We start from the raw sequence: 46,524 nt of genomic DNA, 5'->3' as shown, positions 1-46,524 counted from the left end.
AACTGACCCATGCAACCGGCAGAGCCGAACGCGAGGCGGCCCTCGAGATGATCAGGAAACGCAAGGTTAAACGCGGCGCCACACTTGGTGCCGACAAAGGCTACAATGCCTGGACCTTCAAGCGCGATCTGGAGCAGGCCGGTGTCAGGCCGCATGTCGCCCTGAAGTCCGAGACCGGGAGGTGCGGCCTGCCCATCAAGACCCCCGAGGGCTATGAGGTCTCCCAGCGCATCCGCAAAAGGATCGAGGAGATCTTCGGGTGGACGAAGACAACTGGCGGCTATGCCAAGACGAAGTTCAGGGGAAAGCGGCGCGTTGCCCTCGGCTTCGATATCGCCATCGCCGCCTACAATCTCGTCCGACTACCGAAGCTACTTGCGGGGGCCGCAGCATGAACGCCACCATCGCCGCTGCTATAGGTCAGCGCATAATCCGTAGAAAGATGGTCTATGCCGAAAGAGTGACCTCAATGCCGGCGGAAACGCGCGTCCCGACGCCAAAACGGCGAAAAAAAGTCTCACAGACCCCAAAAAATCTATACTCCACAACGTGCAAACAGGCTTTTTCAGCAGCCTGCTAGTGGCTGACGGCTATGAAATCCCGCTCCATCGCTCGCTGACCGAGCCGATCCTGATGGCGGGCGCGCCCCGCACGGCCGCCATCGCCATCGGGACGCTCGCCGCTGCTGTCGGCCTGGGCCTCCAGCTCTGGATACCGGGCCTTGTTCTCTGGGCGGTCGGGCATTCGGCAGCGGTGTTCATGGCGCGCTCTGATCCGGATTTCATGGCCGTTGCCGGCCGGAGCACGCGGCACAAGGAGCATCTGACATGCTGAACCTGAAAGAATACGCAGAGACCCTGGTCCTACTGGCCGACTACCTGCCCTGGGCCTGTCTCGTCGCGCCGGGCGTCGTCCTCAACAAGGATGGCAGCTTCCAGACCACGTTCCGCTATCGCGGCCCTGACCTCGAAAGCTCGACAGACGAAGAACTCGTTTCCGTGATGGCGCGGGTCAATAATGTGCTGCGCCGGTTCGGCTCGGGCTGGGCGCTGTTCTTCGAAGCGCAGCGCCATGAAGTGCATGATTATCCGGAGGCTGAGTTCCCCGACGCGCTGTCATGGCTCGTCGATCAGGAACGGGCATTACAAGCCGAAGAAGCCGGAACCCGGTTCGAAAGTGCCTACTATCTGACCCTGCTCTGGCTCCCACCCGCCGATGCCACGGGCCGGGCCGAGAAAGCCCTGATCCAGCGCGCCGAGACCGAAGACGCGGCGACCTGGCGTCATCGCCTGGAGACCTTCCAGCAACATGCCGCCCGCGTCTTCGATCTCCTCTCCACCTGTCTCGCCGAAATCGCAAAGCTCACCGATGACGAGACGCTGACTTATCTGCATTCGACGATTTCCACGAAGCGCCATCCGGTCGTGAGGCCCGAGTTGCCCGTCTTCCTGGACGCCATTCTCGCCGATGAACCCTTCGCCGGTGGCCTCGAACCCATGATCGGTGACGCGCATTTGCGCACGCTGACCATTCTCGGCTTTCCGGCCTCAACGCTTCCCGGCATTCTCGATGAGCTCAACCGGCAGGGCTTTGCCTATCGCTGGGCGACGCGGTTCATCGCGATGGACAAAGCCGAGGCCGAGAAAGTCCTCGGCAAAAAACGCCGGCACTGGTTCGCCAAGCGCAAATCGATCGGCGCGGTCCTGCGCGAGACCCTGTTCAATGAACAAGCCGCCCTCGTTGACAATGACGCCGACAACAAGGCTGCCGACGCCGATGCGGCTTTGCAAGAGCTTGGCTCCGATCTTGTCTCCTATGGCTATGTCACCACGACCATCACCGTTGCCGATCCCGACCGGCGCACCGTCGATGACCATATCCGAATTGCCGAGCGCATCGTGAATGGCCGCGGCTTTACCGCGATCCGCGAGACGCTGAACGCCGTCGATGCCTGGCTCGGCTCATTGCCCGGCCATCCATACGCCAATGTCCGCCAGCCGATCCTGCACACGCTGAACCTTGCCCATATGGTGCCGCTCTCGGCGGTCTGGGCGGGCGAGGAGACCAATCGCCATCTCAACGCCCCGGCGCTGATCCAGGCGCAGACCGATGGCACGACGCCGGTCCGGCTGAACCTGCATATCGGCGATGTCGGGCATACGCTTGTGGTCGGCCCGACCGGCGCGGGGAAGTCGGTGCTCCTGTCGCTGCTTGCCCTGCAATGGAAGCGCTATGAAGGCGCGCAGGTCTTCCTCTTTGAAAAGGGCCGTTCGGCCCGCGCCGCAACGCTCGCCATGGGCGGCGCACATATCGATCTCGGCGGTGCCCGCGCCCCGAGCCTTCAGCCGCTGAAGGACATCGACACCGGACACGGGGCGAGCTTTGCCGCCGACTGGCTGGCGGGCCTGTGCACCCATGAAGGCGTGGCCATGACGCCGGAGCTCAAGGCCCGGCTCTGGGAAGCGATCCAGTCTCTCAGCTCAGCGCCTGAGTCCGAGCGGACGCTGACAGGCCTCAGCCTGATGCTGCAGGACGAGACGCTCAAATCCGCTCTGCATCCGTTCACGCTGGAAGGCCCGCATGGACGGCTTCTGGATGCTGATCATGAAAGCCTCAGTCTCGCGGACACCGCCACCTTCGAAATGGAAGAGCTGATGCACGCCAAAGGCGCGGTGGTACCCGTGATCACCTACCTGTTCCACCGGCTTGAGGCCCGGTTCACCGGCAAACCAACGCTGCTCATCCTAGATGAGGCCTGGCTGTTCATGGATGATCCGATGTTCGCGGCGCGCATCCGCGAATGGCTGAAGACCCTGCGAAAAAAGAACGTGTCCGTCGTGTTCGCCACGCAGAGCCTGGCCGACATCGCGAACTCAAGCATTGCGCCAGCGCTCGTCGAGTCCTGCCCGACACGGATATTCCTGCCCAATGAACGCGCGCAGGAACCGCAGTCCCGCGAGACCTATCACCGGTTCGGCCTCAACGCCCGCCAGATCGAACTGATCAGCCGGGCCACCCCGAAGCGCGATTATTATCACCAGTCGCCGCTGGGTGCGCGCGTGTTCGACCTCGGCCTCGGGCCGATCGCGCTCTCGATCTGCGGTGCGTCCTCGCCCGACGATCAGGCCATGCTCGACCGCATCTGGGCCGAGACGGAAGGCGACGGGTTCGCGGCCTGCTGGCTGATCGAGAAGGGCCTGCCCTGGGCGGCTGAGCTGCTCACCCGCTGGCCCGGACATGCGCCGGAGTCCGAAGCGCACGCGCCCTTCAATCCCGCCCACATCCTCGCAGCCGAATAGGAACCCCCGATGAAACGTCTTCTCTCCTCCGTCCTCATCTGCGCCGCGCCGCTTTCTATCCTCATCGCGCCGCCAGCTTCGGCCCAATGGACGGTCTATGACCCCGCCAATCACATCCAGAACATCTACCAGGCCGTCCGCTCCCTTCAGGAGGTGAACCAGCAAATCCAGCAGCTCACCCATGAGATCGAGATGCTGGAGAACATGGCGCGCGATCTCGAAGCGCTGCCTGACAGTATTGGACTTGTACCGGTTTTGTGCCGGTCACTTGAGAGTTAAACACTCATACAAGGAGACCGAAGAGATGATGAAGCATACAGAAGATTTCAAACAGGAAGCGGTTCGCATTGCGCTGACCAGTGGATTGTCCCGGCGGCGTGTGGCTGCTAATTTGGGTGTCGGATTGTCGACGCTGGGCAAGCAGGTGACCGCCGAACTCAACAAGGGTGAGGCGCGCAACACTCTGGCCCGGGCCGTTGCCTTCCACCGCCTTGGCCGGTTCCGAGATCGGGGCCAAGAAAACCAGCAAACTCGCGCTGCCGCGCTCAATCTTGTGACGGCGGCAATCATTTTGTTCAATTGTCGATATCTCAACCGGGCCGTGGGCGCACTCAACCTCCGCGCAATGCCTGATCATGCAGAGGCGCTGCGGCAATTGTCCCCGCTGGGCTGGGATCATATCAATCTGACTGGCGACTATGTTTGGTCTGACGTCGGCAATTTTGATGATGATGGGCTTTTACCGCTGAAAATCACCGCAAAGTGATCAGCTTGCATGGCCCTTCCGTGAATCTGTGTCCCAATAATGCACTGAGGCCTCCAGGGGGATGGTTGGCTGGTCGACGAGCCGGTCGGGCAACTGTTGGGACAATGCCGCGATGGAGAGCTTCTTCTCCTTGCTCAAGACCGAGCGGATCGCGCGGAAAGTTTATCGCTCGCGCAACCACGCTAGGGCCGATGTGTTCGATTACATCGAATGCTTCTACAACCCCATCGGCAGGCACTCGACCATCGGATACAAAAGCCCCATCGACGTCGAACGCGAAGCCGGTGTAGCATGAATGAGCCTATCTCCGTGTCCACCAAACGGCAGCAGGCCACAACTGGGCCTGCGGGCAAGACGGCGGTCAATTGACAGCATGCGCGCCTGCGCGTCATACGGAACAGAAGGGCGCGTTGCGCATAACACGCCGGGGCCGCTAGGAGAAGAATGCAACATGCTGCAAGGATTGATGCAGGACGCACCGTTGCTGGTCAGTGGTATATTACAATATGCCGCCCGCGCGCATGGCGAGCGGGAGATCGTCTCGAAGCTCGTCGATGAGTCCGTCTGGCGGTATGACTGGCGTAGCTGCGACCAGCGTTCGCGCCAGGCGGCGCAGGCCCTTGGCGTGCTCGGTGTTGCAACGGGCGACCGCGTCTCCTCACTCGCCTGGAACACGCACCGCCATCTCGAACTCTTCTATGCGATTCCTGGAATGGGGGCCGTTCTGCACACCGCCAACCCGCGCCTCAGCGACGAACAGATCGCCTTCACTATCGAGCATGCAGGTAGCCGTGTCCTATTGTTTGAACCTAATCTTGCCGAGCTCGTCGCACGGTTGCGCCCTCTCCTCCCCGGGATCGAGCATTATGTCCTTCTCGCCGAGCGCGCAGCTTTCGTGCCGGATCTTGCCGACGCGTTGAATTATGAGGCCTTGCTAGCGCACGAGGACGGCGCCCTCGCATGGCCGAGCTTCGATGAAAAGGCGGCCGCCTTTCTTTGCTATACCTCGGGGACGACAGGCGACCCCAAGGGCGTCCTCTACAGCCACCGCTCGATCGTTCTCCATGCCATGGCGGCCGGCCTCAGCAGCGCCTTCGGATTCAGTGCTTTCGATGTCATCATGCCGTGCTCTTCAATGTATCACGCCACCGCATGGGGTCTGCCCTTCACGGCTGCGATCAACGGCTGCAAGCTTGTGCTTCCGTGCGACAAGATGGACGGTGCCAGTCTTGCCAACCTGATCAACGAAGAGGGCGTCACCTTTTCGGGCGGCGTGCCAACGATATGGACGATGTACCTCGCGCACCTTGATGCCACGGAGAAAGGCGTCGGCAATCTCAAGCGCCTCGTGATCGGCGGCTCGGCCGTGCCGAGGGCAATGGCCGAAACGTTTCGGACACACTATGGAGTCACCGTGCTCCAGCTCTGGGGCATGACCGAAACCAATCCGCTCGGGGTGATTTCGACACCCACCCCGCTCCTTATGGCTGAAGGTGACGATTTCGCGATCGATGTTCTGCTCAGCAAGCAGGGTCGCATGCAGTTCGGCATCGAACTGCGCATTATCGATGATGGCGGCGTGCCGCTGCCATGGGACGGCGAGCAGGCTGGCGCGCTTCAGGTGCGCGGACCATGGGTCGTCGACCGCTATTTTCCCGATATTGAAGGCGTCGGCAGCGATGGCTGGTTCGACACCGGCGACATCGGCACGATTGACCGCTTTGGCTTTCTCCGGCTGACCGATCGCGCGAAGGACGTCATCAAGTCGGGCGGCGAGTGGATCAGCTCGATCGACCTCGAAAATGCGGCGGTTGGATATCCCGGCGTCCGGATTGCAGCCGTTATCGGCGTCTATCATCCAAAATGGGAAGAACGTCCCCTTCTCGTGATCGAAACACATGAGGGCCAGGTCGTTACCGCCACCGACATTCGCGCGCACCTAGAAACGAAGGTTGTTCGCTGGTGGCTGCCGGACGACATCCTGTTTGCAAAAGTGCCGCTTACAGCGACCGGAAAGATCGACAAAAAGGGCTTACGCGAAACGTATCGCGACCACCTTGCCTAGGCGAGGTCACATCCGGCAAGGCCATATAGAATAGAATTCAACGCCTACGGGCAATAGCCCGCTTCTCTTTTTTCAGTAGCTTCTTGGCAGACCAAGGACATGTTCAGCGACATGGGACAGGATCATGTTCGTGCTAATCGGGGCCACTTGATACAACCGGGTTTCACGTTACTTGCGCTCAATGTCATATTCGACAGCAAAACCAAATCCGCCATGGGTCTGGATGCAGGCTTCACCGGCAGCCCAGCTTGCCTCTGCAGCGAGCATTTTTTAGATATTGGCTTGCTCGCCAACATTTTCGCCCGCCTCATATTTGCGCAGCCCGTCATGCACCATCAACTCGGCGGCGCGCATTTGTACGTAGGCGCGCGCGATAGGAAATTGCACACCCTGATTCTGGCCGATAGGGCGACCGAAAAGAACGCGCTCATTCGCGTAGGCCGTTGCCTTGTTGATGAACCATTTAGCATCGCCCACGCATTCCGCAGCGATCAGCAAGCGCTCGGCGTTCATGCCTGACAGGATGTATCGAAAGCCTTTGCCCTCATCGCCAATCAAATTTGCGACAGGTACGCGTAAGTCCTCGAAGAAAACTTTGGTGGTCGCGTGGTTCATCATCGTTTCGATGGGTCGTATGGTGAGGCCATTGCCGATCGCTTCGCGCATATCGACGAGGAACACCGAGAGCCCCTCGGTGTGCGACGCACCTGATCTTGCGGCGTGGTGCGAGCGAGGAGAATCATCAAGTCCGAATGTTCGGCGCGGCTGGTCCACAGTTTCTGCCCGTTGATGATATAGTGATCGCCATCCCTTTTTGCGGAAGTTTTCAGGCTTAGTGTATCCGTGCCACTGGTCGGTTCGGTTACGCCAAAGGCCTGCAGCCGCAATTCGCCGCTCGCAACCTTGGGAAGATATTGTGCTTTCTGCGCGTCGTCCCCATGGCCGCATAGCTTACAATAAATGGCCTCCGACAATCCCGGGGCGGTTCAATTTACATGGATCAATTTATCCAGAGCGTGATGAACATCGGAAAGCCTTGATCATAGTTTTGGGATGTAGATAGGCGAATCGAACCGGAAATCGCTTCGCGCTCAGCAAGTGACATGACGCCCAGCTTTCCCCCAGCTGGGATTAGAGCCGAGCCACGTTGTCGCGCATGAGCGCTGTGTACCCCGTCAGCATTTTGGCTGCATCCGCTGTGCTAAACATCGCCATCCCTTTGACAAGTCCTGATAACGAGTCCAGCTTGTTTTAGTCGGCAAGGTTGGGTAGCGTCCCATCACGTGGTGTAATTCGTGCACGCCGTCTCGGCTGCGGTGATGGGTTCAGTTGCCCACGCCGGGCAGACTGAGAACAGGGTTATCGACGATCCTGGCGAGACTTTCCAGTGACATGTATCGCCGGGTGAGCGCCCATTCGTCGTTCTGCTCAAGCAGCAGTGCGCCGACAAGGCGGATGATGGCGGCATCGTTCGGGAAGATACCGACGACATTGGTGCGTCGCTTGATCTCCTTGTTGAGGCGTTCAAGGGGATTGGTCGAGTGGATCTGCGTCCAGTGTTCCTTCGGGAAGACCATGTAGGCGAGCACGTCTTCCTCGCTGGCGTCCATCAGTTCGGCGACTGAGTTGAAGCGCTCTCGCAGATTATCGGCAACACTGCGCCATTGTTCACGGGCTGCCTCCTGGGTCTCCTGAACGAACACCGTTTTCACCAGGGCGGCGACGGCGGCCCGGTGCGTCTTGCCGACACGGCCAAGCACATTGCGCATCCAGTGCACCCGGCATCTTTGCTGGCTGGTGTTCAGCACTTTCGATGCGGCCGCACGCAGGCCTTTGTGATCATCGGCGATGACGAGCTTCACGCCGCGCAGGCCGCGTGCTGTCAGGGACCTGAGGAAGTCCTTCCAGAACGGCTCTGCTTCCGATTCGCCGGTGGCGAGGCCCAGAACCTCGCGCTTGCCTTCGGCATTGGCCCCGACAGCCACTATGGCAGCGGTCGAGACGATCCGTCCGCCCTGCCGGCTTTTGATGTACGTGGCGTCGATCCACAGGTAAGGCCACTCGCCTTCGATCGGGCGGTTCAGGAAGGCTTGTACACGCTCGTCGATCTCTTCGCACAGCCGGCTGACCTGGCTCTTCGATATGCCCGTGCCACCCATCGCCTTGACCAGGTCGTCCACCGCGCGCGTCGAGATGCCCTTGATGTAGGCTTCCTGGATAACGGCCGTCAGCGCCTTCTCGGCCGTTCGGCGCGGTTCAAGGAAAGATGGGAAGTAGCTGCCCTTGCGCAGCTTCGGGATATCCAGATCGATCCGGCCAGCCCGTGTGTCCCAGGCTCTCTCCCGGTAGCCATTCCTGTAGGTCTTGCGATCCGCGGAGCGGGCACCGGGAGCCGCGCCCGTATGCGCCTCCACCTCCATCTCCATCAAGCGCCCGGCTGCAAAGGCCAGCATGTCGCGCACCAGATCGTTGTCTGCGCTCTGGTCAATCAGCTCGAATAAAGCCAATCTGTCTTCGGTCATCGTGTGAGGTCCTTCTGGTTGAGTTTCGCAACCACAACCTCGACGGATTCGCGCACGATGACCTTCCTCAGGTCGAATTTACACCAAGTCCCGGGACGCTACCCAAGGTTGCCAGACATTTTCCCAAGCAGGGTCTTGACCGTGTCAAACTCCGTTGCGGAAATTCCTGCCAGTCGTTGCGCGTATATCGCGTCGGCCTCCGACCGAAGTGATGGAAGTATCTCGATAGCCTTGGGAAGCAGGTGCAGGCTCCAGACGCGCCGATTCCCTTCCATCGAACGCCGCTCGACAAAATGTGCCTTTTCCAACTGATCGATCACATGACCCACACTCGCGCGTTCACGATCTAGGTGTTTTGCAAGTTCGGTCTGGGTGAGTCCCGGTGAGCGGAATATATAGGCAAGGGCGCGCCACTGAGTGCGAGACAGGCCAAATTTTGCCACGGACGCATCAAACAGCTTGCGCAGTTTGCGCGGAACTTCCTCGACGAGAAAAACGATCTCGTCGGCCTCGGTCACATAGCTATCCTGGTTGATTTCGTCGCGCATCGAGGAGGCTCGCGCAATCGGCGATGACACGCGTCGGGCCGATGATCCGTGCCCGCTCGACGCTAGCGAGCGAACTTTAGGCAAGAAGGTGTTCGTGGCATCTTGCAGGGCCGATCATGCTCAATCAGTTTTTCGGTAACCATCAAGACTGCGACGCCCGCGACCGACGTTCAAAACCCAACCGCAGCGCTCAGCGTCAGGTCCCTGCGGCCGGGGTTGCCCCGGTTTTCGCGCTGGGCGGGATGTGTCTCCTCACCAGCAGCAACGCGATCACCGTCACGGCCATGGCGGCGGCCACTACATAATAGAAGCCCACCGGGCCGAAGCCGGACAGGGCCGCTGCGCCGATAAAGCTGCTCAATACCGCACCGACCCTGCCGATTCCCGCCGAAAGTCCAACCCCGGTTGCACGCAGCAACGTCGGATAGACGTGTGACGCGAGCACGTAGAGTACAACTTGAAGGCCTACGATACAGCCACCAAGCAGGGCCAGCGCCGTCAGGAGCAGCAGCTTTGGCGCGGCCGGGTCAAACCCCATGCGGCTCAACGCCAAAGCCCCCCCGGCACCGCCAAGCGCCATAATCACCATTGGCAACCGCGACCCGGTGAAAAGGATTATCCAGGATACCAGCACCGCAGCCACAATCGCCCCCACATTAAACGTCAGCAGGCCGCGGCTCGATGTCGGAAGGTCGAAGCCGGCATCGGCGAGCATGGTCGGAAGCCAGTTAAACGACATGAACACCGCCAGCAGGCAGCCAAAGAAGGCCAGCCACAAGAGCAATGTATCACGCAAGTAGGGAGGGCGGAGAAGGGTTGCCGCCGATGGCTTGTTGACACCCGATTCGGCGCGATCGACAAACACGGCGTCCGACGGCACGTCGAACCGCATCCTTTCGAAGATCTGGCGCAATTCGTTCGACCGTTCCGGCCGGGTCACCAGAAATCGTGGAGATTCCGGCAGCAACAAAAACAGCGCCAATGCCAGCACTAGCGGCAAGGCGCCCGCCACAGCGAACAATCCCCGCCAGCCCAATGCCGGAAGCGCTTCGGCAGAAACAAACCCGCCGACCACTCCGCCAACCGCCATGCAAACCAAACTAAGCGTAACCGCAAAACTGCGACGGTGTTGGGGCGTATACTCTGCAACCAGTGCGGTGACATTCGGGAGCGCGCCGCCCAGACCGATACCCGCAATAAAGCGGAATAGTCCCAGTGTCGGCAAGTCATTGGCGAAAGCGATTGCGCCCGTCATTGATCCGAAGATGATTGTGCTGGCCAACAGGGCTATCTTGCGTCCAAACTTGTCGCCGATGATCCCGCCGATTGTGGCGCCTATGGTCATGCCGATCAGGCCGATCGCCAGCACCGGCGCAAGTTCTTCCTTGGTCAGGTTAAGGTCGGGCAGCATCGCCGGGGCGGCAAAACCGAGCGCCAGCGCATCGAAACCATCGAGCACGATCACCAGGGAGCACAGCAGAAGCACCAGCTTCTGATAGGGCGTCCATGGCGATGTGTCTGAAGCAAACCCCACGTCGAATTCGGGGGGACCAGCTGGGATTGCATTAGGGGGCACACCTCCCCCAATCTCTTTGGCACTCATAATGGACATCCTCGCCGTTGCTGTTTTCGCTGGTCTACATGGTTGAGCAAAATTGCGCCAGCCTGCCGAACGCCCCTTTGCTTGCTTCCCAAATACGCTTCGTCAGCGGACTTTCTCCGTTCGAGCTTCCTGGGGATGATGCTCCGCCCGGTCGATTGTTCCAGCACCGTAACCAGCCCGCGCTGCCGATTGGCGGTCCTGTGCCTTGTGATCGGCGCAGTGCGGAAGGCGGGAGCGCGTGCAGCGTAGCGCCTGTCCATGAGTAGAGGCCAGCCTGACCGATCGCGGCGAGAGGCCGTTCGCAGCCGTAGGGACGGCAGTGATCTGATCGGGCAGCCTGTCGGGCCATCTATTATTCAGCTGGCTGCAATGCCGCGTCTTTTTCCTGGCGGTAGGCCAGATGGGACTCCATGTTCTCCGGCTTGACCCCAAAGGCTGTCTGTCGGCTGATGTTCTGACGGTTGATCTCATCGAACTTGATGAAATAGGCCTTATGCATCCTGTAAAAGGGAATTTCCGGATAGAGATGATGGATGAGATGGTAGTTCTGATAAACCAGCAACGGTGTCAGCAGCCATTCCCATCCGTAGCGCATCGTCGTCGCCATATAGGGCTCTTCATCCTGTGCAACCATCGCCGGATAGTGCGGCAGAATCACGAAAACGATCGCAATCAGGAACAGCGTGATTCGCGAGGGCAGAAACCACAACATGAAGAGTTCGAAGCCGTATCCAAAATAAAGGGCCGCTACAAACAGCGCGAGCAAGACCGAGTAAAAAGCGACGAGTTCCTTGCCGTGCTTTTTGCGAACATTCTGGCCGTACTTGAAAAAATAATAAATATAGGCGCCGTCAAACATCGTCCAGCGAAACGGCACCTGCCACCATGACGACTCGTGTTCGAAGCGATCAGGGTCTAGTGGGCCATTGGCATAGCTGTGGTGTTTGTTGTGCACCCACCGCAGAAGTACCATCGGGGCATATGGGAACAAGAAGAAGAGGCCGATCGCTCCGATCGTCTCGTTTAGCCATTTGACCCTGGAAAGGGACATATGGGCCGCATCATGTATTACGCTGAAAAGCAGATAGGTGATCAGGCCGTTGGCGATGGTGCCGAGCCAGATAGGTATCTGCCCCGTCAATGCCAGATACCAGACAATTCCGATGCCACCCATCGAGGCAACGAAAAGCAAGAAGGTCGGCAGCGCCAGTAACGGTGCCCTTCGCAACTGCTCGAAATACTCTTCCTGGTTTTTTGGAAAAACACTCGCAGCCATACCACATCTCCCAAATCTTAATTAACCCATGGGTTCAGCCATCGCGGTTTGGCGTTCCATGTTTTGTGTTCAATTGCTCGTTGCACAATTGTGCGGACTATAGACGCATGTTGTATAATATACAACTCTTATCCTGAAATGACATGGCAATCAGGCAACCCCGTTGAACGCCCGGCGCCCATACTAAACCGCCCAGGGATTGTCGGAAGCGATTTTTTAAAGTTACACGGCCATGCCGACGTTGGTCAGCATGGCATAATATTTTTGTTCGGCAAGCGGGGCTCAAATGTCAAATCGGCTCCCATAGGCAAACACTTGTTATCGTTCAAATTATAACAACTAAGGGCCTGAATGACGCCGGGCCCTTCTGTTGCGGCCGAAGCACTAGTTACCGGTTTGGCGGAAAATATCCGTCGCTTCGGCTGACCACCTGATCAAATCGGATAGACCAGATATCGCGGAAGTACTGAGGTATCGAGCTCAGCGCGCCTCGATAACAGCTTCAGTTCGCCATTCTTGTCTTGCCGAACAGTATCGAGATACTGCCCTGCCGCCAGCACTTGGGTGATACCGCTGTCTTTAGGCGTCATGAACACCGAAAAATTTGATCGCATTTCCAGGGTGGTTGCATCAACGCGATCAAAGCTGGTGAGCTGGACGAAATGGCGGGTTCGATAGTCCTGAAAGGTGCCAGCCCAGATGTCGTTCACGAAGGTGACGCGATCCTCGAGCCTGGCGCGGCAGTCGTCGTACATGAATCCAAGGGCGAGTCCGTGCTCCGAATTTTCCGCCGAACGGCAGTAGTAGGCGGCAGCCTCCTCGTCCGCGTAATTACCAAGCCACCCCGGCATATCCTTGCTGTCGAGCGCGTGAGCATCAGCCAGCAGCAGGGCGTTAAGCGCCGCTTCGAGCGATGTATCTGTCTGCATCATACTGTCGCCCTTTCGAAGCCCATGACCGAACGGTAATATTCCCAGCGCGGAAGATTGCCGCTCTCGTCATTCTGAAGAAATTCCGATTCCAGCTTCAAAGGGTCATGTACTCCCTTCTGGAAGATGGCCGACCCTGGTGTGTGGTTTCCGATGTGGATGCGGTGAAAGACCGAAGCATCCTCCATGCTGATCAGGCCGCACGGGCCGAGCAGGTTGGAACTTTGCCGCAGGCGATGGCGAACCATGTCCTCGTCGTCATCCTGATGGGCGAAATAGGCATAGTGGACTTCAACCGTCTCCGCATCGATCGGTGTAGCGAAGCGCAAGTTGATGACGTCAAGATGCTTCGTCGAAACGAAGGTTGGAAACAGCGAGACGATCCGGGATCCGACCGCCGGGTCCTGCCCTTTGAACTCGATCAGCGACTTGTCCTTGAGCACGGAAGGCCCGGTTGCCACAGAAAGGGCCGATTCGAAGCAGATGTGGCCGCGGTGCGTTGCCGTGTACTGGCGACCCTTGCCGCCTTGCCAGTTGAGCATCTTGAACGCCTGATGCAGCAACGGAGCATGATAGCCATCGTTATCGGTATACGACTTCCAGTTCGTATCATAACGGACCTTCTGGTAGCCAAGCAGCTTGAGCCGCCCGTCGCCCGCAAGCAGCTCGCGCAAGCAATTCTGCGAGTCGCCCAGATATTCAAGCAGCGGCTCGGTTTCCGCCGAAAGCGTCACGAATATCAGGCCAAAATAGATGTCGAACCGCGGCTGGGCAAGCGGATAGTCAGCTTTGTTGAAACCGGGCAGAAATTCCCGTGGGTTAGGACACCCGACCAGGTCACCCTTCGAATCGAACAGCCAGCGGTGGTAAGGGCATTCGAATTCGGTCTTGTTGCCCATGATCGCCGTCTCGAGCTGATTGCCGCGGTGCGAGCAAGCGTTGTAGAACACCCGCACCACGCCCTCGACGTCGCGCCCGATAAGCAGCGGTACGCCCGCCAACCGGAAAGTCTTGAAATCTCCTGGGTTGGGCAATTCGCTTTCATGGGCGACCGGGTGCCATTCGGTGCCGTGAAAAATCCGTTTGACCTCCTCCGCATAGATGTCCTTGCGAACAAAGGCTTCTTTAGGAACTTCATTATAGTTTTTCGGCCACGACAGGTTAATCTCCGTCATCTGCTCTCTCCCAAATTATCGCGCTGATATCATTTCTCAGATTCGAGTGCTTTGCCGAGCTCAGCCCACATTCTGCCCGACTGGCGCGCGCCTTCGAGGTAGGGTTCCGGGCAAAGATGATAAGGCGGACGGGCCGGGCCGGCATTCATCCACCCGCCGGCATTCATCCGCGCCTTTTCAAGCGCGATGTTGTAGGTCGAGAATTCCTTAAAGCTGCCGTTAGGGAACAGCGGCGCTGCCGTTGGGCCGAGCTGGCCCATAAAAGCCCGCGCCGCGCTCCAGTCGCCCGTCGCGCGCGCTTGCGACACGAGGTCGCGCAGCGTAGTTGTCACCAGCGGATGACACACGGCACCGCTGGACCAGAAGGCGTCGATTGAATCGTCCATACGGGCTGCACCATAATAGTCGAAGTCGATCGGCAGCAGCTTGATGCGACCGCGAACTGCCGCAAGGTCTGGCAGCAGGGTGCCGACACCGATGTACTTCGCCGTGACGACCTGCGGAAGCTCGGCCACCTGTGCCCAGAATGAACGTGGAAAATCGAATTTGAAAGCTTCGGGATTGGCGTAGATCGCAATGTTCATTTCAGGGACGGCTTCAGCGACATCCTTGTAGAACTGCACGGCAACGTCGAGGCTGGGAGCGCACCACATCGGGACTCCCAACATAGTGCCATCCGCACCTATATCGAGCGCCTGCCGGGTTAACGCGACGGTATCGCGGGTGTTGATGCAGGTAGTTCCGACAAAAATCGGCACCCGGCCAGCCGCAGAATCGACCAATGCCTTCATGAAATCGAGCTTTTCATCGTGGGTCATGGTCGCCGCTTCCCCAAGCGTGCCCATGCTTAGAATTCCGTTAATTCCTGCGTCGATAAGACCGTTTACCACGCGCGCGGTCTCATCGAGATCCACCGTTTTTGTCGCGCGCCAATCCGAGGCATTGTCCTTCGCCGGAGTGGGAATAATTGCCCATGCTCCTTTGATGTCGGCTGGGGCCATAAGTGTACGCGTCATCTTCGTCGCTCTCCTAGAATTTACGTCAGGTGATTGTTGCCGCAGTGTCCCGGCGTTCTGCATTGTGTAACGCTTTTCCTTGCATGACATAAAGTGCGGATATATACAAGATCGTCCTTCGACCTTGCGTATTTTTCAGGAGTTCGGGAAAGAGGAGCAGACTGACCATGCCTATATGCAGACGGTTCGAAAACCAGGTAGCGGTTGTGACAGGCGGAGCTCAAGGTGTCGGGCTGGCCACCGCCCAGCGCCTGGCGGAAGAAGGCGCGACGGTGATCGTCGCTGACCGCGCAGCTCAAGCCACGCAGGATGCGGTCGACCGGCTGCGGGCCGACGGCGCGGACGCCCACGCCGCCATCTTCGACCTTGAGCAATGCGAGGGAGCGACCGAACTTTACCGGACGGTTTCCGATCAATTTGGCCGGATCGACGTGGCAGTCCACAATGTGGGCGGCACGATTTGGGCCAAACCCTATTGGGACTATACACCAGACGAGATCGTGGCAGAAATTAACCGCTCGCTGTGGCCGACTCTTTGGTGCTGCCACGCAGTGGTGCCCTATATGCTCGCGGCCGGGCGCGGTTCGATCGTCAATATCGGTTCAGTGGCCACACGCGGCGTGAACCGGGTGCCCTATGCCGCCGCCAAGGGCGGAGTCGCTGCGCTGACCGCTGCCCTGTCGCTGGAACTGGAAACCAGCGGTGTCCGAATCAACTGCGTTGCGCCGGGGGGTGTCAATGTTACCCGGGTCACGCCGCGCGATCCGGCGCCAATGAGCGACGCCGTCAAGGCGGGCTTTGCCGGGGTGATGGAGCAAACCATGCGCGACACCCCGATGGCCCGTTTCGGCGAACCCGAGGAACTGGCCGCCGCAATCTGCTTTTTTGCATCGGAAGAAGCGTCGTACGTTACGGGACAGACGCTCTTCGTCGCAGGCGGCGGTATCGGATAGGCCGGTCCCGCGGCGCTGCCATCCATCAAGCGGTCTGTTTAAGCAGCTCACGTAATGAAACATCCGCATCGGCAAGCCGGTCCGCACTGGCGATCACCCGCCGTTCGACCAGCCGTTTGCCAATTCCCATGTCGGCAGCGCGGTTGACAGTCAGGACTCCTTCAATGGTATTCCCGGAGAGGAAGAAAGCGACGAATGCGTTGCTTTCGACGTCGCCGCGGACGACAATCTCGGCTTCTACCGGAATTTGTCCGCAGAACTGGATGTTCAGATCGAACTGGTCGCTCCAGTACCACATCGGCTTGCAGTAATCGACTTCGTGGCCAAGCATTGCCAAGGCCGCAGCCTGGGCTTGGTCGGCCGCGTTTTGGTACGTTTCCTGACGGAATCGACCACCAAAAAACCCGTCCTGTTCGGCCACGTCGCCGGCGGCGAACACTATTGGACTACTGGTTTGGCAACGACGATCGACGACGATCCCGTTGTTTACAGTCAACCCGGCATCTATCGCCAGCGACGTTGCAGGAATGATTCCCACGCCGACTACGACAGCGTCGCAAGGGATGAGGGTGCCGTCGTCGATCTCTACGGCGGAGACGCGACCGTCCGCGAACTTGAACCCCGTGACGCCCCGGTTGAAATAGGTCCTGACCCCACGCTTGCTGTGCTGCTCACCCAGCCATAGGCCGAAGCGCTTGCCCAGCGCCCGTTCCATCGGCGCCGCCAGCGGCTCTATCGCGGTTACCTCGCAGCCCAGCTTGATCGCGCTGGCTGCCACTTCAGCACCGATCACCCCCATCCCGACAATAACGACCCGCGCCCCTTGACGAAGGTCGAGTGCCATCCTGGTGGCGTCGTCGCGGGTGCGCAGATAATGGACATTGGCACAATCGGCTCCCGCTAAATTGAGTTTGCGGGCATGCCCGCCGGTCGCCAGCAACACCTTGTCGGCGGTGACCAGCGGCCCGCCGGACAGGCGCACTCCGCCCGCATTCAAATCTAGCGCTTCAACACGCGTGTTGAGAAGCAGGTCGATCCTGTTTTCCGCGTACCAGCCCTCATCTTGCAAGAAAAAATTATTCGGAGCCTCCGCCGTATTCCACAGAAGTTCTTTCGAAAGAGGTGGGCGTTCATAGGGCCTCAACGGCTCTTCACCGATAAGGGTGATCTGACCGTCAAACCCCGCCTGCCGAAGTGCTTCCGCCGCTCGCCCACCAGCAAGATTCGCACCTACAATCGCTACCGAATGCACTCGATTTCTCCCAATTTCACGAACGCCGCCATACCTTTATCCTTGCACACTCTGTTAAGGTTTGTGTTGCACAATATACAATATGTTGTAAATCCGTCAATATCTGTCATTTCGAATTTTCTCGATACGGTATGCCAGTTGCCGACGCGTCAGCCCCAATTCTCTGGCCGCTAGTGCAACGTTACCGCCGGCGGCTTCGACTGATGCACGAACGATCGCATCTTCGATCGTCGAAAGCGTTTCGCCGTTCTGGCGAAGCAAGCCGACCAGCTGGTCAATCCCAGACGACTCTTCGGAGCTCGGCTCCGCGCCGACCACACGGCCATCCTGAGCCAGGGTCAGACTGCTTGGGATGAGCGCCCTGTTCGATCCAATGAAGAGGTGCCGTAAATCGATGGCACCAGTTTCGTCGGCGAGCAGCACGGCACGCTCAACCATCCGCTCCAGTTCCCTGACATTGCCGGGATAGTCGTGCATCAGCAGCGCATTGATCGACCGCGCCGTGAAGCCTTCTACGGTACGCCCGTGACGCTTGGTATATTTGGCGCGGAAGTGCTCCATTAATCCCGGGATGTCCTCGCGCCGCTCTCTCAGCGGCGGAACCCAGATCGGCAGTGTTGAAAGACGGAAGTACAGGTCCGGACGAAATGTCCCCGCAGCGATTGCCGCCTCGAGATCGATGTTGGAGGCGGCGATCAGGCGAACGTTTACCTGGATGGTCTTGGTACCACCCACACGTTCGAATTCGCCTTCCTGGATGGCCCTCAGAACCTTGCTTTGCGCCAGGGGTGACAGCATCGAAATCTCGTCGAGAAACAGCGTACCACCGTGGGCGAGTTCGAAACGTCCTTGCCTGTCGGTCATGGCGCCGGTGAAAGCACCCTTGGCCACACCGAACAGTTCGGCCTCGATCAAGCCTTCAGGAATTGCTGCGCAATTCAGCGCGACGAAAGGCGCGTCGCGGCGAAGGCTAAGCCGGTGCGCCATCCTGGCGAACACCTCCTTGCCGACTCCCGTCTCCCCCAAGAACAACAGCGTGGCATCGGTCCCTGCAGTCCGCTCGATCAAGTTGCGCACCGCGTGGAAGCCTGCCGATACTCCAGCGACGAATTGGTCGTCCTGACTCTTGAGGCCGCTTGAATCGATTTGAACCACTGCCGTTTCGACATCGTCCAGGCTTGGCCACTCGGCTTCAGGCTTGCCATGGAGCAGGCAGGCCCGATGCCCCATTCCCTTGCACTCGATTTCACGCATGATTATGGGCTGACCCGCGAAAGTGCTTGCAAAGCCGCTGGCAAAACCAGTTTGCAACCAACACACAGGATCGGTGCTAATGCCATCGGTCGCGAGATGGATTCCGGCTTCAATCGAATCGTGGACCAGAAAACGACCATCGAAATGCCCGTTCTCGGTATCGGTGTCCAAAGTTTCGATCTCGGTCCAGCCGAACCCGGTTACTGCATGGGCTTGAGGGCCGACCGCAAAGGCATCAAGGAAACTGCTGCCGGGCCTTAAATGCTTTGCTTCGACTGCGCAACGCGCGCCTTCGGCGAACCCTATCTCCCAGAATAGTCGGCGAGCGCTGACTAAGCCCAGTTGGACAACTATTTCGTTCCGCAACATGACTAGCGCAGAATTACTCAGCAATACGCAGCGCTCGCTGTCACGCCAGATGCGGCCCTGCTCGGGCGAAAAACGGAGCCGGCTGGTAAGGTCGGTGTACGCGGGGAGATGCTTCATGCCTTATCATAACAAAAATGTACACTGTGCGCCACAACATCATCCAGCACTCGACAAATATGTCAAACTTTAACGGGGTTAAAAGTAGAGATCTTTTATATATGCACGAGATTCCTTGACTTTTGAATTTGGCACAGTTTATGCATGATATAAGCAAAATTCTGGACATGGCTGACCGAAGGAAATCTGCGGCGGCGACTCGGAGGAGAGGACGCAGATGGATGTTTCCGACCTGGTCGATACGACGACAGGCCGTCAAAAGCGGACGATCTACTCGAACGAGGAGCTCTACAAACAGGAGCTTGAACGCATTTTCGGTCGCTGCTGGCTGTTCCTCGTTCACACCAGCCAGATCCCCAAAGCTGGTGACTATTTCCGCACCTTCATGGGCGAGGACGACGTCATCGTCATTCGCCAGAAAGACGGATCGATCAAAGCATTCCTCAACAGCTGCACCCACCGCGGGAACCGCATTTGCCGCGCCGATCGCGGCAATGCCAAGGCCTTTACCTGCAATTATCATGGGTGGTCGTTCGCGCCAGACGGGTCGCTCGCCGGGGTTCCGCTGGAAAACGAGGCCTATTTTGGCGAACTGGACCGCAGCAAGCTGGGCCTGGTTCAGGTAACCCATGTTGCCGAATACAAGGGCCTGGTCTTCGGCTGCTTCGATCCAGATGCGCCCTCGCTCGAGGATTACCTTGGCGATGCAAAATTCTTCCTCGATGTCTGGCTGGATGCGATGCCAGGCGGAACTTCGCTGCTCGGCGAAACCCAGAAGATGGAGCTGGGCAGCAACTGGAAGCTGCCGGTTGAGAATGTCTGCGGCGATGGCTACCATCTGGGTTGGGCGCATGCCGGAGCGATGTCGGCCGTCCAGTCGATGGACCTTGCCGGTCTCAGCGTCGGCAATTCGAGTACCAACCTCGAAGGCGGGCTTTCCGTCGCCGGAATGAACGGCCACATGGCGCTGACCTCGCTCGACGGGATTTCGGGCTACGCCTTCTACCCCGAACCGAAGCCCATGATGGATTATCTGGAGGCCAATCGTCCCACGGCGATCGAGCGGTTGGGCAAGGTGCGCGGCGAACAGCTGTGGGGTTCGCAGATCAACATCACGATTTTCCCCAACCTCCAGTTCCTGCCAGGCCTGAACTGGTTTCGGGTCTATCATCCCAAGGGTCCGGGCAAGCTCGAGCAATGGACCTGGGCGATGGTGGAAAACGACATGCCTGACGAGATGCAAGCAGCAATCCTTGACAATCAGTGCCTGACCTTCGGGCTTGCGGGCCTGTTCGACAATGACGATGGCGACAATCTAGCTGCCTGCACCGAACAGTCGCGTGGCTGGCGGACGGCGCAGATGGACGTGTTCACTAACATGGCGCTCGGCCGTTCTGGGCCGCGCGATGGCTTTCCTGGCGACATCGCAGCCGGATTGGTGAGCGAGCACAACCAGCGCTATTTCTATCGCCGCTGGCAAGAACACATGCAGGCTGAAAGCTGGGCCGAGGTTCCCACCTACAACATCAACTCGCTCTCCGTTGAGGAGCCTGAGAATGCTTGAAATGAACCCTGCCCCGGTCCTGGTAGAGGATATGATCGCTCTGACGCAGCGCCTGTATCACGAAGCGCGCCTGCTCGATGCCGAACGCTTCGAGGACTGGCTGGAGCTGCTGTGCGACGATGTTACCTACCGAATGGACCTCAAACGGCGGCGCTTCCGGGCAGATCGGTCGCCGCCGGCAGCAGTCGGCGCTGGCGTTGTTTTTAACGAGAACATCGCGCGCCTTAAACTCAGGATCGATCGCCTGCGCTCGGGATATGTGTGGGCCGAGGATCCGCCCAATTTCGTGCGCCGCGTCATATCGAACGTCGAAATCGAACCTGCGGATGCCGAAAACGAGGTGATCGTACACTCGGTGATCGTTATTCATCGCAACCGCATCGACGGCTTGGCGCGTCAATTTACTGCGGGGCGCACCGACCGGTGGCGCCATGGCACGCAGGGCTGGTGCCTCGCTGCGCGTGACATCGCGCTTGACCATGCGGTGCTGCCAGACAGCAACATCAACGTGTTTTTCTAAAATGAAGTTACAAAGAAGTTAATGGGAGAGAAATGATGCGCATTGAACGGATGGGCCGCGAGCCAGAATTTTCACAATACATGGACCTCAAGGAAGGCTGGCTCGATCGCCGGATCTTCAGCGATGCCGAGATTTACGAGGAAGAGCTGTACCGCATCTTCGCACGGTCCTGGCTGTTCGTGGCCCACGAGAGCCAGCTGCCCAAGGCGGGCGATTTTCTAACCACCCATATGGGCGAAGACGGCGTGATCGTCGCGCGTCAGCCCGATGGCTCGATCAAAGTCTTCCTGAATTCCTGTCCGCATCGCGGCAACAAGGTGTGCTTTGCCGACGCCGGAAACACCCGCCGGTTTGTCTGCAATTACCACGGCTGGGCCTTTGATACCGGCGGTGAACTGAAAGGCATGCATGAGGAATATTGCTACGACGAAATCGATATTGATCGGAAAAAGAACGGCTTGAAGCAGGTTGCCCGGGTAGCCGGTTACAAGGGGTTGGTGTTTGCGACCTTCGCCGAAGACGGTCCGAGCCTGGACGCGTGGCTGGGCGACTTTCGCTGGTACCTCGACATGTTGCTCGACAATGAGGATGGCGGCACCGAATTGATCGGCGGCTGCATCAAGTCGGTGATTAACGCCAACTGGAAGTTCGGCGTCGAGAACTTCATCGGTGATGCCTACCATGCTGGCTGGACCCATGATTCCGGCTGCCGTTCGATGAACAATGGCGAGCCTTTCCCGCCGGTCGACATGGAAAATTCCTACCATGCCAGCGTCAACGGCCACGGGTGGGAATTCGGCACCGAAGGGGTGGGCGATCTCTTCCTCCTGGGCCGACCGAAGGTTATGGAATACTATGAAAGAATCCGGCCCAAGATGGCCCAGCGGCTGGGTGAGATGCGCTCCCAAATCTTCGGATCGGTCGCCTCCGCGTCGATTTTCCCCAACGTGTCGTTCCTTCCTGGCATTTCGACCTTCCGTCAGTGGCAGCCCAAGGGACCAATGGAGTTCGAACTCAAGACCTGGGTGATCGTCAACAAATCGATGCCCGATGACATCAAGGATGAAATTACCAAGGGGGTCATGCAGACCTTTGGCCCAGGGGGCACGTTCGAGATGGACGATGGGGAAAACTGGAGTAACTGTACCACGGTCAACCGCGGCGTAGTGACCCGCCACGAACGCCTGCACTACCGCTGCGGCATATCGCGCCAGATCGAGCACGATACGCTGCCGGGCATCGTCTATCGCGGGCAGTATAACGACGCCAACCAGCGCGGTTTCTACCAGCGTTGGCTCGATATGATGGAAGCCGACAAGCTGGATGCAATGCCCGAGCGCCCAGAACCGCGCCTGACAGGCGTTAGCGAGACGCGCGACGTTCCCGGCCTGTTCGCGCTTTGAAAGGAATCATTACTATGACAAAGAACGCCACGTTCGAACGCCCGCAGACGGGCCAGAGCGCCTCGCTCGAACTGACGCACGCCTTGACCCAGACCGTCTATCGCGAAGCGCGCATGCTCGACGATGAGAACTATGTCGGTTGGGTCAAGATGCTGGCCGACGATTTGCTCTATCATATGCCCGGCATTGAAACGCGCTATCGCCGCGACAAGACCGACCAAGTAAACGATCTGACCCGGATGGCCTATTACAACGACAATCTGGAGGAGATCAAGAAACGGCTTTCGCGGCTGGAAACCGGTACGGCCTGGTCCGAGGATCCGGCCACGCGTTACACGCACATCATCACCAACGTTGAGGTAGAAATGACTGAGAAGGAAGGAGAATACCAAGTCTTCTCCAACTTCTACGCCTATCGCAATCGCAATGAGCGTGAGGAAGACTCGCTGATCGGCAACCGTGTCGATATCTGGCGCGAAGCGGGAGCTGCATTTCAGCTGGTCAAACGGCGAATCATACTCAAGCATAATGTCCTGCTCAGCAAAAACCTGAACATCTTCCTTTAGGGATGCGGCGGCACGAAATGCGAAGCCAGTCGCATTTCGTGCCGCTAACCATGCGCTCCTCGGCGCGGGGCATTCCCATATACGAACAACAATATGGCCGGCCTGCGGACCGGACGGATCGGAGAGAATAAAGTGGACGCATTACGGTATTATCTTGTGCCCGTTATGACCATGACGGGCATCGCAGGGTTTGTCCTCGGCGGCCCGTTCGTGTGGCTCGGCTTTGGCACCTTCCCAGTGCTGATGATGCTTGACATAGCCCTTCCAAATGACAGCAAAATGCGCGCACTCGGCATTTCGTCCGTCGCCGATTTAGCGATCTATCTGCAGCTACCGCTGATGATCGCACTCTATCTGGTTTTCGCCCACTCGGTAAACTCCGGCACAAATCCGATATTGGGTGATGCGGCTTCGGGTTGGCAGATCGCCGGATCGATCGCCAGCCTTGCATGGCTTTCTGCGGTTCCGACCCTGCCCGTCGCGCACGAGTTGATGCATCGCCGGCACTGGTTCCCAAGGGCTGTGGCAAAAGGATTGAGTGCCTTCTATGGCGATCCCAATCGCGATATTGCGCACATTGTCACCCATCATGTGCATCTCGACACAGCGAAAGATAGTGACACACCCTTGAGAGGGCAGACCATCTACAGCTTCGTGTTTTCGGCCACCTGGGGTTCGTACAAGGACACCTGGGATAAGCAGGCGGAGATCCTTTCGCGTCTGGGTCATTCGAAATGGAGCTGGCGCAATGCGATGTGGTTGCAACTGGTGCTGGTTGGCGCAATTATCGGTGTGATGGTCGTTCTCGCCGGTCCTATCGCCGGACTCGTGACGGTCACCGCGATGTTTTTTGCCAAGATGCTGGTTGAAGGCTTCAATTACTTTCAACATTACGGCCTGCTGCGGATCGAGGGGGAGCCGATCGCCAAGCATCACGCATGGAACCATCTTGGCATGATCGTGCGTCCGATCGGGGTCGAGATCACCAATCACATCAACCACCACCTCGACGGGCACACCCCATTCTACGAACTGCGGCCCGAGCCCGAGGCGCCGCAGATGCCGTCGCTGTTTCTGTGTTTCCTGTGCGGACTGGTCCCGCCAGTCTGGAACCGGTTCATCGCCCAGCCGCGCCTCAAAGACTGGGACCAGAGGTTTGCATCACCTGGCGAGCGCAAACTTGCACAAGCCGCCAACGCGAGGGCCGGTTGGCCGCAGTGGCTCGCCATCGACTGACACAGTCCACCAACATCCGTCCGGTCATCTGCATGTTACTCGAGCGTCGTCCCTCCGGGGATGACACTTCCTTTTACTTTCATCCCACTTGCCGCAAATCGAACAGAATAGATCGCATTCATGTTTTCCTTCCTGAAAAAGCCCAAGCCCAACAAGGTGACTGTGACCTCCGAAGCGCGGGAGTTGTTTGTCGCCCAAGACAAAACCCTGCTCGAAGCAATGCTCGCCGAGGGCATGGCCATGCCGCACGATTGCAAAGTCGGTTCGTGCGGAACCTGCAAATTCAAGCTTCTGGACGGCAAGATACGGGAATTAAGTCCATCCGCGCTGGTTCTGGAGCGCGACGAACTGTCGGCTGGATACAGGCTTGCTTGTCAGGCCCTACCTCGCTCGGATTTGACGATTGCACTCGACGCTCCCTTGTTGAGCCAGCAAGCTGTCAAAAACTATCCGGCAACGATTGTCGCAGCCACCCGGCTTTGCCCGGATATAATCAACCTCATTGTCGAGCTTGACCGACCGCTGTCCTTTACCCCAGGCCAGTACGCCGATCTGAGCCTGCCTAGCATCGACGGCCCCCGAAGCTACTCCTTCGCATTCGCACCCAAAAACGGGTCGGCAAAGCAGTTGCAATTCCATGTCCGCCATGTTCCGGGAGGCGCTTTCACCGACTGGTTGTTTGGCGGTGAACGCCTCGGAACGCAGATGGAGGTGGCGGCGCCCTATGGCGCGTTCCACCTCAAGCCAAGCAAGGCGCCAATGCTCTGCATTGCGGGTGGCAGCGGCCTCGCTCCGATCATGGCGATTTTGCAGGAGGCCCGTGCGCTTGGCGCCAATCGGCCGGTTATCCTGTTGTATGGCGCCAGGACCAAGGCGCACCTTTATTGCCTTGATGAAATCAGCGCACTCGCCGCCGACTGGAATGCGCCGTTCGAATTTATACCGGTCCTGTCCGAAGAATCACCGGATAGCCCCTGGGAAGGCGCCCGGGGGCTGGTGACGCAGCAGATCGCCGAAATACCAGACCGGGCACAATGCGAGGCCTATCTCTGTGGCCCGCCCGCGATGGTCGACCTCGCTGAAGAAGTGTTACTCAAAGCCGGCGTGTCTCGCCATGCGATCTCTGCAGATCGTTTCCTCGATCGGAGCAGCGCGCGGTAACCCCGCACTAAAATAGCCTGTGCGCCAAGCGCTGTTTTGCGCCTTGGAGCAACAATGTCAAGCCGGGCGCGAGACAGTGATTCTGCAACCCCGAGTCAGTTATCGACCCGGATCATCTTGCCAACCATTTCCTGGATATCCACCTTTTGGGTGTTGTCGAGCAGAACTGCAACGCGGTTCAAGGTAGCAATAACTGACGTGTATTGACCATGCGCGTAAAAGGCGTCGATCGGATAGACGACTGTCTTGTCGACAGGTGCACGATGGTAGCTGAGCTGCCCGATCCCGTAAATTGCGAGTCCCCCGGCTTCGGCATGAGCCATCATACGTTCGGCGCGATCTCTTGTGAGATCGCCGCCGAATTCGACCAGTTGGGGAGGCGCGACGGTCGGACCAAGGTGCGTCGGTTTCCACCGGGCGGCTCCAATAACCCCCGAAATGACGAACAAGTCGGAAAATTGAAATTTCTCAGCCATGGCTTCTATCCTCCTATCATGCGCTTGATACTAACAACCCTAGCTCTCGGCATCGTGTTCACCCGTCCGGACGTTTCCCGATTCCGATTCCGCCATCGCTGAGGAGCACTGTTCCGGTCATGTACGAAGAGTCCCGCCGCGAAGCCAAAAGGGTATAGAGACCAGCATGGTCGGCAGGTTCGGCGATCCTTCCGAGCGGAGTCATGCCGGAAATCAAATCGTCAAGCCCGGGCATCTGTTCCATCTTCGTCTCTGCAAAGCCGCCGGTCTGGGTACCGCTGAGCGGGGTCCGTGTCCCACCCGGCGCAACGCCGTTGACACTGATGTCCGGTGCTAGTTCCCAGGCCAGCTGTTTGATAAGCCCGAGCACAGCGTGCTTGGACGCAACGTATAGAGTGCCGCCTCCTCCAGTGTAGTAGCTTGAAGTCGAGGCGGTAAAAATAATACTTCCCTTAACCTTCCGGAGCTCGGGGATGGCGGCGCGGGCACCGAGAAAGTAGCCCTTGAGGTTGACATCGAATATCTCGTCAAAAACCTTTCCGAGCTGCTCGGGCTCCTGCTGTTCGAGCGGAACCATGAAATCCCAGATTCCAACGTTCCCGACAAACACATCGAGCTTGCCGAACGCCGCCACGGTTTCCGCAACGGCGCGGGAATTGTCCGCATAGGAACGCACGTCTCCCGTTACCACGACGACGCTGTCTCCATGTCGCGAACGCACCAGTTCTGTCTGCTCGTCATCCTTGACGAGCACGCCGACCCTGGCGCCTTCTTCGATATAGCGCGCGACTACCGCCGCGCCGATCCCGGTGGCGCCACCGGTAAGTAGCGCCACCTGTCCATCAAGCCTCTTAGACAATTTTCTCTCCTTCTTCGCCGATTGTCGTTCAGTTCAAAATTACTGATCGAACATCCCGGTGCGACCCTCTTGCAAGTTCACCACGACCGACTTGGTCTGGGTGTAGTGGTTAAGCACTTCATGACTGAATTCACGACCGAACCCGCTCTGCTTGTAACCGCCGAGTGGCATGTTGGCCTTCAGATTGTAGTAGCGGTTGATCCACACCGTGCCGGTTTCGAGCTTGCGTGCCATGCGGTGCGCGCGCGCAATATCGCGGGTCCAGATACCACCCGCGAGGCCGTAATTGGTATCGTTCGCCACCTTCATCATATCGTCTTCGTCCTTCCAACTAATCACGCTGGTAACCGGGCCGAAGATCTCTTCACGCGCGATACGCATCGAGTTGTTGACGTTGGTAAAGACCGTCGGGCTGATGAAGTGCCCATCGGCAAGATTGTCGTTACGGCTGCCGCCGGTCAGAACGGTGGCGCCTTCTTCGGTAGCCAACTGGAGATAGCTCTCGACCTTGTCCATTTGCATCTTCGACGCCTGTGCGCCGAGCTGGGTCGCAAAGTCCAGCGGATCGCCCTGACGAATACCTTCGAGCGCCACCTTGAACTTCGCAAGGAACTCATCCTGGATCGACTCGTGCAGGAACAGGCGTGAGCCAGCCAGGCAAACTTCGCCTTTGTTGAGCACGGTCGACATCGTGGCACTTTCGACCGCGGCATCGATATCAGCATCCCCACAAACGATGTGCGCGGACTTACCGCCCAGTTCGAGCGTCTGCGGGATGATATTGGCGGATGCATATTGCATGACCCGGCGGGCCGTCGCCACCGACCCGGTGAAGGCGACCTTACGGACGTCCTCATGAGTCACAAGCGCCTCACCGACGTCAGGACCGTAGCCGGTGACCACGTTGATCACGCCTGGGGGCAAAAGATCCGCCATTTCTACGAAGAATTCGATCACCGAAAGGCAGACCGTCTCGGCAGGTTTAAGCACAACCGTGTTCCCTGAAGCAAGGGCTGGCGCGATTTTGCACGCCATCATCAGCATCGGCACGTTCCACGGGATAATCTGCGCGCACACGCCCAGCGGCTCGCGGTGAACGATGCCGACAGCATCGGGGAAATCCAATGTCTGACCATGAAGGCCATACGCCGCGCCGGCAAAAAGCTCGAATTGGCCGATTGCCTGAGGCATATCGAAATACATCGATTCGCGGATTGGCTTACCGTTGTTCAGGGTCTCAAGCGTGGCATAATGCTGATGGCGCGCCTTGAGCCGACGCGCGACCTCAATCAGGATTTCCTGACGTTCGGCAGGCGAACTTTCTGACCACTTCGGAAAGGCGGCCTTTGCAGCGGCCACTGCACGCTGGATATCCTTGGCATTACCGGCCTGGATCTTGGTCAGCACCGCGCCTGTGGCCGGATTGATCAGGTCGATCGTCTTCCCACTATCACCGGAAATCCACTCGCCGCCGATAAAGTGACCGTATTCGCTCTTAATTCCGTATTCGTTTTCAACGTTTTTGAGTTTGGTAGCCATTTCATATCTCCTCTAGATTTATATTACACTTCGATTAATAAGTCAGCGGCCGGATAGAGGCGGCATGCTAGGGCATAACCCGCTTCACGGTCGCTTTCTGAAACCTTTGCGGCACTCATTTTGCCGGTCTTATAGCCCCCTTCGACCACTTTGACCCTGCAGATCCCGCACCCGCCGCCCCGGCAACCAACGCCAATATCGCTCGATCCGCATCGCTCCATGGCCAGCAAGACCGACTCGTCCTCACCGCAACTGAACTCTCCGCCGCCGACAATCCGGATCAGGTGCAGCCCAGTTGTCACGTCATTCCTTCCCGGCGGCCTTTGCGGCCGCTTTCGCCGCGAAGGACTGTCCACCGACCGCGAAGTGGCCGCTCGGCATCTCGCGCAAGATAATGCGGACCGATTCACGCGGCGCCCCGATCGACGTTATGGCAGCATCGGTCAGGGCTTGGATCAACCGTTCTTTGTCATCCGGCGATCTACCCTCGAGCATGTTGACCTCGATGATTGGCATTTACGCCTCCACCTGAAACATTACGGCACCAAGCCCCTGGATATTCGTGCGGACGGTTTGACCGGGCGCGAGATTGGGAGCGGCGGTGATGCCACCTGCCATGACGATGTCGCCTGCTGAGATTTCTTCTCCGCCTTCAGCGACAAGTCGCGCCGCGGCGACCAACGACCGCAAGGGATGGCCGAGAATAGCTGCAGTCGAACCGACCTCGATCACATGGCCGTCGATTTCGAGAACAACCCCGAGGTTCGAGAAATCCTTGGCTGGATCGTTCCATTGTCCGATCACAAGGCCAGAAGACGAGGTGTTGTCGGCAATAACATCAGACAAAGCGAACTTGAAGTTCTCGTACCGGCTATCAATGATTTCCATTGCTGGAGCAATCGCTTCGACCGCCGCCAGCGCCTCCATCGCTGTGACCTTTCCGGAAAGCGGCGCCTTCATAAGGAAGGCCACTTCCGGCTCAACCCGTGGGTGAACGAAACGTGCGCGAGACATCGACGCGCCTTCCTCGATCAGCATCGCGTCGGTCAGGCGTCCCCAGGCTACCTCGTCGACCCCGACCTGCAGCATCTTGGCCCGGCTCGTCAGACCCATCTTGACTCCGATTCGGCGTTCACCGCGGCTGAGGCGACGATCGACCGACAGCTTCTGCACCAGATAGGCATCCGCCACACTCAGATCGGGGTCGGTATGCGTCAGTTGGGGCGTTGCGCGCGCATGAAGCGCCGCGCTGTCCAGAATTTCCGCGTAACGTTCAATCTTGTCCATTGCCATCGCCTATGTTGCCCGCGCGGAAACGAGATCGAGCGCAACATCGACAATCATGTCTTCCTGCCCGCCAACCATGCGCCGTTTACCCAGTTCGATCAGAATTTCGCGGGTGTCGAGGCCGTATTGTTCGGCCGCCTTTTCCGCGTGACGAAGAAAGCTTGAATAGACACCGGCATAGCCCAGGCTCAGCGTCTCGCGGTCGACCCGCACCGGGCGATCCTGGAGTGGACGGACCAGATCTTCCGCTGCGTCCATCAACGCCATCACGTCGCATCCATGGTTCCAGCCCTTTCGGTCGGCCGCAGCAACGAACACTTCGAGCGGGGCGTTGCCCGCCCCTGCCCCCATGCCTGCAAGGCTGGCATCGATCCGTACTGCGCCTTCCTGAGCGGCAACGATCGAATTTGCGACACCGAGCGACAAATTGTGGTGGGCATGCATGCCGCGCTGGGTTTCTGGCTTGAGAACGCGGTCGTAAGCCCGCAGCCGCTCGCGCACACCGTCCATGTCGAGTGCGCCGCCGCTGTCGGTCACATAAACACAGTGCGCGCCATAGCTTTCCATCAGCATGGCCTGCTGGGCCAGCGCCTCGGCGTCGATCATGTGGCTCATCATCAAAAAGCCCGATACATCCATACCAAGATCGCGGGCGATACCGATATGCTGCTTGGCAACGTCTGCTTCAGTGCAATGGGTTGCAACACGTACCGAGCGAACACCCAATGCGTAAGCGCGGCGAAGCTCTTCGACCGTGCCGATGCCAGGGACCAGCAGCGTGGTCAGCACCGCCCGTTTGATCACGTCGGCTGCCGCCTCGATCCATTCCCAGTCGGTGTGAGAGCCAAAGCCATAGTTGAATGACGTGCCGTTGAGACCGTCACCGTGCGACACTTCAATGGCGTCGACACCGGCATCGTCCAGGGCCTTGGCGATCGTGCGGACGCTGTCGGTGCCGTACATGTGAAGGATTGCGTGCATCCCGTCACGCAGGGTGACGTCCTGGATGTAAAGCTTGCCGGTTTCAGGGTTGAAGGTCATGGTGCCACCCTTTCTAGGTTCTGCAATGCAAGCCGCTCGCCGGCCGCCTTGGCCGCAGCTGTCATAATGTCGAGGTTGCCGGAATATTTTGGCAGGTAATCGCCCGCCCCCTCTACCTCGAGGAAAACGCTGGTCTTGAGACCGACGAACTCGCCATAGCCGGGGATTTTGAGAGGCTGGTTCGAACCAAACCGCTCGAACTGTACCTCCTGCTTGAGGCGATAGCCGGGGACATAAGACTGGACGGTCTGCACCATGTCCTGCACCGACTGCCGGATAAGATCCTCGTCAACCTGATCGGTCAGCGTGAAAATCGTGTCGCGCATGATCATCGGCGGTTCAGCCGGATTGAGGATGATAATCGCGCGTCCGCGGCGCGCACCGCCAACGACCTCGATCGCCTTAGCAGTGGTCCGGGTGAACTCGTCGATATTGGCGCGGGTTCCCGGCCCCGCTGAACGCGACGAAACCGATGCGACAATTTCTGCGTAATGGACAGGACTCACGCGTGATACGGCTGCGACGATCGGGATGGTCGCCTGGCCTCCGCAGGTGACCATGTTCACGTTGCGGACGCTGCTGTCGAGCACATTTCCGACCGGGGGCACGAAAAATGGTCCCAATGCTGCGGGTGTCAGGTCAACGACCAGTTTGCCATCCTGCTGCAACGCGGCATCATGCTCCTTGTGGGCGTAAGCCGAGGTCGCGTCAAAAGCGATCCCGATCTCCGAATAGACGGACAGCTTGCGTAGCCCTTCAATCCCCTCGTGGGTGGTTTCCACGCCCCGTTCGCGGGCCATCGCCAGCCCCTCGGATGCCGGGTCGATACCAACCACTGCGGCAAGTTCGAGCACATCTGAACCTTTGAGCAACTTGATCATCAGGTCGGTGCCGATATTTCCCGAGCCTATGATCGCACATTTCATTTTTGGCATACGCTTGTCTTTCATCCAGTTTTCAGTTGGTATCGGCGGCGAATTCTGCCCGCACCATTCCGACACCGTTTATTCTTGCCTCGACGACATCGCCTCGGTTCACTCCGGCCATGGGGCCGAGCGCGCCGGACAGGATCACGTCGCCTTCAAGCAGCGGCCGGCCGACCCGCGCCATGACCCGCGCCAGCCACAACGATGCGGTGATCGGGCTGCCCAGGCAGGCGATACCAGCGCCGACCGAAATGGGTTCGCCCTTGATCTCCATCACCATGCCGCATTCACGCAGATCGAGCCCATCGAGCTTGCGCGGAACCGCGCCCAGCACGAACAGGCCACTTGAGGCATTATCGGCAACCGTATCCCAGATGCGAATGTCCCAATTGGCTACCCGGCTGTCGACGATCTCGATCGCCGGCACGACATATTCCACCGCGCGGATCATTTCGGCGGTCGTCAGGTCCGGATGGGGCAGGTCGCGACCGATGACGATCGCGATCTCAGCTTCGACCTTGGGCTGAATCACCTGATCAAGCGAAACCGGTATGCCTTCAGGCACGTCCATGTCGGCAAACAGCATGCCGTAATCGGGCTGGTCGACACCAAGCTGCCGCTGGACTGCAAGCGAAGTGAGGCCGATCTTGCGGCCTACCAGTCTTCGTCCGCTGTCGACATAGTGCCGGGTATTGACCTCCTGCACGGCATAGGCCGCATCCACCCCGCCCGCCGATATGAGGTCGCGAACCGGTGCGACGGGCGTTCCGCTTGTCGCGGCACCGCGCAATTGTTCGGCTGCTTGTTGAATGACCCGAGGGTCTATCGTGGTTTCCATGGTCATAATCTCAGAGCTTCACACAAATGTTTGCGGTTTCAGTGTAGAATTCGAGGCTGTGAACACCGCCCTCCCGGCCGATCCCGGAATGGCCAGACCCGCCAAACGCCGTGCGCAAATCGCGCAGGAACCAGCAATTGACCCAGCACACACCGACCTGCATCGCCGCTGCCACCCGGTGCGCGCGCGAAAGGTTTTCGGTCCACACGGTCGCGCACAATCCGTAGTCGGTGTCATTGGCCAGCGCGATAACCTCGTCTTCGGAGTCGAACGGGATTACCCCGCAGCACGGACCGAAGATCTCCTCCCGCATCACTGTGCTGTCGTGCGCAAGTCCGGTCCACAGCGTCGGCTCGACATAGAAGCCGCCCGCCTGATCGCCATCGACTTTCGGAACGCCGCCGCCGGCGACAACCGTCGCCCCTTCTTCGACCGCTTTCGCGTAATAGCCGAGCACCTTGTCGCGGTGCTCTGCGCTGATCAACGGCCCAAGGTAGGTCGGATCGCCTATCACGCCGGGTTTGAACGTCTGCGCGGCTAGCGCCATCCGCTGCACGAATTCATCAAATATCGGCCGCTCGACGTATACTCTCTCTGTGCCGAGACAGACCTGCCCGGTGTTGAGGAAGACCGAGCGTGACAGGCCCTCAATCGCCTTGTCGAGATCAGCGTCGGCGAAGACGATCGCCGCATTCTTGCCGCCGAGCTCGAAAGAAACGTCGCGGACCCCGACTGCAGCCTTTTGCATGATCGCCTGCCCGGTTCCGGTCTCGCCGGTAAAAGTGATCGCATCGACATCCTTGTTGGAGGTCAGGAACTCGCCCGCCGAGCCGCCGCCGAAACCATGGACGACGTTGTAGACACCTTCGGGCATCCCCACCGCGTTCATGACTTCGCCCAGAAGCGCTGCTGTTCGGGGGGTTTCCTCCGAAGGCTTGATTACCACTGTGTTTCCGCAGGCTAGCGCCGGTCCGACCTTCCAGGTCATCAGCAGCAACGGGAAGTTCCACGGGCAGATCACCGCGATCACGCCCTTGGGCTTGCGCACGGCATAATTGATCGCCTGCCCACCATCGGGCGTCGGCGTGGTGAAGGATTCGCCTGGCATCGTCGCGATAACGTCGGCGAACATGCGGAAATTCGCCGCGCCGCGAGGAATGTCGATGTGCGAAGCCACGTGACGGGGCTTGCCGGTATCGGCCACCTCGGCATCGAGAAAATCATCCGCACGGCGCTCGATTTCGGCGGCCACCGCGACGATCAACTTGACCCTCTCGGCCGTCGTCATCTTGCCCCAAGGACCATCAAGAGCCGCCTCAGCCGCCGCCACTGCATCGGCGACATCGGCTTCACTTGCCTCATGAACCGTGCCGATCGTCTGTCCGGTTGCAGGATTGACGTTGTCAAAGGTCTTTCCCTGGCTGCCCTTGCGATAGGAACCCCCAATGAAATTGAGGATGGTGTCGGCTACAGGTCGAGGCGAATTGGTAGTCATTTGAGTTCTATCGTTCCAATTTATTGAGGCGCTGGCCGCTCACTGCTGCCCTGCGCCGATTGCGGATAGGCCCGCGTTGGCGCAGGCAATGTCGCGTTCTTCAGATCCACCAGAGACGCCGATTGCGCCGACGAATTCGCCATCGATAACGATGGGCAGCCCCCCGCCAAACATCACGATCCCCGGCTGAACGGTTATCCCGGCGCTCAGCGCCGGATTGCCCGAAACCATCTTGTACACGTCAGGCGTCGCAACCCGAAAGCTGGCGGCGGTATAGGCCTTGTCCTGGGCAATTTGTGACGAGGGAAAGGGTGTTCCGCTTGCTCGCAGCAGAGCCACCAGTTCGCCTCCTCCACCGATGACGGCGGCAACGACCGGGCAACCGGTTTCCTCGCCCTTGGCGACGGCGGCCGAAACCGCTTGTGCGGCCAAGCCGTGTCCGATTGTCCGGATTGTCACCAAACCGTCCATGATCAGGTGTTTACCGTCATGAAGCGGTCGGTCAGCGCCTTCTCGTAATAGAAAATCGCCTTGCCTGCGTTTTCCGCCTGCCACATGCGGCGCGGGTTGTCGGGGTAGTAGAAATAGCCGCCGCTGAACGTCTCGTTGCGGTTGCCCGACGGATCGAAGAAATAGATCGTCTGGCCGCGAGTGATCCCGTGGCGCGTAGGGCCGATGTCGAGCGAGATATCGTAGCGACTGATAATGTCAGCCGCGTGCCCAACATCGTGCCAGGATTCGAGAAAGAACGAAGTGTGGTGGATCCGGCCATCTTCCGGATAGCCCAGAAAGGCGACATCATGGGCCTTGTTGCTGCATGACAGGAAGATACCGAGACGTGCCCCCGTACTTTCGTCGACCAGTTCCTCGGTGACGGAGAAGTCGAGAACTTCCACGAAGATCTTGGCGCTCGCCGAGATGTCCACGCCGTTGAGCGCACAGTGGTCAAACCGGGTCGCGCGCATGCCGCGGGGCTCGGCGATCCAGACATCAGGGTTCCGTACTGCGGGCCCGGTTTCGGACAGCTCCATTTCTGCGTATAGGTCAAACTCATGCGCGGTCGGCGTGTTGAAGCGGATTTTGCGTCCGACACCCGGATCTTCGCCAGCGGGAATGACATCGACGTCAACTCCCGCATCGAGCAGGCGTGCGGCAAAATGATCAAGATCGGAGTCTTTCGCGACCTTGAACGCCATCCGATCTAATCCGGCCGAATCCGCTTCGCGCAGGATGATGCTGTGGCGGTCGAATTCGTCGAACGCCTGGAAATAGGCACGCCCATCCTCGACGCTGACGAGATTGAGACCGATCCGGTCACGGTAATGAACAATAGCCTCGTCGAGATCGAGGACCCTCAGCTGCACGTATCCTGGACGGAGTACACCAGTTACAGCCATTTCAGTTCTCCTTGTATGAGTCAGCCATTGAGGCCGGTGGTGAAAAATTCAGACACAATTCGGTTAAAGCTGGCCATGCGCTCAATCTGAACCCAGTGCCCGCATTCGCCGAAAACGTGCAGGTCCGCACGAGGCAGCAGATTGGCCAAGCGCACGCTCGACTCCAGCGGAATGACCTGATCGGACCGGCCATGCAGGATCAGGGTCTCGTGCTGCAGCGCGGTAATATCTTCTTCGCGGCTTGCCAGCATCGCTATATTGCTCTGGCGGTCTGGGCCGCCGAAGGTCGCATGGTAAGGTTCATGCGCACCCGGACGGATACTTGCTTCATATCGCGACTTGACCAGATCGTCAGTCAGCCTGCTGTGATCCCAAGCAAGATACTTGAGTGATGAGCGCATGGCTTCGACCGAAGGTTCGTAGCCCCAGACTTCCTCAAGCGCGGGTGTAATCGGAAATTCAAGACCGGCTGGCCCCATCAGCACCGCCCGCTCGACCCGATCTGGATGAGCGATCATGAAAGCAAGGGTAATGCCGCCACCGAACGAATTGCCCACCATTGACACCTTGTCGATGCCAAGTTCGTCGAGCAGCGCTGCCAACTGATCAACCCAGATCTGCTTGTCTTCGACTCGGCCCTTGGAATCGGAATAGCCAAAACCGAACATATCTGGCGCAATGACTCGGAACCGCTTAGCTAGTTCGGGCATATTAAGTCGCCAATTGGCCCAGGCGGTGACGCCAGGCCCTGAGCCATGGACCAGCAAAACCGCCGCGCCTTCGCCGACATCATGATAATTGGTTGCGCAGTTATCCACGACCAGCGATTTGCCGATCTCGGCGCGTGCGACTTCATTCGAAGCGGTGATCATATCTCTCCCGAACTTTTTTGTGTTGGTTCCGGTAACCCCGACGAATCTTGTTCCTGCAAGAACCCGACCCGCCCGGATTTACTCCAAAAGACCAAATTTGTTATTATTTGTTATTGCTCTAAAAAGAATGCATTTGCAATAGGCCAAAGCTTTGCAACCATCGCAATTGCTCCCGATAGTGTCAGCGAAAGAAATTCAGAGGAGGCCTTCTGCCTTGAGAGCTGCTCCCACCGAGGGACGCTGCGCTATCTTGCCAGCAAAAGCGCCGAGCGCAGGATAAGCTGCCATGTCGATGCCGACATGGGCGGGCCAGCCGAGGATTACGAACAGGTAGATATCAGCGACGCTAAATGCTTCGCCGACATAATATTCCTTGCCAGCGATTTCCTGATCAAGTCCGGCCAAATGACCTTTCACGGCGACCGTCGCTGCGGCCTTGGCGTCGTCCGTTGTGCCAGGCGTGAACAGCGGGACGAACGCCTTGTGCAATTCCGAGCCGAGAAAGCTGAGGCGGCTCAACAGCTGATAGCGCTCAATGCTGCCCTCCGCTGGCGCCAAGCCGACTCCGGGATTTTGATCGGCGATATAAAGCAGAATTGCTGGGTTCTCGGTCAGGCTCTGACCGTTGTCCAGGGTCAGCGCCGGGACCTTGCCGGATGGATTAACGGCCAGAAAATCGTCGCCTGCTTCGGTTTTGCGGGTTGCGAGATCGACCTTGACCGCCTCGAAATCCGCGCCGGCTTCGCGCAGGGCAATATGCGGTGCAAGCGAACAGGCGCCGGGACTAATAAACAATTGCATTGTGTTTCTCCTCTTGTCTCTTGTTGGTAAAAATTACGGCCGTCAGATCGGGGTCGCCAGCAGGGTCGCGATCCGGTGGGTGTCGTAGACGCACGTCCGGCTGACCAACCTTGCCGCGCCGTCCTCGACAAGGAACCTGTCGACATACTTTCCGGCATTAAAGATGCGCGTTTCACCGTCGTTGCGGGTTTGCAGCACGGCATAGCTGGCCTCCGCCGTCACCGTGTTCCCTTCGCTCCCAGTCACAACCGCCCGAGAGATTAGATGACGACTGAAATGTTCTGGGAACACGTTGGCCTGGCGCAGGGCCACCACGCGATCAACCAGCATTCCCTTGCTATCACAATACATCACTGCAGCAGGCAGGCCATTGTCGACATTCTCGCGAGCGATCACCTGATAGAGGCAATCTTCAACAAAGAACTCGGGCCAATCTTCAAGGCGCCCGTCATCGAGGCATAGACCGTAAGCGGCGTTCAGGGAATCGATCAGACCTTGCAGAACTGGATCTGCGATCGTCATGCCGGCACCTCCGCTGTCGAGGCCGACAAGGCATCACCCATCAATTCCAGATATCCTTTCCAGAATCCACGCACGGCGTTCTCATCCATGCCCATCGGTGCGTAATATTCGCGTACATCGTCGCCACCCATTTCGATGAAATTAAACTTGCCTTCCGCCCCGATGGTCCCCTGCTGGCAAAGCTCGACCGCTTCGCCGTCCTCCATCGATATCAGCCCGGAAGGCCCAACGAGATTCAGGTTGCGCAGGCGGTGCCGCGTTGTTTCCTCATCATCGTCGGCATAGCCAAAGTAAGTCCAGACCAGCTCGGTCTTGTCAGGGCCAAGCGTCACGATCTGACGAGTCGCCAGCGTGTTCTGGATTTGCTGCAGCACCACGTTGGGGAACAGCGATTGGATGTGCAGCCCCACATCGTCGTCAATTTCGGGCCGGAATTGCAACAGTCTTTCATCCTGCAATTTCGTGGCCCCTTGCATCTCCCGATTGGCTTCGTCGCCGAACGACGTGTAATCGATGTCGCCCTTGGGTTTGGACACCGTAAAGACGTTATGGAAGCCCTGCTCGGCAAGTTCTCCCGCGCTGTCCTGGCTTTGGCGGTAAATGCCGAAGGTGGGATAGAACAGATGTAGCAAGGCGCCGTGATAGCTATCCCGGCTGTTTTCGGAATAGAGCTTCCAATTGCCCGCCATATACTGCCGCGAATAGCCCAACACTTTGATCGGGCGCTGGAAAACCCGGTCGATATATTTGCGCATCACGGGGCCTAGAAAGTCCTCGAGCGGCTCTATTTCAGACGAAAACGTCCCAAACACCATCCCCTTGTAGCTCTCCACCCGAAGCTTCTCGAGCGAGTGATTGGCCGGATCGAAATCCTTATCATAGCCGCCGACGCCCTTCATGCCGCGCCGGAACGGCACGCCAACTAGCGTTCCTTCGGAATCGTAAGCCCACTGATGGTATACGCAGACAAAAGCGCCATCAGCCTGATTGCCGCGCAGTGAGCGGCATACAGTTGCTCCCTTGTGCGCGCACCGGTTGACCCAGGCGAAAACCTTGTCCTCCTGCCCGCGCACCAGAACTACGGGTGTTTCACCGACATGGCTCGTTCGAAAATCGCCAGCATTGGGAATTTCGGCTTCTAGTCCAAGGTAACACCAGGTGCGACCCTTGAAGACGTTGCGCTGTTCCGCAGCGAATACTTCGGGGTCGTGATAGACCTTATAGTCGATCGCCGTGGGGATTGATCGCTGGGCCTCAACCCGCACTTGAGTATTCATTTCGCTTCTCCTTGAAGTTCAAATCCCTGCCCAGATGCGAGCCGCCCACAGGTGCGCATCGCACTGAGCATCATCGCCGCGTCCGCTATGCCTGAACCGACAATGTCGTAGGCGGTGCCATGGGCGACCGACATGTGGAGATAGGGCGGCCCCATCATGATTACGCAGTTGCCCGAAAACCCCCAGGTCTTGACAGCAATATGGCCCTGATCGTGGAACATCGCGAGAACCATGTCGTAGCGGCCCTCGATACACTGGCGAAAGACTGAATCCGGCGCGACCGGCCCTTCGACGGCAATCCCCATGGCCTTGGCCCCCTCGACACCCGGCGCGATGGCCAGCCGCTCCTCATCGCCCATGGCGTGGGGATTTAGCCCGGCAACCGCGATGCGCGGTTTAGCGATGCCCCAAGACCGCATAGCGTCGTTCACCTGCCCGATGGCTTTGGCCACCAGATCGGCGGAAATGACATCTATCACTTGCCGCAAGGACATATGATCGGTGAGGTGCGCTACCCGCAAGGGGCCGGTCAGCAAAACGAGATAGCTCTCGCCGGGCGTGGGGCTGATAACCTTGTCCAGCTTGCCGGCCATCTTCAGCGAACCGGTACTGATCGGTCCCATGATCGTCGCGGCAAAGGATCCGTCCCGCGCCAGCGCATCAAGCTCATCAAGCCACTGCGCCGACGCGTGCCCCGCCGCCTCAGTGTCTTCGCCCAGCGGCAGAACCCCGGCAGGCAAGGCACCGGTGTCGATCACATCAATCACGCCGGGATCGTCACTGGGCGTCTCGAGCGACTTCATGGCACGCACGCGCGCTTTGACCCCGGTCATGTCGATGGCCCGTTCGACGGCCGCAGACGACCCGACCAGAACCGGGACAGACACTTCGTGAACTTGCCCGCTCGCAAGCGCCTTGACCGCAACCTGCGGACCGATCCCGGCAGGATCGCCGATCATCGTTCCAACGACCGGCCGTGTGCCAAGCGAACCCATTGGCCGGTCAGATACTGTAGACATCGAGCATTGTCTTGGCGACGTCGTTTATCACAATCGTCTTCTTGCGCTTGATCACAAAGGAATTGCCTGCTGGCGCAAGGTCGTAGTGCGCGGATCCGCTGTAAACGGTGACATCGCCTTCAAGCACCGAAGTGACGGTCCATGAGGTTCGCACCTGCAAACCAGCAGCGGTGTCATCGACCGACAGCAGCGTGAACATATGCTGCGTCCGCGGAGCAGGCGTACTGGATGAAGACCGGCCGGTCCGGATGCGAAACACCCGATCTTCCAGCCCGCCCCGGTTATGATAATAGATGAGCGAGATTTCACGCTTCGGATCGGCGGTCAGGCGTTCGCTATCATCCCAGGCAGGGACCCAGTATTCAGCCTCCTCGTCGTAGAGCGCCAACCAGGAATCCCAGTCCTTCTCGTCCAGCGCCTGGGCCTCTCGCCCAAGGAAGCGCAACACCGACAGCCATTTTGCATCTACGTCAGTCACAAAACCAGCCCCTTGTCCCCAAACGCCATCAGTTCAGCGCTTTCGCGATCGATCGCCGAATTCATGCGGTTCACCCACTCATCATGGATCGCAACATAAAGGCCTTCGTCGGCCACGGCGGGACTGCTGAGGACGGCGTCTACATCCAGTCCTGCACCGAAATGTCCAGCGCCCTTCTCCCATCTGGGAGCGCCGCGCGACATATCATTCATCCGGCCTTCACCGCTGGCGAAAGCAATCTGGCAATTGTTGAACTCGGTCAGGTCATCGGGTGTCGCCATGCCGCTGGCGTTGAAGAAGTCTTCATACTGCCGAATCCGCAAGGCCCGGGCCTCAGCACTCTCACCAACAGGCGCGATGCAATAGGTCGTGACTTCCGTTTCATCGACCGAAATCGGGTGAATGATTCTGATCTGGCTGCTGGTCTGGTCCATCAGGAACACATTGGGGAAAAGCTGGAGATTGCGGATCCGTTTGTTCATCCACAATACCTTCTCTTCCCCGTGGGTGGCAGTCAGCCAATCGATCCACTGAAAGTTCGGTCGGTCCTTGAAATTGGCATAGTCAGCCCACAGGACCGTATGGCCATTCTTGAAAGAGAACGACCCGCCATCCTGCTGATTGAAGTTGGCAAAATCGATCGCCTTGGTATCGTTTTTCGATTCGCCCAGAACACGCCGCTGGACGGTCATGAAGTAGTTGGCGTGGACAGTGCTGACGTGATATCCGTCAAGACCGTTTTCAACCTGCATCTTCCAGTTGCCCTGATAACGATATCGGGTGGCACCAGGGATTACCTCAAGCTCTCCGGTCTGGGATTGATCGACAAGCAGGTCAATGAACGTTTTCGACCCAGCCAGATAATCCTCAAGCGGCAAGACGTCGTCGGAAAGGCTTGCGAATATGAAACCGCGATAGCTTTCAAGGCGCGCAATTTGCGGCAGACCAAAATCAGCCTTGTCGAAGCCCGGCGCATAGCCGCCAGCCGCTTCTTCCGTGACGTCCAGCAAATCGCCTGCCGATGAATAGGTCCATCCATGAAACGGGCACATGAAATTCTTCTTATTTCCGGCCTTTTCACGGCAGACGCGCGCGCCCCGATGCGCGCAGGCATTGATCATGCCACGAAGGTTCCCGGCCTTGTCTCGCGTAATAAGGACAGGCACCCTGCCGATTTTTGTTGTGATGAAATCGTTGGGCTTAGCGACCTGACTTTCATGCGCAACGAACACCCAGTTGCGTTCAAAAACGTACTTTACCTCAAGCTCAAACATTTCGGGGTCGGTAAAAGCGGCACGATCTACCTGATAGACGCCGCGCGTTTCATCCTTGGCCAGCCATGATTGTAATCGGCCCCGCAGGACCTGCAGGTCGGCAATACGCCCAACGAGCTCTTCCGTCGCATTCATGTCTGATTTCTCCCGTTTTTTAAATTCCAGTCAGATGCCGCGCCCGAAATCCTTGAGCGCCGTGAACTTCCCACGTCCGCATCGTCGGAAACATGGAGAAACATCAGGCAACGAATCGAACTGTCAGACCTAACCATTGCCTTCTATACACGAGGAATTTAGTATATGCAACGTATTGCACCATGAGAAATCTTGAGTTATAACACCCACAGAATCGGATAGTCGAAGTCGCAATAATGGCGACGGCGGATCCGTTGGGCATTTGGACATAACGTCCAAGGCAGAGATAAAGGGGAGAAGTAGCAAATGTCATCGGTCACCGAACTTGGATATCTGGGCATGTCAGTGACAGATCTCGATGCGTGGCGAGCCTACGCAGCCGAGGTTGCCGGAATGGAAGTCGTCGACGAAGGTGAGGGTGATCGGATCTATCTCCGGATGGATCTGTGGCATCATCGCATTGCACTTATCAAAGGCGACACTGACGATCTGGCCTATATGGGCTGGCGGCTTGGCGATCCGACCGAGTTCGAGGCAATGGTTGAAAAGCTGACCAACGCCGGGGTAGCAGTGACTGTGGCGAGCGATGCCGAAGCCCGCGAGCGTCGCGTGCTCGGCCTGGCCAAGTTGACCGATCCCGGTGGAAACCCCACCGAAATCTTCTTCGGCCCGCAAGTGGATGCCCACAAGCCTTTCCATCCCGGACGCCCCATGTTCGGCAAATTCGTCACCGGGTCGGAAGGGATCGGTCACTGCATCCTGCGCCAAGACGATGTCGAAGCCGCAGCCGCGTTTTACCGCCTGTTGGGGCTGCGCGGATCGGTTGAATACCAGTTGCACCTGCCCAACGGCATGGTTGCCATGCCGTACTTCATGCATTGCAACGAACGGCAGCACTCGGTCGCCTTCGGCCTCGGCCCGATGGAAAAGCGCATCAACCATCTGATGTTTGAATATACTGAACTGGACGACCTCGGGCTCGCTCACGACATCGTGCGCGAGCGGCAGATCGATGTCGCGCTTCAGCTTGGCAAACATGCCAACGATTTGGCCCTCACCTTCTACTGCGCCAACCCGTCCGGCTGGTTGTGGGAATTTGGTTGGGGTGCTCGCAAGGCGCCAGCCCAGCAGGAATTCTACACCCGCGATATTTTCGGCCACGGCAATGAGGCCCAGGGGTACGGCATGGATATCCCTCTCCAGTAAGGGGCCTCCAAAATGGCTGTCATATCAATTATTTCAAAGGATTGCGAAACACTATGACAAGTAAGGTACGTCTTTGTCCAGTTGCCGACGTCAAGGATGGCGAACCGGTCGGCGTGTTTCTGGATGACCTGCCGGCGCTCGCTGTTTACAATGTTAATGGTGACATCTTCGTCACCGACAACATGTGCACCCATGGAAACGCCATGCTGACCGATGGGTACCAGGATGGCGGCATCATCGAATGTCCTTTTCATGGCGGTTCGTTCGACATCGCCACGGGGGCGGCGAAGGCCTTTCCATGTCAGGTTCCGGTCAAAACATACGCGGTTGCTATCGAGGATGGTTGGGTTTGCATCGACGAACTGGGCGGAGCGGCCTGAAATGGACCTGTCCACTTCTGAGCGGTTTCGCTTGCAGCAACTTGCGACCGAACTCAACGCGACCCACGCCGAATTGATAGATGACGACCGGCTGGAGAAATGGCCCGACCTGTTCGTACCGGATTGCACCTACCGCGTCATCGCACGCGAGAACCATGATCGCAATCTGACACTGTCCGCAATATTCTGCGACAGCAAGGGCATGTTGGTCGACCGCATAATTTCCCTACGCAAGGCAAACATTTTCCCGGTCCACAGCTATCGCCACATCCTTGGTCCGACGCGCATCGTTTCGGCGCATGAATTCAAGATAACGACGCAAACGAACTACGCCGTTCTCATGACCCGTGCGGACGGACACACCGAAATATACAATGCCGGGAAGTATATTGACGAGATCGATTGCAGCGAAGACCAGCCTCTTTTTATATCAAAGGTCGCTGTTTTTGACACAAACGTCATCGATACAATGATGGTTCGTCCAATCTGACCCTTATCATGGAAATGTAGTTATGGCAGAAAAAGCGCTTAAAAACAGAGGGTCTTCGGCAACAGCGGACGTCGCGGGCTACCGTGTTCCTTATCGGGTATTCACGGATCCGGACTATTACAGGCGCGAGCAGGAAAACATCTTCCAGGGTGAGACGTGGTCCTTCGTCGCACTAGAAGCCGAAGTTCCCGAGCCTGGAGACTTCAAGTCGACCTTCATCGGCGAGACCCCGGTAATAGTTACCCGAGGTAGCGACGGAAAAGTCCATGTTGTGGTCAACCGCTGCGCCCACCGCGGTGCCTTGGTCTGCCGCGAGATGCGCGGCAACCGGCCCAGTCTGGAATGCGTATACCATCAGTGGGCATATGATTTGGAAGGCAATCTGATCGGGGTTCCGTTCCGGCGCGGGCTTAAGGGTCAGGGCGGTATGCCGGGCGACTTCGACATGAAGGAGCATGGCCTTAGAAAGCTGCGCGTAGATTCTGTAGGTGGGTTGGTCTTCGCCAGCTTTTCGGAAACTGTAGAGCCGCTGCGTGACTTTCTGGGGCCGATCGTGATCGAGCACATCGAACGTATCATGTGCAAGCCGATCAAGGTTCTTGGAGATCAGCGCCAGCATGTCCACGGCAACTGGAAGCTGTATGCGGAGAACACACGCGACCCTTATCACGCGAGTTTGCTCCACCTGTTCCATAACACTTTCGGTCTCTACCGCTCCACACAGACGGGCAAGAGCGTGATGGATGCTAACAAGCGCCATTCACTGCTTTATTCGATCGCCGCCAGCAACGATGATGCGGCAGATAAGCAGGCCTACGGCGACTCCCGAACTTTTGACACCGAGTTCAAACTTCAGGACATGTCGCTCCTGAAGGGTCGGCAGGAATTCGACGATGGTGTGACCCTCGTCATCCTTGCTGTCTTCCCGAACCTAGTGCTCCAGCAAATCCAGAACACTCTGGCTGTCAGGCAGACCGTGACTAAGGGCACCGATGGCTTCGAACTCGTCTGGACCCATTTTGGCTATGCCGACGACGATGTCGAGATGCAGGCGATCAGGCAGAAACAGGCAAACCTGATCGGTCCGGCCGGGCTGGTCTCCATGGAAGATGGCGAAGCGGTCGAGATAGTGCAGAGAGCTGTCATAGGCGAACACGACGCGGCCTCATACATCGCCATGGGCGGCGATCGCCCCGATGATGCCGACCACCTGGTCACTGAAGGCGCCATTATTGGGTTCTGGCACAACTACGAGAAGCTGGTCGGCTTTGGAATTGCACCTTGACCAAAACAATCGACTTCTATTTTGATTTTATCAGTCCCTTCAGCTATCTCGCGCAGCTGAAGTTGCCAGACCTGGCCCGGAGGACTGGTTGCAAGATCGAATATTGGCCGATCGACATTCCGGAGGCGAAGATTGCCGCTGGCAACTATGGCCCATCCAACCGTGAAGTTGCACCGAAAATAAAGGTCATGATGGCTGATCTGGAGCGTTGGGCAGTCAAATACGCGGCGCCATTGAAATTTCCTGCGAGTTTCGCCTGTGCAGACTGGAACTGCGCGGTGGTTTACGCTCGCGGCCATGGCCAGGCCGAAGCTTTTGTCACAGCGGCATACCACCGAATCTGGGGACTTGGCATCGATCCTGGTGATCTCAGCGAGTTACGAAGTTGTGCCGAAGAAACTGGCCTCGACGCCGATGGGTTGTGCGAATTCATAGCATCTCCAACCGGCCAGGGCGAATATCGCAAGGTGCGTACGCAAGCTTATCAAAGAGGCGTATTCGGCGCGCCTCTTATGTTTGTCGATGATCAAATATTCTGGGGCAATGACCGCCTCGATTTTCTCGAATCTTACCTGGTTGCTACCAATGAGTAATTCGAAATTAGGAGAGTTTGTGATGCCAAGAAAGGGACGTATTGCCGTCGCTGCACATGGTACTTTATCTGCCATTGGCTTTCCTTGTGCTTCGGCGGACGTCTCGATTGTGCGCGCTCGCAGCACGGGCGTGTCCGGGCCTGAAAGGGGGCGATCTGGACAGATATGGTGTTGGTAGAACGGGTTGGGTGGCTGTCGATCAACAGTATTTACGAGCCTCCCCACAAATTCGGTATGATGCTCTACAGACAATTATAATATATTCTATGTAACCGTCCGGTCTCCCCGCCCTTGTGGTGAACGCCTCGATGCTGATTTTGGTTGGATGGAGGCGGATAGTGTCCGCCTGATTCAAGTGGACACGATCCGACCATGTTTGACCATAAGCCTGTGCGCAAGCGGCGGAGTTATTCAAGGGCCTTCAAGCTCCAGGTCCTGGCCGAGACGCGGGAGCCGTTTGTGTCGGTAGCCGAAGTGGCCCGCCGACATGGCATGAACGCGAACGTCATTTTCAACTGGCTTCGTGATCCCCGCTTCGGGGGCGACAAGGCGGTCACGGGTTTCCTTCCGGTCAAGATCGGTCCGGCGCCTGTCGCGGTGACCGCCCAACCTTTATCGGGGCCAGGCGATGAGGTGATCGTGGAACTGGCGGCGGGAGCGCGTATCCGCTGCAGGGACGAGCCATCCCTGGTGAGGGTGTTGCGTGCCCTGAGGCAGGTGACATGATCCCGGTTCCGGCT

General features: G+C 58.2%; 46 protein-coding genes and 3 pseudogenes. 20 read left to right on the top strand and 29 right to left on the bottom strand.

Annotation, left to right across the window (positions count from 1 at the left end; all coding sequences use genetic code 11):
- The 7 genes and pseudogenes from VR74_RS05975 to VR74_RS05945 form a co-directional block, all read left to right on the top strand.
- Positions 1-395, top strand: a 395-nt coding sequence (locus VR74_RS05975) for a transposase (RefSeq protein WP_045695155.1), incomplete at its 5' end; no start/stop codon positions are given.
- A gap of 184 nt (positions 396-579) precedes the next feature.
- A complete protein-coding gene (locus VR74_RS05970) occupies positions 580-834 on the top strand; it encodes a VirB3 family type IV secretion system protein (protein WP_084146418.1) in 255 nt (84 codons plus the stop codon).
- Positions 828-3,299, top strand: a complete 2,472-nt coding sequence (trbE, locus tag VR74_RS05965; protein ID WP_035540771.1) for a conjugal transfer protein TrbE — start codon at positions 828-830, stop codon at positions 3,297-3,299. The genes VR74_RS05970 and trbE overlap by 7 nt, the downstream gene beginning before the upstream one ends.
- Positions 3,300-3,308: 9 nt before the next feature.
- Positions 3,309-3,578, top strand: coding sequence for a hypothetical protein (locus tag VR74_RS05960; RefSeq protein WP_051625027.1), 270 nt, complete (start codon positions 3,309-3,311; stop codon positions 3,576-3,578).
- A 139-nt stretch (positions 3,579-3,717) separates the two neighbouring features.
- A pseudogene (locus VR74_RS05955) lies at positions 3,718-4,065 on the top strand (Tn3 family transposase); the annotation flags it as partial.
- 73 nt (positions 4,066-4,138) lie between these two features.
- Positions 4,139-4,360: pseudogene (locus VR74_RS05950) on the top strand (IS3 family transposase); the annotation flags it as partial.
- A gap of 156 nt (positions 4,361-4,516) precedes the next feature.
- On the top strand, positions 4,517-6,130 hold the full coding sequence (locus tag VR74_RS05945) for a long-chain fatty acid--CoA ligase (RefSeq protein ID WP_199285889.1): 1,614 nt from the start codon (positions 4,517-4,519) through the stop codon (positions 6,128-6,130).
- Between the two features lie 72 nt (positions 6,131-6,202).
- On the opposite strand, the pseudogene VR74_RS21530 reads toward VR74_RS05945, so the two are convergent.
- From VR74_RS21530 to VR74_RS05905, 8 genes and pseudogenes are all read right to left on the bottom strand, one after another.
- Positions 6,203-7,071, bottom strand: a pseudogene (locus tag VR74_RS21530) (acyl-CoA dehydrogenase family protein); the annotation flags it as partial.
- Between the two features lie 384 nt (positions 7,072-7,455).
- Positions 7,456-8,652, bottom strand: a complete 1,197-nt coding sequence (locus VR74_RS05935) for an IS256 family transposase (protein ID WP_045695154.1) — start codon at positions 8,650-8,652, stop codon at positions 7,456-7,458.
- Positions 8,653-8,750: 98 nt separating this feature from the next.
- Positions 8,751-9,200, bottom strand: coding sequence for a MarR family transcriptional regulator (locus VR74_RS05930; protein WP_035540749.1), 450 nt, complete (start codon positions 9,198-9,200; stop codon positions 8,751-8,753).
- Positions 9,201-9,396: 196 nt separating this feature from the next.
- On the bottom strand, positions 9,397-10,803 hold the full coding sequence (locus VR74_RS05925; protein ID WP_162174885.1) for an MFS transporter: 1,407 nt from the start codon (positions 10,801-10,803) through the stop codon (positions 9,397-9,399).
- Positions 10,804-11,155: 352 nt separating this feature from the next.
- Positions 11,156-12,079, bottom strand: coding sequence for a fatty acid desaturase (locus VR74_RS05920; protein WP_035540747.1), 924 nt, complete (start codon positions 12,077-12,079; stop codon positions 11,156-11,158).
- A 434-nt stretch (positions 12,080-12,513) separates the two neighbouring features.
- Complete coding sequence (locus VR74_RS05915) at positions 12,514-13,011, bottom strand: aromatic-ring-hydroxylating dioxygenase subunit beta (protein ID WP_035540746.1); 498 nt, start codon at positions 13,009-13,011, stop codon at positions 12,514-12,516.
- Entirely contained in the window at positions 13,008-14,183 is a 1,176-nt protein-coding gene (locus tag VR74_RS05910; RefSeq protein ID WP_035540745.1) for an aromatic ring-hydroxylating dioxygenase subunit alpha, read from the bottom strand. Before VR74_RS05910 ends, VR74_RS05915 begins: the two co-directional genes overlap by 4 nt.
- A 29-nt stretch (positions 14,184-14,212) precedes the next feature.
- Complete coding sequence (locus VR74_RS05905; RefSeq protein WP_035540744.1) at positions 14,213-15,199, bottom strand: dihydrodipicolinate synthase family protein; 987 nt, start codon at positions 15,197-15,199, stop codon at positions 14,213-14,215.
- Between the two features lie 167 nt (positions 15,200-15,366).
- Here VR74_RS05905 and VR74_RS05900 point away from each other — a divergent pair, with 167 nt between their 5' ends.
- Positions 15,367-16,152, top strand: coding sequence for a 1,6-dihydroxycyclohexa-2,4-diene-1-carboxylate dehydrogenase (locus tag VR74_RS05900; protein WP_035540743.1), 786 nt, complete (start codon positions 15,367-15,369; stop codon positions 16,150-16,152).
- A gap of 25 nt (positions 16,153-16,177) precedes the next feature.
- On the opposite strand, the gene VR74_RS05895 is transcribed toward VR74_RS05900, so the two are convergent.
- Positions 16,178-17,404 (bottom strand): FAD-dependent oxidoreductase, encoded by a 1,227-nt coding sequence (locus tag VR74_RS05895; protein WP_035540742.1) that lies wholly within the window; start codon positions 17,402-17,404, stop codon positions 16,178-16,180.
- Between the two features lie 96 nt (positions 17,405-17,500).
- Positions 17,501-19,144 carry a sigma-54-dependent Fis family transcriptional regulator gene (locus tag VR74_RS05890; RefSeq protein ID WP_035540741.1) on the bottom strand — a complete coding sequence of 548 codons (1,644 nt, stop codon included), beginning with the start codon at positions 19,142-19,144 and terminating at the stop codon, positions 17,501-17,503.
- A gap of 217 nt (positions 19,145-19,361) precedes the next feature.
- Here VR74_RS05890 and VR74_RS05885 point away from each other — a divergent pair, with 217 nt between their 5' ends.
- The 6 genes from VR74_RS05885 (at position 19,362) to VR74_RS05860 (ending at position 25,594) form a co-directional block, all read left to right on the top strand.
- Positions 19,362-20,708 carry an aromatic ring-hydroxylating dioxygenase subunit alpha gene (locus VR74_RS05885; protein WP_035540740.1) on the top strand — a complete coding sequence of 449 codons (1,347 nt, stop codon included), beginning with the start codon at positions 19,362-19,364 and terminating at the stop codon, positions 20,706-20,708.
- Positions 20,701-21,228 (top strand): 3-phenylpropionate/cinnamic acid dioxygenase subunit beta, encoded by a 528-nt coding sequence (locus tag VR74_RS05880; RefSeq protein ID WP_035540738.1) that lies wholly within the window; start codon positions 20,701-20,703, stop codon positions 21,226-21,228. Before VR74_RS05885 ends, VR74_RS05880 begins: the two co-directional genes overlap by 8 nt.
- A 35-nt stretch (positions 21,229-21,263) precedes the next feature.
- On the top strand, positions 21,264-22,631 hold the full coding sequence (locus VR74_RS05875) for an aromatic ring-hydroxylating dioxygenase subunit alpha (protein WP_035540736.1): 1,368 nt from the start codon (positions 21,264-21,266) through the stop codon (positions 22,629-22,631).
- Between the two features lie 14 nt (positions 22,632-22,645).
- Positions 22,646-23,197, top strand: a complete 552-nt coding sequence (locus VR74_RS05870) for a 3-phenylpropionate/cinnamic acid dioxygenase subunit beta (RefSeq protein WP_035540734.1) — start codon at positions 22,646-22,648, stop codon at positions 23,195-23,197.
- Positions 23,198-23,290: 93 nt separating this feature from the next.
- Entirely contained in the window at positions 23,291-24,433 is a 1,143-nt protein-coding gene (locus VR74_RS05865; protein WP_277813056.1) for an alkane 1-monooxygenase, read from the top strand.
- Positions 24,434-24,553: 120 nt separating this feature from the next.
- Positions 24,554-25,594: a 2Fe-2S iron-sulfur cluster binding domain-containing protein gene (locus VR74_RS05860; RefSeq protein ID WP_035540732.1), complete on the top strand. Its 1,041-nt coding sequence runs from the start codon at positions 24,554-24,556 to the stop codon at positions 25,592-25,594.
- A 95-nt stretch (positions 25,595-25,689) separates the two neighbouring features.
- Here the strand turns inward: VR74_RS05860 and VR74_RS05855 are convergent, their stop codons facing one another.
- From VR74_RS05855 to VR74_RS05765, 19 genes are all read right to left on the bottom strand, one after another.
- Positions 25,690-26,070, bottom strand: coding sequence for a hypothetical protein (locus VR74_RS05855; protein WP_035540730.1), 381 nt, complete (start codon positions 26,068-26,070; stop codon positions 25,690-25,692).
- 58 nt (positions 26,071-26,128) lie between these two features.
- A complete protein-coding gene (gene hcaB, locus VR74_RS05850) occupies positions 26,129-26,929 on the bottom strand; it encodes a 3-(cis-5,6-dihydroxycyclohexa-1,3-dien-1-yl)propanoate dehydrogenase (protein ID WP_035540728.1) in 801 nt (266 codons plus the stop codon).
- A 39-nt stretch (positions 26,930-26,968) separates the two neighbouring features.
- Positions 26,969-28,468, bottom strand: a complete 1,500-nt coding sequence (locus VR74_RS05845; protein ID WP_035540725.1) for an aldehyde dehydrogenase family protein — start codon at positions 28,466-28,468, stop codon at positions 26,969-26,971.
- Positions 28,469-28,491: 23 nt separating this feature from the next.
- Positions 28,492-28,770: a 2Fe-2S iron-sulfur cluster-binding protein gene (locus VR74_RS05840; RefSeq protein ID WP_045695151.1), complete on the bottom strand. Its 279-nt coding sequence runs from the start codon at positions 28,768-28,770 to the stop codon at positions 28,492-28,494.
- Between the two features lies 1 nt (position 28,771).
- The gene (locus VR74_RS05835; RefSeq protein ID WP_035540723.1) at positions 28,772-28,984 is read right to left on the bottom strand and encodes a 2-hydroxymuconate tautomerase; all 213 of its coding nucleotides are present in this window, start codon (positions 28,982-28,984) and stop codon (positions 28,772-28,774) included.
- The gene (locus VR74_RS05830) at positions 28,985-29,755 is read right to left on the bottom strand and encodes a fumarylacetoacetate hydrolase family protein (protein WP_035540762.1); all 771 of its coding nucleotides are present in this window, start codon (positions 29,753-29,755) and stop codon (positions 28,985-28,987) included.
- A gap of 9 nt (positions 29,756-29,764) precedes the next feature.
- A complete protein-coding gene (dmpG, locus tag VR74_RS05825) occupies positions 29,765-30,796 on the bottom strand; it encodes a 4-hydroxy-2-oxovalerate aldolase (protein ID WP_035540720.1) in 1,032 nt (343 codons plus the stop codon).
- Complete coding sequence (locus VR74_RS05820) at positions 30,793-31,731, bottom strand: acetaldehyde dehydrogenase (acetylating) (protein WP_035540761.1); 939 nt, start codon at positions 31,729-31,731, stop codon at positions 30,793-30,795. Before VR74_RS05820 ends, dmpG begins: the two co-directional genes overlap by 4 nt.
- 22 nt (positions 31,732-31,753) lie before the next feature.
- Positions 31,754-32,566 carry a fumarylacetoacetate hydrolase family protein gene (locus VR74_RS05815; protein ID WP_035540718.1) on the bottom strand — a complete coding sequence of 271 codons (813 nt, stop codon included), beginning with the start codon at positions 32,564-32,566 and terminating at the stop codon, positions 31,754-31,756.
- A gap of 4 nt (positions 32,567-32,570) precedes the next feature.
- Positions 32,571-34,055, bottom strand: coding sequence for a 2-hydroxymuconic semialdehyde dehydrogenase (locus VR74_RS05810; RefSeq protein WP_035540717.1), 1,485 nt, complete (start codon positions 34,053-34,055; stop codon positions 32,571-32,573).
- 39 nt (positions 34,056-34,094) lie between these two features.
- Positions 34,095-34,514 (bottom strand): heme-binding protein, encoded by a 420-nt coding sequence (locus VR74_RS05805; RefSeq protein ID WP_206741594.1) that lies wholly within the window; start codon positions 34,512-34,514, stop codon positions 34,095-34,097.
- Positions 34,515-34,528: 14 nt separating this feature from the next.
- Positions 34,529-35,452, bottom strand: a complete 924-nt coding sequence (locus VR74_RS05800) for a catechol 2,3-dioxygenase (RefSeq protein WP_035540713.1) — start codon at positions 35,450-35,452, stop codon at positions 34,529-34,531.
- 20 nt (positions 35,453-35,472) lie between these two features.
- On the bottom strand, positions 35,473-36,324 hold the full coding sequence (locus VR74_RS05795; RefSeq protein ID WP_035540711.1) for an alpha/beta hydrolase: 852 nt from the start codon (positions 36,322-36,324) through the stop codon (positions 35,473-35,475).
- 195 nt (positions 36,325-36,519) lie between these two features.
- Positions 36,520-37,125 carry a glutathione transferase GstA gene (gene gstA / locus VR74_RS05790; RefSeq protein WP_035540710.1) on the bottom strand — a complete coding sequence of 202 codons (606 nt, stop codon included), beginning with the start codon at positions 37,123-37,125 and terminating at the stop codon, positions 36,520-36,522.
- A 42-nt stretch (positions 37,126-37,167) separates the two neighbouring features.
- Complete coding sequence (locus VR74_RS05785; protein ID WP_035540708.1) at positions 37,168-37,647, bottom strand: aromatic-ring-hydroxylating dioxygenase subunit beta; 480 nt, start codon at positions 37,645-37,647, stop codon at positions 37,168-37,170.
- Positions 37,644-38,924 (bottom strand): aromatic ring-hydroxylating dioxygenase subunit alpha, encoded by a 1,281-nt coding sequence (locus VR74_RS05780; RefSeq protein WP_035540707.1) that lies wholly within the window; start codon positions 38,922-38,924, stop codon positions 37,644-37,646. The genes VR74_RS05785 and VR74_RS05780 overlap by 4 nt, the downstream gene beginning before the upstream one ends.
- The gene (locus VR74_RS05775; protein ID WP_045695149.1) at positions 38,921-39,943 is read right to left on the bottom strand and encodes a 4-hydroxythreonine-4-phosphate dehydrogenase PdxA; all 1,023 of its coding nucleotides are present in this window, start codon (positions 39,941-39,943) and stop codon (positions 38,921-38,923) included. Before VR74_RS05775 ends, VR74_RS05780 begins: the two co-directional genes overlap by 4 nt.
- Positions 39,927-40,421 carry an aromatic-ring-hydroxylating dioxygenase subunit beta gene (locus tag VR74_RS05770; protein ID WP_035540703.1) on the bottom strand — a complete coding sequence of 165 codons (495 nt, stop codon included), beginning with the start codon at positions 40,419-40,421 and terminating at the stop codon, positions 39,927-39,929. The genes VR74_RS05775 and VR74_RS05770 overlap by 17 nt, the downstream gene beginning before the upstream one ends.
- Positions 40,418-41,695 (bottom strand): SRPBCC family protein, encoded by a 1,278-nt coding sequence (locus VR74_RS05765; protein WP_338390461.1) that lies wholly within the window; start codon positions 41,693-41,695, stop codon positions 40,418-40,420. Before VR74_RS05765 ends, VR74_RS05770 begins: the two co-directional genes overlap by 4 nt.
- A gap of 441 nt (positions 41,696-42,136) precedes the next feature.
- On the opposite strand from VR74_RS05765, the gene bphC reads away from it, so the two are divergent.
- The 6 genes from bphC (at position 42,137) to VR74_RS05735 (ending at position 46,510) form a co-directional block, all read left to right on the top strand.
- Positions 42,137-43,036 (top strand): biphenyl-2,3-diol 1,2-dioxygenase, encoded by a 900-nt coding sequence (gene bphC, locus VR74_RS05760; protein WP_035540701.1) that lies wholly within the window; start codon positions 42,137-42,139, stop codon positions 43,034-43,036.
- A 53-nt stretch (positions 43,037-43,089) separates the two neighbouring features.
- Positions 43,090-43,416 carry a non-heme iron oxygenase ferredoxin subunit gene (locus tag VR74_RS05755; protein WP_035540700.1) on the top strand — a complete coding sequence of 109 codons (327 nt, stop codon included), beginning with the start codon at positions 43,090-43,092 and terminating at the stop codon, positions 43,414-43,416.
- A 1-nt stretch (position 43,417) separates the two neighbouring features.
- Positions 43,418-43,906 (top strand): aromatic-ring-hydroxylating dioxygenase subunit beta, encoded by a 489-nt coding sequence (locus VR74_RS05750; RefSeq protein WP_045695146.1) that lies wholly within the window; start codon positions 43,418-43,420, stop codon positions 43,904-43,906.
- A 22-nt stretch (positions 43,907-43,928) separates the two neighbouring features.
- A complete protein-coding gene (locus VR74_RS05745; RefSeq protein ID WP_035540699.1) occupies positions 43,929-45,191 on the top strand; it encodes a Rieske 2Fe-2S domain-containing protein in 1,263 nt (420 codons plus the stop codon).
- A complete protein-coding gene (locus tag VR74_RS05740) occupies positions 45,188-45,784 on the top strand; it encodes a 2-hydroxychromene-2-carboxylate isomerase (RefSeq protein ID WP_035540696.1) in 597 nt (198 codons plus the stop codon). The genes VR74_RS05745 and VR74_RS05740 overlap by 4 nt, the downstream gene beginning before the upstream one ends.
- A 372-nt stretch (positions 45,785-46,156) precedes the next feature.
- A complete protein-coding gene (locus VR74_RS05735; RefSeq protein ID WP_045695144.1) occupies positions 46,157-46,510 on the top strand; it encodes a transposase in 354 nt (117 codons plus the stop codon).
- Positions 46,511-46,524 lie beyond the last annotated feature (14 nt).

The organism is Hyphomonas sp. BRH_c22, assembly GCF_000961795.1.
Lineage (GTDB): Bacteria > Pseudomonadota > Alphaproteobacteria > Caulobacterales > Hyphomonadaceae > Hyphomonas.
Note: the sequence above shows the minus strand (reverse complement) of the source record. Positions and strands in the feature narration are given on the sequence as shown.

What these genes read in the sequence shown, in the direction of transcription:
- VR74_RS05765 (WP_338390461.1), bottom strand. Translation starts at nt 41,695, where the DNA reads ATGTTTGAGCTTGAGGTAAAGTACGTTTTTGAACGCAACTGGGTGTTC.
- VR74_RS05935 (WP_045695154.1), bottom strand. Translation starts at nt 8,652, where the DNA reads ATGACCGAAGACAGATTGGCTTTATTCGAGCTGATTGACCAGAGCGCA.
- bphC (WP_035540701.1), top strand. Translation starts at nt 42,137, where the DNA reads ATGTCATCGGTCACCGAACTTGGATATCTGGGCATGTCAGTGACAGAT.
- VR74_RS05910 (WP_035540745.1), bottom strand. Translation starts at nt 14,183, where the DNA reads ATGACGGAGATTAACCTGTCGTGGCCGAAAAACTATAATGAAGTTCCT.
- dmpG (WP_035540720.1), bottom strand. Translation starts at nt 30,796, where the DNA reads ATGACCTTCAACCCTGAAACCGGCAAGCTTTACATCCAGGACGTCACC.
- VR74_RS05860 (WP_035540732.1), top strand. Translation starts at nt 24,554, where the DNA reads ATGTTTTCCTTCCTGAAAAAGCCCAAGCCCAACAAGGTGACTGTGACC.
- VR74_RS05915 (WP_035540746.1), bottom strand. Translation starts at nt 13,011, where the DNA reads ATGATGCAGACAGATACATCGCTCGAAGCGGCGCTTAACGCCCTGCTG.
- VR74_RS05785 (WP_035540708.1), bottom strand. Translation starts at nt 37,647, where the DNA reads ATGACGATCGCAGATCCAGTTCTGCAAGGTCTGATCGATTCCCTGAAC.
- VR74_RS05755 (WP_035540700.1), top strand. Translation starts at nt 43,090, where the DNA reads ATGACAAGTAAGGTACGTCTTTGTCCAGTTGCCGACGTCAAGGATGGC.
- VR74_RS05890 (WP_035540741.1), bottom strand. Translation starts at nt 19,144, where the DNA reads ATGAAGCATCTCCCCGCGTACACCGACCTTACCAGCCGGCTCCGTTTT.
- VR74_RS05820 (WP_035540761.1), bottom strand. Translation starts at nt 31,731, where the DNA reads ATGCCAAAAATGAAATGTGCGATCATAGGCTCGGGAAATATCGGCACC.
- VR74_RS05900 (WP_035540743.1), top strand. Translation starts at nt 15,367, where the DNA reads ATGCCTATATGCAGACGGTTCGAAAACCAGGTAGCGGTTGTGACAGGC.
- VR74_RS05845 (WP_035540725.1), bottom strand. Translation starts at nt 28,468, where the DNA reads ATGGCTACCAAACTCAAAAACGTTGAAAACGAATACGGAATTAAGAGC.
- VR74_RS05810 (WP_035540717.1), bottom strand. Translation starts at nt 34,055, where the DNA reads ATGACTACCAATTCGCCTCGACCTGTAGCCGACACCATCCTCAATTTC.
- VR74_RS05750 (WP_045695146.1), top strand. Translation starts at nt 43,418, where the DNA reads ATGGACCTGTCCACTTCTGAGCGGTTTCGCTTGCAGCAACTTGCGACC.
- VR74_RS05855 (WP_035540730.1), bottom strand. Translation starts at nt 26,070, where the DNA reads ATGGCTGAGAAATTTCAATTTTCCGACTTGTTCGTCATTTCGGGGGTT.
- VR74_RS05735 (WP_045695144.1), top strand. Translation starts at nt 46,157, where the DNA reads ATGTTTGACCATAAGCCTGTGCGCAAGCGGCGGAGTTATTCAAGGGCC.
- VR74_RS05835 (WP_035540723.1), bottom strand. Translation starts at nt 28,984, where the DNA reads ATGCCAATCATCGAGGTCAACATGCTCGAGGGTAGATCGCCGGATGAC.
- VR74_RS05815 (WP_035540718.1), bottom strand. Translation starts at nt 32,566, where the DNA reads ATGACCATGGAAACCACGATAGACCCTCGGGTCATTCAACAAGCAGCC.
- VR74_RS05885 (WP_035540740.1), top strand. Translation starts at nt 19,362, where the DNA reads ATGGATGTTTCCGACCTGGTCGATACGACGACAGGCCGTCAAAAGCGG.
- VR74_RS05800 (WP_035540713.1), bottom strand. Translation starts at nt 35,452, where the DNA reads ATGGCTGTAACTGGTGTACTCCGTCCAGGATACGTGCAGCTGAGGGTC.
- VR74_RS05780 (WP_035540707.1), bottom strand. Translation starts at nt 38,924, where the DNA reads ATGAATACTCAAGTGCGGGTTGAGGCCCAGCGATCAATCCCCACGGCG.
- VR74_RS05870 (WP_035540734.1), top strand. Translation starts at nt 22,646, where the DNA reads ATGACAAAGAACGCCACGTTCGAACGCCCGCAGACGGGCCAGAGCGCC.
- trbE (WP_035540771.1), top strand. Translation starts at nt 828, where the DNA reads ATGCTGAACCTGAAAGAATACGCAGAGACCCTGGTCCTACTGGCCGAC.
- VR74_RS05945 (WP_199285889.1), top strand. Translation starts at nt 4,517, where the DNA reads ATGCTGCAAGGATTGATGCAGGACGCACCGTTGCTGGTCAGTGGTATA.
- VR74_RS05865 (WP_277813056.1), top strand. Translation starts at nt 23,291, where the DNA reads ATGGCCGGCCTGCGGACCGGACGGATCGGAGAGAATAAAGTGGACGCA.
- VR74_RS05925 (WP_162174885.1), bottom strand. Translation starts at nt 10,803, where the DNA reads ATGAGTGCCAAAGAGATTGGGGGAGGTGTGCCCCCTAATGCAATCCCA.
- VR74_RS05775 (WP_045695149.1), bottom strand. Translation starts at nt 39,943, where the DNA reads ATGTCTACAGTATCTGACCGGCCAATGGGTTCGCTTGGCACACGGCCG.
- VR74_RS05795 (WP_035540711.1), bottom strand. Translation starts at nt 36,324, where the DNA reads ATGATCACCGCTTCGAATGAAGTCGCACGCGCCGAGATCGGCAAATCG.
- VR74_RS05830 (WP_035540762.1), bottom strand. Translation starts at nt 29,755, where the DNA reads ATGGACAAGATTGAACGTTACGCGGAAATTCTGGACAGCGCGGCGCTT.
- VR74_RS05905 (WP_035540744.1), bottom strand. Translation starts at nt 15,199, where the DNA reads ATGACGCGTACACTTATGGCCCCAGCCGACATCAAAGGAGCATGGGCA.
- VR74_RS05875 (WP_035540736.1), top strand. Translation starts at nt 21,264, where the DNA reads ATGCGCATTGAACGGATGGGCCGCGAGCCAGAATTTTCACAATACATG.
- VR74_RS05920 (WP_035540747.1), bottom strand. Translation starts at nt 12,079, where the DNA reads ATGGCTGCGAGTGTTTTTCCAAAAAACCAGGAAGAGTATTTCGAGCAG.
- VR74_RS05880 (WP_035540738.1), top strand. Translation starts at nt 20,701, where the DNA reads ATGCTTGAAATGAACCCTGCCCCGGTCCTGGTAGAGGATATGATCGCT.
- VR74_RS05930 (WP_035540749.1), bottom strand. Translation starts at nt 9,200, where the DNA reads ATGCGCGACGAAATCAACCAGGATAGCTATGTGACCGAGGCCGACGAG.
- VR74_RS05960 (WP_051625027.1), top strand. Translation starts at nt 3,309, where the DNA reads ATGAAACGTCTTCTCTCCTCCGTCCTCATCTGCGCCGCGCCGCTTTCT.
- gstA (WP_035540710.1), bottom strand. Translation starts at nt 37,125, where the DNA reads ATGCAATTGTTTATTAGTCCCGGCGCCTGTTCGCTTGCACCGCATATT.
- VR74_RS05745 (WP_035540699.1), top strand. Translation starts at nt 43,929, where the DNA reads ATGGCAGAAAAAGCGCTTAAAAACAGAGGGTCTTCGGCAACAGCGGAC.